This window comes from Phenylobacterium sp. LjRoot219 (genome assembly GCF_964252995.1).
In the GTDB taxonomy this organism is placed as follows: Bacteria; Pseudomonadota; Alphaproteobacteria; order Caulobacterales; family Caulobacteraceae; genus Phenylobacterium.
Genome location: NZ_CAXUQI020000002.1, coordinates 912,766 through 968,609, shown reverse-complemented (window position 1 = coordinate 968,609; position 55,844 = coordinate 912,766). Strand labels below are relative to the sequence as shown.

The window sequence follows — 55,844 nt, the reverse complement described above, 5'->3', positions numbered from 1 at the left end:
CAAGGGCAGCGGCAGCCGCGTGCCGCGCGCGGCCACGCCGCTCACCACGATCGCGACCAGCAGCGAGAGGACCGTTGTGACGGTGTCCATGGGCCCCTTGATGACCGCTCGTGGCGCGCAAGCCAACACCCCTGCCCGGCTTTTCTGCGGGCTAAGGGCGAGCCGGCGGCTCAGGTCACCTGGGCGTCGGGGTGCTGGCCAGGCTGGGGACCACCACCAGCCGGTCGAGGATCTCGGCCATCTCCGCCACCGAGGGCGGTTCGGCCTGGTTGAGCCACCAGGCCAGGATGTCCACGGTCGCCGAGACGGAGAAGACCACCGCGAGGTCGCCGGGCATCCAGGAGTGATGATGCAGGTTCTTCGCGGCCAGCCCCTGCGCCTGGCGGACGAACTCCTGCTTCAGCGTCGCCGAAGCCCCGCCGGTCAGAAGCGCCGCCCACAGCTTGCGGTGCTCCCACAGGTAGGCGCACAGCGCCTGGGTCGAGGCCCGGCTGTCGACGGTGAACAGGATCGGCAGCGTCATCGCCAGCAGCTGGCCGATCTCGCGCGCGGCGACGTCGTGGAGCAGGGTCTCCTTGTCGGGATAGCGGCGGAAGAAGGTGGCGTAGCCGACGCTCGCCCGGGCGGTGATGTCGCGCACCGTCACCTGCTCGAACGGCTTCTCCTCCAGCAGCGCCAGCAGCGCGCCGCGCAGCGCCGCCTGGGTCCGAGAGGGCTTCGGCTCTTGGCTGACGGCGTTCACGGTCGTCTCATTCCCATCGTTCGAAATTCGTACGGGAATTCGCCCGACCCGTAAACACTACGATACAGACTGGATCATTCTTACGGTCGGCATCGGGCAGCCTTCCCGGTTGACCCGCACAAGAATGATCCATAGTGTCTCACTGAGCAGCTGCACAGGCCGCGCCCGCCAGGGCAGCGTAATCCGCCGGCGGCCACCCAGGGAGGATGATGGGGATGAATGCGATCGTTGACGGCCCGGTGCATTGGGATCCCTACAATCCCAACTACTTCGCCAATCCGCATCCCGTGTTCCGGCGCCTGCGCGAAGAGGCGCCGATCTATTACAATGCGGAATACGACTTCTACGCGGTGAGCCGCTACGAGGACGTCCAGCGCGCCCTGGGCGACGCCGACACCTTCAGCTCCGGCCGCGGCGACATCCTTGAGTTCATCAAGGCGAATATGCCGATCCCGCCCGGCGCCTTCATCATGACCGACCCGCCGACGCACACCGGCTTCCGCAGCGCGCTGACCAAGGTGTTCACGCCGAAGAAGATGGCGGCGCTGGAGCCGCAGATCCGCGCCTTCTGCGCCGCCTCGCTCGATCCCCTGGTCGAGGGCGGCGAGTTCAACTTCATCGACGACCTCGGCATGGACATGCCGATGCGGGTCATCGGCATGCTGCTCGGGATCCCGGAGCAGGACCTCAAGACGGTGCAGCACAACGCCAACGCCCGGCTCGAGACCGAGGCCGGCAAGCCGATCGACTACAGCGCCCAAAGCGGGGCCATCGGCGAAGGCTTCGAGGACTACATCGACTGGCGGATGAAGAACCCGTCGGACGACCTGATGACCGAGCTGCTGAACGTCGAGTTCAAGGACGAGCACGGCACGATCCGCAAGTTCACCCGCGAGGAGGTGCTCTCGATCTGCGCCATCTTCGCCGGCGCCGGCAACGAGACCACCAACCGGCTGATCGGCTGGACCGGCAAGGTGCTGGCCGAGCACCCGGACCAGCGCCGCCAGATCTACGAGAACCGTGCGCTGATCCCGCAGACCATCGAGGAGATCCTGCGCTACGAGCCGCCGGGTCCGTCGGTCGCCCGCTACGTCGCCAAGGACACCGAGTTCCATGGCGTGAAGGTCCCCGCCGGCAGCGCGCTGTGCATCCTGGTGGCCGCCGCCAATCGCGACGAGCGCAAGTTCCCGAACGCCAACGCGTTCGACATCAACCGCGAACGCCTGCCGCACATGACCTTCGGCTACGGCTTCCACGCCTGCATCGGCAACGCGCTGGCCCGCGTCGAGGGCCGGATCGCGCTCGACGAGATCCTCAACCGCTTCCCGGAATGGGACGTCGACCTCGACAACGCCCACCTGTCGTCCACCTCGACGGTGCGCGGCTGGGAGACCCTGCCGGCCTTCACGCCCAAGGCCAAGGCCCGCCGCGCGGCCGCGCCGGCTCCCGCACCCAAGGCCGCGGCTGCGCCGGCCGGCTTCGAGGCCCTGCCGGGCGCTGAGGTCTGGAAGATGACCCTGAAGACGCCGATGGGCCCGCAGGAGCTGACCACCCAGATCGTTCGCAACGGTGCGACCTTCACCGGCCGCATCGACAGCCCGATGGGCTCGGAGGCGATCACCAACGGCACGATCGACGGCGACACCCTGGCCTGGAGCATGGCGGTGAAGAAGCCGATCCCGGCCAAGATCCCGTTCGAGGTGAAGATCACCGGCGACCGGATGGAAGGGACCGCCAAGCTGCCGATGATCGGCAAGTCGGACGTGTCCGGCGAGCGGATCTAGTCGCGGAAACCGGTGATGCCGAAGATTACCTACATCGCGTTCGACGGCGTGGAGCACGCCGTCGACGTCCCCGTCGGCTGGAGCGTGATGGAGGGGGCGAAGAAGAACAACGTCCCCGGCATCGACGCCGACTGCGGCGGCGGCTGCTCGTGCGCCACCTGTCACGTCTTCGTCGAACCCGACTGGCGGGCGCGCACCGGCGAGCGCAACCCGATCGAGGACGCCACCCTGGAGTTCGCCGAGAACGTTGTGCCGAACAGCCGGCTGGCTTGCCAGATCAAGGTGACGGATAACCTTGACGGCCTGGTCGTCCGGATGCCGGAGAGCCAGCGCTAGACGCCGCGCCCGCAGGGTGCGCGGCGACGCGGACCCAAGGGGGAGCGAGATGACGCCGCTCGGCATCGAACGTCTGTGCGTCTTCGGAATGCCGCCAGTCGAGTTCGTCGGCCTCGCCGCCGAGCTCGACTGCCGGTTCATCGGCGTCGCGCTGACGCCGATGCGCTACTACAACCCGCACAACTATCCGGACTGGTCGTTGCGCGACGACGCCAGCCTGCGCCGTGAGATGCGCGCGGCCATGCAGGACCGCGACGTCAGCATCTCGCTCTGCGAGGGCTTCGGCGTCGGCCGTGACATCGACGTCGGCGCCTACGCCGCCGACCTTGACCTGGTCCGCGAACTGGGCGGCGGCCGGGTCAACGTCGTCAGCATGGACAAGGACTTCGCTCGCAGCGCCGACGGCTTCGCCGCCTTCGCCGAGCTGGCCGCCGCGCGCGGGATCGAGGTCGTCACCGAGATCGGCCCCGGCCCGATCCGCAATCTGGCCGCGGCGCAGGCCCTGGTCGATCACGTCGGCCGCGAGAATTTCCGGCTGCTGATCGACACCATGCACCTCTTCCGCCTGGGCGGCGCGGTCGCCGAGGTCGCCGCGCTCGACCCCAAGCTGATCGGCTATGTGCAGCTCTGCGACGCGCCGCTGCAGCCCGCCTTTCCGACCTATATGGAGGAGGCGCTGCACGAGCGGCTGCCGCCCGGCGACGGCGAGCTGCCGCTGGGCGACTTCCTCAAGCTCGTGCCGCACGACGTCGTCGTCAGCGTCGAGGTTCCGCGCCGCTCGCTGGCCGAAGCCGACCTCAACCCCCACGACCAGGTCGCGCCGGTGGTCGCCGCGGCGCGCCGGATGCTGGCGGACGCGCGGTAGCCTGCTGGGCGGGCCTCAGCGAAACGGCACCACCACCGCGGTGCGGAAGAACCAGCCGTCGGGACCGTCGTCGTTGCGTTCGATGACGTGCTCATAGGTCAGGATCACCGTCGCCTTCGGCGCGAGCCGGTAGGCGGCGGTCAGTCCCGCCGACCAGCCTTCGGTGGCGTTGTCGTCCGCCCGGCCGTCGGTGGTGGTCTCGCCGCCCTGGCGATAGAGCATGTCGGCTGACAACCACACCGCGCGGCCGAAGTTGCGGGTGAGATGGCTTTCCACGGCGAACTGCGGCGCCTTGGCGACCCGGGTTGCGCCATAGGGACTTCTGTTGCCGTCGTAGAAGGTGATGGTCGGCAGCACCTCCAGCGCGGTCAGCGTCGGGTCGAGATAGGACTGCCCGAACAGGAAGGTCGTCGGCAGGCCGAGCTGGTACGAATAGCGGTTGGCGCCGAAGTTCACCGGCTTGGCGGCGCTATAGGCGCCGGTCGGAAAGAACACCCGCCCCATCAGGCCGGTGCTGACCCCGGGCCGGAAGGCGGCGTAGGCCTCCGGCGACAGGGCCGGCGAGCCGAACAGCCCGAGCACGACGCCGAGCTGCGCGTCGCCGAGCCCCGAGCTGCGGTTCTCGATCACCGCGCCCGGTTGCTGGACGGTGCTGTGGACGCTCCCCACCGGCAGGATCACGAACGGGTTCAGCTGACGTCCGCCGAGGCTGACGGTCTGGGCGTAGCGGAAGACCAGGATGTTGGTGTCGATCTGCGATCCGAGGATGACGTCGCCGCTCTCCGGCGTCTCGTTGCCGCGCTTGACGACCGCGAAGGTGGTGAAGGTCTTCGCCCCCTCCGGCGCCAGCTGATAGACCCGCGGCCCGTCATCCTGCGCCTGCGCCGCGGTGGCGATCATGACGACCGCCAGCAGGATCGCGCAGAAAAGCGTCAGAGCAGCCGGGGGCGATCCGCCCCCGCTCACGAGTGCTCGCCGGCCCACAGCTGCGGCGCCGCGGCGCCCTGGTTCAGGCGGTGCGCCGCCGTCGCCGCCGCGCGCCCGAGCACGCCGCCATAGGTCGGGAACGACAGCGGCATGCGGGCCAGGTCGTCGACCCGCAGTCCGCCGGCGATGGCCACCGCCGCGATCTGCGCCACGTCGACGGCGCGGTCGCCGACCAGATGGCAGCCCAGGATACGCCGGGTGGGGCGATCGACGATCAGCTTGCAGAAGCCGACGGTGCGGCCGTCGATGACCGCCCGGGTGCTGGCGCCGACCTCGACCCGCACCACTTCCGCATCGTACTGCTCGCGCGCCCGGGCTTCGCCGAGGCCGACCTGGGCGTACTCCGGATCGGTGAAGCTGCCGACCGGGCAGATGTCCGGCGCCATGGTCTCGACGGGCCCGCGGACGGCGTTGGTCGCGGCGACGAAGCCGGCCTGCAGCGCGGGGCCGACCAGCATCAGGCCGCCGGTGACGTCGCCGGCAGCGAACACCTGCGGCGCGCTCGTGCGTTGGTGCGCGTCGACGCGCACGAAGCCGCGGCCGTCGACCTCGACCCCCGCCGCGGCCAGATCAAGCGCCGCGGTGTCGGCCGACCAGCCGACGCACGAGACGACCAGCGCGGCCTCGGCGGCGCCCCGCACGCCGTCCTTGGCGTAGAGCATGCGCACGCCGTCAGCGGTCTTCTCGAACGCCTCGATCGCGCCGAAGCCCTCGTGCACCTCGATCCCGGAGGCGCGGAACGCCGCGGCGACGGCGGCCGAGACCTCCGGCTCCTCGGTCGGCAAGATCCGCTCGCCGGCCTGGAACAGCTGCACCTTCGTGCCGAAGGCGTTGAACACCGAGGCGACCTGGGCGCCGGTGGCGCCGGCGCCCACCACCAGCATCGAGGCGGGCACGGCGGTCAGCGACCAGGCGTCGCTGTGGGTGGCGGTCAGCTCGAAGCCGGGGATCGGCAGCCGGCGGCTGACCCCGCCGGTGGCGAGGATGATCCGCGCGGCCTGGTAACGGTCGCCCGCCGCCGTGACGACCGCGTCGGGGCCGACGAAGCGGACCGCCCCGGCGCGCTCGTGAACCACGACGCCGGCCGCATCGATCTGCGGCCGCAGGGTCGAGGCGGCGGCGACCTCGCCGACCACCTCGCGAACCCGGACGAGCAGGCGCGGATAGTCCAGCGCCGCTTCGCTGACCGCCACGCCGTAGCGCCCGAGCTGCCGGGCCTCGCGCAGCAGCCGCGCGGCGTGCGCCAGGGTGCGGACCGGCACCGGCCCGTCGTTCGCCGCCATGCCGCCGAAGGCGCCGCTGGTGATCAGCGTCGTCCGCGCGCCCAGCTGGGCCGCGCGCAAGGCGGCCATCACCCCGGCCGGCCCGGCGCCGACGACCAGCACGGCGGCCGCATCGCCAGCAGGTGCGCTCATGGCTCGCCCTCCAGCTCTGAGAGCCAGCGCAGGGCGCGCAGCCCCGGCATGAAGCAGTACTCGCCGCCGCGCGTGACCACGAACCGCGACAGGCCGTGGAGACGCCGCGGGATCGGTCGGCGCGGTATGGTGTAGGAGCCGTCGCCCGTCGCCGGCCCGGCCACCGGATCCTTGGCGTCGCCCAGGCCGAGGAATTCGCCGCCGTTGATCCACTCCAACTGGACGAACTCGAACTGCCGCTTCAGGTGCGCGCCGACGAAGGCGAACATCAGCCCGCGATCGGCGCCGTCGTCGTCCAGCACCCCGTCGGGCAGCAGCGGGCCGTAGGCCGTGCCGCGGCGGATCATCCGATGCAGCCGCACGACGCCGGCGACCGCGGCGTCGCGGGGGTTGGCGCGCCGGCAATGCGAGCCGGGCGGGGTCTTGTAGCCGATCGCGTCGTCGGCCTTGTAGAGGTAGGCGTTGTTGCGCGCGTCGTCCGCGCCGAGCGCCGGATCGTCGTGCAGCGGACAGAGCGCGAGCGGCGCGCCGCTGCGCCAGCGGCCCATCATCTTCGCCGCCAGCAGTTCCTCGTCCTCGGCGCCCGCGGCGTTGCTGCGCAGGTAGCGGCGGAACTCGGCGACCTTCTGGTGCAGCTTGCGGAACACCACATAGGTCCCGTTGCGTCCGAGGATGTCCGGCTGCGGTGCCGGCGAGATCCCGCCCATCTCGTCGACGTAGCCGAGCACCAGTTCGCCGGCCTTCAGCGGCGGATCGGCGGGGTTGCTGCCGGGGATGCCGCTGCCCTCGATGGCGGGATGGCTGATGCCGTCGCGGAAGCCGAACGGCTCCTTGTGGTCGGGCGGGGCGCGGCAGTCCTGCCGCCAGATCGGCGCCACCCCGGGGAGGTCGGCGAAGGCCTGGCGCCCGCGCGCGAAGGCGGCTTCGAGCCGCGCCTCGTCCGGTGCCACGCCGACCAGCACGACGTGCACGTCCGAGGTGCCGAACGGCGGCTCCCAGTGCGCCGGGGCGCTCTCGCCGGTGTCGTCCAGGGCCTCCGCGCGGGCCGCCATGCCCTGCCGGAACTCCCAGACGAAGCTGTCGAGCGAGGCCTGCGGCACGCCCAGCGCCTTGAGGCCGGCGTAGCTCAGGGCGACGCTGACGAAGGTGTCGCGGCCGGGCCGTTCGGGTGCGGCCGACGAGGTGACGACCGTGCTCAGCCGGCGAAGCAGCTCGCGGCCGGCCCGGGCGTCGTCGATCCGCAGCACCACATAGGTCGCGGCATATGGCGAAGGGCGCGGCCGCAGGACGCCGCTCTGGATGTCCTCAAGCTCGAGCGGCCGTGGGTCCAGGGTCATGACCTTCGCGCCTCAGGTGGCTGTGGCCAGGTTCTTCCAGAACCGTTCGAGGCTCTGGTCGCCGCCGAACAGGGTGCTGAAGATGGTGGAGTCGGCCACCAGCACGTCGCCGGCCCGGTCGCCGCGCGGCGGGGCCCAGACCAGGGCGTTGAACTCCGTGGCGCCGGCCTCGGTGAACGGATGCGGCCGCGTCAGGTCGATCGGCTGCATCGCCAGCACCTGCGCCGTCCCGTCGTCGCGGGTGACCGCGTAGTGCGGCAGGTGCATGTGGAAGTTGAAGTTCTCGACCCCCGTCAGCCAGCCCTTGGTGTCGAGGTCGCGCATCACGCTGAGCGGGGCGATCTTCTGCGTCCCCGGCAGGGTGGCCGGCCGCAGGCCGTAGCGATTCTCGACCGGCAGGCCGAGGCCCTCCAGCAGCGAGCGGCCGTAAAGGCCGAAGCGTTGCTGGCGCGGCACCAGCGGGTCGCCGTGGTGGGCGTATTCGATCGCCCGCTGGTCGAAGCTCGCGGTCCCGCCGACGTCGTGGTGCGGGCCGATCACCAGACAGGTCCCTTCCCGCCGCAAGAAGGCGCGGACCGCCTCGATCTCCGCCGCCGAGGCCTGCTGGCCGGTGACGTCGTGGTCGAGGCTGAACACCAGCAGGGTGTCGACGTCGGCCAGCACCCGCTCGTCCAGCGGCAGGCTGAAGCCCGCCTGGTCGACCCGCTGGAACATCGGCGCCGGATGGCCGGTCACCTCCTGCACCAGGGTCTGGAACTGCACCCAGGCCCAGAAGAACAGCTCCAGCGATCCGGAAATCCCCTGCTGGAAGTGCAGCGGGTCGGCGAACCGCGGGACCTCGTAGGCCGGCCACAGCGCCCGGCGCACCTCGGTCAGGGTGGAGAACCGGTTGTCCATCTCGGCGACGTTGCGGTTGGCCTCGCCGGGGTAGGACCAGGCGATGTAGACGCTGAGCCGCCGCTTCCCCTTGGCGTAGGGGCGCGGGGCGTGGGTCTGATTGTAGGTTCGGGCGAGTTCGCTCACGTCGTCCTCCCGGCTCGCGCCCGCCTGGACCGAAGCTTCGCAACGGCCTTAGGAGGTGAAGGCCCTACTGCATCTGCTCCAGCATCGCGGAGAAGGCGTCCTTCATGGCGAGCGCCTTCTTGATCTCGTCGCTGGAGACGAACGGGTATTCCCCGTATTCGATGAAGCTCGGGCATTGATGAGCCCGCACGAACTTGATGAAGGCCTCCGGATTGGTCTTCCAGTCCTCGGGGAAGCCTTCCAGGTTCTCGAACACCGTATCGACGCCCGCCGACTTGAAGAGTTCGATGGCGTCTTCGGTGTACTTGTCGAAATCGGTGTCGAAGATCCCCTGATACATGAAGCGGGTGTCGTCATCGAACAGCACCCAGCGCAGATAGTGCAGCTTGAGCGGCGCCAGCAGGTAGGGGTTCGACTCCAGGGCGGTCGCCAGCTTCAGGCCGTAGCCGCGGATGGTCTCCGCCGTCCCGGGCTTGACCTTGGCGATCAGGGTGAAGCCGTAGCAGGCCGGCGTCTTCGGCCAGATCGGCCCGTACCGGCCGACCTGCCAACTGGGATCATCCTTCAGGATCACTGCAGCTGCGGGTTTCATGCTGACCACCTCGGCGCCTGTCGACAGACCCCGCGAGGTCTGCACGCGCCGATGGTTCCCCCGCGCCCCTCAGTCGATCCATCGGGTGAAACCCGAGGACCGGCTCGCCAATTGGCGTCAGCGGCCTGAACGGCCGGCGCCGCGGAAGTTCAGCTCCACCTTCACCCCGTCGGGGTCGCGGACGATGATCTGGTGCAACTCCATCTCCGGCAGCGGGTTTTCGCGGAAGGTTACGCCGGCGCGCACCAGCCGCGCGCGGGTCTCGGCGAGGCCGGTCGCCTCCAGCGCAAAGTGGTCGACCAGGCCGCAGGTCTCGGGCGGCTGCTCCGGCGCGCGCGCCATCACGTGCACGTAAGGGTGTCCGCCGAGGAACAGCCAGGCGCCCCTGTAGCCAAGAGCCTCTTTGCGCTCGACCTCGAAGCCGAGCGCCTCGGCGTAGAAGGCGCAGGTCTTCGCCAGATCGCTGGAGTTCAGCGTGATGTGATCGATCCTGTGCAGCGGCATGCGCTCCTCCCTTCAGTCGCGGATCGGCGGCGCCGCCGGCGCGACGCCCGGGCTGACGTACTGGCGGACGTGGGGCGCTCCGTTCATCAGCGGACTGGTCTTGGCGATCGACGGCCGGATGTAGTCGGTGCGCCAGTGCGCCTTGAACGCCTCTTCGTCGGCGTAGGCCTCGATCACCAGATAGGTGCTCGGATCGTCGACGCTGCGGGAGAACTCGTAGAAGACCGCGCCCGGCTCGTGGGCGCGGACATTCGCCGCCATCTCCGCCATGGCCGCCTCGAACGCGTCTTCGCAGCCCGGCTTCACCGGGCAATGGGCGACGAAGGTGATCATGCAGCCTCCCTTTGAGTCTGGCGCGCCCCGAGCTAGTCCGAGGGCTCGCCGATCACGTGGTGCTGGCTGACCCGGATGCCCTGCCCGGCCTCGACCAGGCGCCGGACGCCCTCGCGCACCGAGACCTTATTCGGTCCCAGCAGCCGGACCATCTTGGTTGTATCGGCCCAGATCGGCCACGCCTTGCTGTTCTCAACGAAGATCGGCGGATTGCCGAGCAGCTCGCCGGCCATCTCGCAGTATTCCTGGGTGGTGACGGCTTCGGTGCCGCCGACATTGATGATCTCGGCCGGCGCCTTGGCGATGCTGGCGGCGGCGAGCGTCTTCTCGACGTAGTCGTCTTCGTAGAGCGGCGTGTGGAGGTTGCGCACGCCGGGATAGACGCTGACCGGCAGCCCGCGGGCCACCTGGTCGATCCGCTGGGTGACGCCACCGCCGCGCGGCCCATAGAAGGAGAAGATCCGCACCAGCACCGTCGGCATGTTGTACTCGACGCTGAGGTGCTTCAGCAGGAACTCCGCGGCGATCTTGCTGGCCGCATAGTTCTCGGCCGAACTGTGCAGGCCGTACGGATCATCCTCGGTCAGCGGCCGCTCGCCTTGGTACGCGTACAGCGAGCCCGTACTGCCATGGACGAAGGCTTCGCAGTCGCGGTAGCGCGACGCCAGCCGCCCGGCGGCGCCGGCGTTGACCTCGTAGGCGTCCTTGTGGCTCGGCGGCAGCACCCCGTAGTTGATCACCACGTCCACCGCCTTCGGCAGCGCCGACAGGTCGGGATCGGCCATGTCGAAGGCGATAGTTCGCACCCCGGCCGCGTCGAGCAGACGCTTCTGCTCCGGGTCGGAGAACCGCGCCACCGCATAGACCTCGTTGGACTTGGCGGCCTCGACCGCGACCGAAAACGCGACCAGTCCGCTGGCCCCGGTGATCAGCACGCGACGCCCTGAGAGTTTCGTCATGGCTCCTCCCGTTGGTCCCTGGTTTTGGTGTGCGGCCCGCCTGGGCCCGGGTCACTTCGAACGCTTCGCGAGGTCGGCTCCGGCCGAGGTGTTGACCTTCAGCCGCGTCAGCCGGCGCCAGACATAGACCCAACGGCCGTCGCGCTTTTCGTAGACCTCTTCGTAGAAGCCCCAGCCCCGCAACCAATGCGGCTCGCTGTCCTGGCTCCAGAACAGATTGTCTTCCATCGCCCAGATCCCCCGGGCGCGGGTCGGCGACTCGAAGGTGATGTCCGGCGTGTGGCACTGATGGACGCTGGTCACGCCCTCGAGGCTGGCGCGGACGTTCGCAATCATCTCCGCCGCCGAGAGCCAGGGCTCGAAGCCCTCGACATGCGACTGGTGATCCGGCGCATGCAGCGCCTCCAGCGTCGCCCAGTCCTTCTGGTCCACGGCGCGGTCGCGCCGCGACTTCAGTTGCTTGATGTCCTCGATCGCCACCAGTCGTTCGAGATCAGCCATCGCCATGATCTGCTCACCCTCCCTCGCTTAACAATCAGCCAATGGCGCACGCATCCTGCAGACCAACCCATCTGGCGCATAGATCAGCTCCGCCGCTTGCCCGAGTTCCCCAGCCAGCCCCCGCCGCAGGAGCCTCGAGCCGAAGCCCTCTTGATCGGGCGCCGTCACCGCTGGTCCCTTGCTCTCGCGCCATTCCAAGGCGACGGTCCTGCCGGTCGTTGTCCAGCTCAACTTGACCAGCCCCGTGGGCGTTGACAGGGCCCCGTGCTTGAGCGCGTTGGCCGCCAACTCACGCAGCGCCATGGACAACGCAATGGCGACGTTGGGCGCAACCCGCACCCCCGGGCCCTCGATCGTCATTTGTCCGGCTTCGGCGAGCGGCTTAACGGACGCATTGGCGATGTCGGCGAGGTCCGCGCCATCCCAGTTCTCGCGGCTCAGCACATCGTGCGCCGCCGAGAGCGCCTGCAGCCGTTCCGTCAGCAGGTGCTCCATCTCCTTCGTCCCGCCACCCGTACGCAAGGTCTGACGGATCATCGATTGCACTGTCGCGAGAGTGTTCTTCACGCGATGGTTCAGTTCGTCGATGAGAAGCTTCTGTCGCCGCTCGGCTTCACGCCTGTCGGTCACGTCGGTGGCCATGCCGACATAGCCGCGGAACGCTCCGGATTTGTCGAAACGCGGCCGTCCGTAGAGCTCTAATATTCGCAAGGTTCCGTCCGCGTGCCGGAACCGCCCCTCGTAATTGAAGGCGCTGTGGCTCGCCCACGCCTCCGCCCTCGCCTTGAGCAGGGACGGTCTGTCATTCGGGTCGATGGCCCTCAGCCAGCCGTCGGCGAGCAGCGCCTCGCGCGATCGTCCCAGGGACTCGGCCATAGCCGGGTTGATGAACTCCAACTCGCCGTCGGGCCGGGTCAACCAGGCCGCCGCCGGGGTGCCATCGGCCAGTTCGCGGTGCCTGGCCTCACTCTCGGCTAGCTGCATCTCGGCGGCGCGGGTCTCGGTAATGTCGCGCCACACCGCGCCTACCCCGCCGTCCAGGGGAAAAACCTGGAGGTGGAGCAGCCGTTCCTTGCCGTGCTGCGGGTAGGAAACTTCGGCCTGCGCAGCAGCCTGGGTCTCCGCCACCCGCCGGACCAACGCGCCCAACGGGCTGTCCATCCCAGCGGCGAATACGTCGCAGAGCTTCTGTCCCGGCAGGTCCTCGCGCCTACGGTTTAGGATACCCGCGATGACATTGTTGCAGTCGGTGATCCGCCAATCGGCATCGAGACTGAGGAAGCCGTCGGTTAGGCCCTCGACAATCTGACGCGCACGATCGCCCCCCAATCGTCCCATTGAATCGCCACCATGGTGTCGTCCTTTGATCGCCAACGCGTCGCGAAATCTCCCGTTGCGTTTTTCCAATGGCGACCGGATCCAGGTGGCCCGCGAAAAGACGGCCTCGCACCCGCAAGGCGATCGATCAACGATGCTCAGCGTCACTTGTACCGAGCTAGGCGCTAAGGGAGTCCACCTTTCGCGCCTGACCGCCCCCCTCCAGTTCAGGCGTGGATGACCATCCGGTCGCCGTGGGTCGCGCCCCACGGGACGATCTTCGCCGTGGTGTCCTGGAAGCTTTCCGGCAGTTCCTCGAGGATCCGGTAGGTCGCGGCCATCCGGCCGAAGCCGACGCAGTAGGCGACGTACATGCAGAGCTCGACGATCTGCTGCTCGGAGTAGTGTTTGCGCAAGGTCTCGATGACCTCGTCGGTGATCGCCAGGTGGTTGGTGGCCGACAGCTCGGCGTAGCGGATCGCGGCCTTCTCGGCGTCGGTCAGGTCGGGCGCCTCCATCGGCTTCTCCAGCGAGCAGACCAGGTCCTCGGTCAGCCCGTCGGCCACCGCCGACTCGTAGCGCACGGCCATGCAGCTGCGGCACTGGTTGTGGAAGGCGATCCGCAGGCGGACCAGCTCCAGCAGCCGGCGGCGCAGGGTGAAGCCCTCGGACATCTTCCCGGTGAAGGTCAGGAAGGCCTTCGCCAGCTCCGGCGCGTTGGCGTAGACGCCGAGCATGGTCTGTTGGATCGGCGGCAGCTGGTCGGCCTGCGCGAGTTCGCGCAGCTCCTGGTCCCACTGGTCCACGGGAAGCGATACGATGCGCGTCATAACAACCTCTTCTCTCAGCTTGCCGTCGCGCCGATCTTAGGTTTCTGCGCCAAGACAGTCTACGTGGACGCGGGCCGAAGTTTCCACCAACACGGCAGCGCTTGTTGTTCAGATCAGCGACAGCAGACGATTCCGGTTGCCTCTAGCCCTCCGGCGCCGCCTTGGCCGGAACGATCGAGCGGACGATCGAGGCGTCGAGCGCCTCGTAGTCGTGGTAGCCGATGGTCGCGTAGAGCTCGGCGCGGGTCTGCATCCGTGGGACAAGGTTCTGCGCCCCGCCCTCGTCGCGGATCGCGGCGTAGAGCTCCTCGTGCGCCTTGGCCGCGACGCGCAGCGCGCTGACCGGCCAGATCACCATCTTGTAGCCCATGGCCTCGAACTCGGCGGCGGTCATGAACGGGGTCTTGCCGAACTCGGTCATGTTGGCGAGCAGCGGCACCTTCACCTCCTCGCGGAACCGCCGGAAGGCCTCGGGCCCGCCGAGCGCCTCGGGGAAGATCGCGTCGGCGCCGGCCTCGACGTAGAGCTTGGCCCGGGCGATCGCGCCCTCCAGGCCTTCGCTCTCGGCTGCGTCGGTGCGGGCGACGATCATCAAATGGCTGCGGGCCCGGGCGGCGGCGGCGACCTTGGCGGCCATGTCCTGCGCCGAGGCCAGCTTCTTGTCGTTCAGGTGGCCGCACTTCTTCGGCAGCAACTGGTCCTCGATCTGCACCATCGCCGCGCCGGCCTCCTCGAAGGCGCGCACCATGTGCATGACGTTCAGCGCCTCGCCGAAGCCGGTGTCGCCGTCGACCAGGATCGGCAGCTGGGTCGCCCGGGCGATCTGGCGGATGTGGAAGCAGACCTCGTCGATCGTCAGGATGCCGAGGTCGGGCAGCCCCATCGACGCCGACATCGCCGCGCCCGACAGGTAGAGCGCCGCGAACCCGGCGGCCTTGGCCTGCAGCCCCGACAGGCCGTTGTAGGCGCCCGGCATCTGCACAATGCCGGGACCTTCGAGCAACCGGCGCAGGCGCAGGCCGGCGGGCTCGGTGGCGAGATTCTGAGCGACCAGGTAGGTCATCGCGGCTCCGGGATTGAGAGGGCGTCGGCGGCTGTCCGGCGGCTCATGTCTTGATGGCGAACGGGTCGCGGGCCTCGTCGGAGAAGTCGATCATCACGTTCTTGGTCGTGGTGAACTCCATCAGCCCGTGCTCGCCGCGCTCGCGGCCGAAGCCGGAGTCCTTGACCCCGCCGAACGGCGCCTGGGCGGCGACGACCCGGTAGGTGTTGACCCACACCACGCCGGTCCGCATCGCATGGATCATCCGCATGGCCCGGGTGATGTCGCGGGTCCAGACGCCGGCCGCCAGGCCGTAGGTCGAGGCGTTGCCGAGCGCGACCGCCTCGGCCTCGTCGTCGAACGGGATGATCGACAGCACCGGGCCGAAGATCTCCTCCTGGGCCACCCGCATGTCGTTGCGCACGTCGGCGAAGATCGTCGGCTGGACGAAGAAGCCGTTGGCCAGCGCGCCCTCGCGCGCCGCGCCGCCGCCGGCGACCAACCGCGCGCCTTCGGTCTTGGCGCTCTCGATGAAGTCGAGGATGCGCTTGAACTGCGGTTCGTTCGCCGCGGTGCCCATCTCGGTCGCCGCGTCGCGCGGATCGCCGAGCACGATCTGCTTCGCCCGCTCCGCCAGCCGCTCGACCATCTGGTCGTAGACCGGCCGCTGCACCAGCAGGCGCGAGCCGGCGACGCAGGTCTGGCCGGTGGCGCCGAAGATGCCGGCCAGCGCGCCGACCACGGCGCGGTCGATGTCGGCGTCGGCGAAGACGATGTTCGGCGACTTGCCGCCGAGCTCCAGGGTCACGGGCCTAAGGTTGCGGCCGGCCTGGGCGGCGATCTCGCGGCCGACCTGCGGACTGCCGGTGAAGCTCACCTTGTCGACGCCCGGCGAGCCGACCAGCGCCTTGCCGACCCGGGCGTCGCCGGTGACCACGTTGATCACGCCGGGCGGGAAGCCGGCCTTCTCCACCAGCTTGCAGAACTCCAGCGTCGTGACCGAGGCGTGCTCGGACGGCTTGATCACCACGCAGTTGCCGGCGGCGAGCGCGGCCGGGACCTTGTTGGACATCAGCGCGATCGGCGAGTTCCAGGCGGTGATCGCGGCGATCACGCCGTAGGGCTCGCGCAGCGCCAGATCCATCATGCCGCGCTGGTCCAGCGGAATGACGCTGCCGTAAAGCTTGTCGGCGTAGCCGGCGAAGTAGCGGAAAACCCGCGCCGCATAGACCATCTGCGGGCCGGTCTCGCGGATCACCTTGCCGTTGTCGGTGGTCTCCAAGAGGCCCAGGCGCGGGGCCTCGGCCTCGATCAGGTCGGCCAGCCGGTTGAGCAGGGTGGCGCGCTGCAGCCCGGTGGTCTGCCGCCAGCTGGTCTCGTAGGCCCGGCGCGCGGCGGCGACGGCCGCCTCGACGTCGGCCTCGCCGGCCGAGGGGATGGTCGCCCAGACTTCCTGGTTGAACGGGTTGATCGCCGGCAGGGTCTCGCCGGTCGAGCTTGGACGCCAGGCGCCGTCGATGAACAACTGATACGCTTCGACCAAGGAACCGGCTCCCGTCTCGCCCCGCGAGGTAGGGCGCATCATTCGCAGCCGCCCGCCAAGTGTCAACAGTTGACTATCACCGACGCGGGCTTAAGGCTGCGGCGGGTTCCGCGTCAGGGAGGACATCGGCATGAGCGCAATCGATCAGGACACCGTTCCCCCCAGCCGCAGCCTGGCCCGGCTGGCGGCGACCTTCCGTCTCGCCGACGTGCCGGCGGCGGTGCGCGAGCGTGCCCGGCTGCACATCCTCGACGCCATCGGCCTCGGCTTCGCCTCGCACGCCCACGACTACGCCCGCCGCGCCATCGCCGGGGTCGAGGCCATCGGGGCCCGCGGCGACTGCTCCGTGCTCGGCCTCGAGCGGCGGTTCGAGGTGCGCGACGCGGCCATGCTGAACGGCATCCTGGTGCACGGGCTCGACTTCGACGACACCCACCTAGCCAGCATCATCCATCCGACCACCACCGCCCTGCCCGCCGCCCTGGCGCTCGGCGAACAGCTCGACGCCAGCGGCGAGGACCTGCTGGCCGCCTTCCTGGTCGGGGCCGAGGCCGGCATCCGCATCGGCGCGGCGGTCGACGGCGGCCTGCACCACGTGGGCTTCCACGCCACCGGGGTGGTCAGCCATTTCGCCTCGGCGATCACCGCCGGCCGGCTGCTGGGCCTGAGCGAAGACCAGATCGTCGCCGCCCAGGGCGTCGCCGGCAGCACCGCCTCCGGCATCCAGGTGTTCCTCGAGGAAGGCGCCTGGACCAAGCGCTTCCACCCGGGCTGGGGGGCGGTGGCCGGGATCACCGCCGCGCGGCTGGCACAGCACGGCTTCAAGGGCCCGTCGCGCCCCTACGAAGGCCGCTTCGGCCTGTTCGAGACCCACCTGCAGCACCACGCGGGCGAGGTGAAGACCGCAGCGCTGACCGACGGCCTCGGCGAGCTGTGGCGGTTCGGCGAGACGGCGCTGAAGCCCTACCCCGTCTGCCACTTCATCCACGGCGGCGCCGATGCGGCGATCGAGCTGCACGGCGAGATCGCCGGGGCGGAGATCGTCGCGGTGCGCGCCCTGCTGCCGCAACCGACCCTGCACATCGTCGCCGAGCCGGCCGAGCAGAAGGAGCGGCCGACCACCGACTACGAGGGCAAGTTCAGCGCCCAGTTCGTCATAGCCACCTGCCTGCTGAAGGGCGCGTTCGGCATGGCCGACCTGCAGCCCGAGGCCTTCGCCGACCCGGCGATCCTGGCGCTGACCGCCAAGGTGAAGTGCGAGGCCGACCCGGACAGCGCGTTCCCGACCTACTTCTCCGGCGGCGTCGAAGTGAGCTTGAGCGACGGCCGCGTGCTGAAGCGCCACGTCCGCATCAACAGCGGCGCCGGCGAGCGGGCGATGACCGCCGACCAGGTGATGAAGAAGTTCATGGGCTCGGCGACGCTGACCCTCAGCGCCGCCCGCGCCGAGCGGGTCTGCGCCGCGGTGCTCGACCTCGAGCGGCTGTCGGCGCGCCAACTGGCCGCCGCGCTGCGCACCGAAGGCTGAGGCCGCCGCAAGCCTAGACGCGGGGAACCGGACGCCGCCGGGCGCGATCCGCCTGGGACATGGCGCGAGTTCAAGGCTCGACGCGCGTGGTGCTGGTCGCCCTGGGCGGCAACCTCGCGATCAGCCTCACCAAATTCGCGGCGTACGGGCTGACCCGTTCGACCGCCATGCTCACCGAGGCGATCCACTCGCTGGTCGACACCGGCGATCAGCTGCTGCTGCTGATCGGCCAGCGGCGCGCGGCGCAGCCGCCCGACGCCTCGCATCCGTTCGGCTACGGGATGGAGACCTACTTCTGGTCGTTCGTCGTCGCACTGATGATCTTCCTCGCCGGCGGGGCGGTGTCTCGGCGTCGCCGGGACCAGCCTGCTGGGCCTGCCCTGGGCCGACGGGGCGGCGTCGATCGCCATCGGCCTGCTGCTGATCGCGGTGGCTTTCTTCCTCGCCAACAAGACCCGCAGCCTGATCGCCGGCGAGGCCGCGGCCCCCAGCGCCGAGCAGCGGATCCGCGCGGCGGTCGACGCCGCCGCCCCCGAGGCGCTCATCGTCCGGGACATGCTGACGCTGCAGTTGGGGCCGCGCACGATCCTGGTGGTCGTGGTGTTCGACCTGCGCACGCCGTTCACCACCGCGCAGTGGCGCGCGGCGACGGCGCACATGACCCAGGCCTGCCTGCGCAGCGACGCCCGCGTCAGCCAGGTGTCCTTCCAGCCCGCTCCGGCCTGAAGGCAGGCCGAGGGCGGACCAGCGGGGGCGTCAGGCCGGTTCGAGCAGCTTCGCCACCGCGGCGGGGTCGGCGATGTGGCCCGGCTTCTCGTGGCCGCCGATGCTGGTGCGGTGCATGACCCGATGGGTGTCGGTGTAGGGCACCACTCGGTGCATCAGGCTTTCGTTGTTCCAGATCACCAGGTCGCCGACTTGCCACTCGTGGCGGTAGACGAACTCAGGCTGCGCCGCCCACTGCTGCAGCCGACACAACAGCGCCCGGCCGTGCGCGCCGCCCAGGCCGACGATCCCGTCGGCGTGGGTGCCAATCAGCAGCGACTTGCGCCCGTCCGCGTGGGTCCAGACCAGCGGATGCTCCATTGGCTCGACCATGCTGCGCCAGCGGTCGAGGCGCTCCTGCGACGGATGGCCGTAGACCGGGCGGACTGAGGCCTCGAGCGTGTGGATCACCCGCAGGCCTTCGAGCTCCGCCTTCTCCGCATCGGACAGCCGCTCATAGGCTGCGATCAGGTTGGCGAACTCGGTCGAACCGCCGGTGTCGGACAGGTGGCGCGCCGACAGCACCGTCGCCTTCGGCAGCGGCATGTCCATGGTCACGCCGTCGACGTGCCAGAAGAAGGTGCCGAGCACATAGTCCGGCTCCTTGTTGATCTTCTTGTCGAGCGTGACCTTGTAGACGTCCTGCGCGGACACGTCCGAGCCCGGGACCCGGCGGGTGAAATTGACCCGCTCGCCGAGGCGGTCGGTGAAGGCGAGCTGCAACTCGTCGCTGACGTTGATCTTCGGGAACACCAGCACGCCGCGCTCTTCCAGCGCCGTGCGCACGGCTTCCACCACTTCGTCGTCCAGCAGATGCTTCTGGTCCACCAGGACGCGGCCGCCGACCAACGGCTTGATCGGTTCGATGGTCACGCTCATCGAGCTTCCTCCCTGATTTTTATGCTGAAGTATCTGGGGACGGGCGGGGTCCAAGTCCAGACACGAGTTCGTCTCATTTCGGGGACTTCGCGCCGCCGGAGCGATATCGGCGCGGCAGGTCGACGAGCTCCGTCCGCTACGCAAACGCTTTGACATTCGAACAATTCTAACTCCAATGCGGAGCAACGAGTCTCCGCTGCTCCGGAGACCGAAGCTGGAACGGAGGAAGCGTATGGCGCGGCTGGCGAGGCTCTACCGCTATGGGGCCGTTGCGGGCGGCCTGGCCCTGCTGGCGCTGTCGACCGGCGCCGGTCAGCCGCAGGCCAATCCGGACTACGGCTTCGTGCTGAGCGACATGAGCCTGCTGTTCTATCTCGGCGACGACAAGCTCGACTGCCCGAACGGCCGCTCGCCGAGCACCCGCGAGGCCTTCCTCGAGAGCCAGACGCCGGTCGAGCGGGCGCGCCTGCAGAAGCCGGAGAACGCCGAGGAGCTCGAGCACAAGTACAAGACCGACTATGTGTTCGGTCCCGGCGGCAAGGACATCTGCAGCAACCCCGAAGCGTTCGACACCCCCGAGCGGATCCTGCAGAAGCCGACCCAGAGCAAGATCGCCCCGGGTATGGACCTGGACGGCGCGGCCAGCGCGGACCAGCCGGCGCCCGGCACCTGCGGCCATGACAGCTTCGTCGGCACCTCCGGCGCGCAGGGCGTCGACAACCAGTATTACCGGGCGATCGCCTGCAACACGCTATGGCGCGGCGTCAACGGCTCGCCGGGCGACTTCCGCGGCGAACTCCACTGGCATGACCAGAACGCGGTGGCCGTGGTCGTGCGCAGCGTCGACAGCTGGGACAACGACCCGCAAGTCGAGGTGGTGATCGCCGCCTCCGCCGACCGCCCGCCGGTCGACGCGACCCAGAAGATCGTCGACGGCGGCAGCGTCGGCATCACGCCCGGCGACAAGTATCGCACCGTCACCCGCGGCCGCATCGAGAACGGCGTGCTGATCACCGAGCCGGCGAACGTCACCCTGCCGATGAACTGGGTCGGCGCCAGCGGCGGCGAGTTCATGCTGCGCCATGCGCGCATCCGCGCGAAGCTGACGCCCGAGGGCGGGCTGAAGGGCGAGGCCGGCGGCTACCGGCCGATCGACAATGCGATGGGCACCAAGCGGGTCGGCGGCCCGGGCGTGGCGAGCACCGCCGGCCTGGAATGCGCCTCGGTGCGCAAGACCCTGCGGCTGCTGGCCGACGGCGACCGCGACCCGAAGACCGGCCAGTGCGCCTCGGTCTCCACCGCGCTCAGCTTCGCCGCCCTGCCGGCCTTCGTGTTCGACCAGGGCGCGCTGGTCGGCGCCCCTGGCGGCAAGGCGCTGCGGCAGGCGCAGCGCTGACGCGGCCCCGCTTTCGGTTTGCCTGATCCATCGCGCCGTGATGACCTTCCGCGGCGAGCACGGAAGTCCGGGCGCTGATCCTTGACGACACCGGACCGTTGCGACGCGGGAGGAAGCGATGGCCTACAGCGACGCGCGGATGTTCGTGCCGGCTCGCACCCTCCCCGTGCCGACGACGATCAGTCCGCAGGCCCAGGCGGTGCTGGCGCAGGGCAGCCCTTACGGTCACGCTGAAGAGCCCGACCCGCGCGACAAGGCGGCCTGGGCGCAGCGCGTCGAAGAGCGCAACGCCATGCTGACCGAGATGATCGAAGCCCGGTTCGCCGCGCAGCGGGAGGCTTTCACCTTCGCGGCGCAACCGCTGTCGGCGGCCACCCTGCATGTGGTGACGCCGAAGGAGCTGAGGCCCGGGGACGAGCGCCGCGCGGTGCTCTACGTCCACGGCGGCGGGTTCACGATGGGCGGCGGGATCGCCGCGGCCTACGCGGCGGCCGGAATCGCCGGCCTGGCGAAGCTGCGGACCTTCTCGGTCGACTACCGGATGCCGCCGCAGTCGCCGTTTCCGGCCGGGCTCGACGACGCCGTGGAGGCCTACCGCGTCCTGCTCGACCGCTATGCGCCCGAGCACATCGCGGTCTATGGCGCCTCGGCTGGCGGCGGCCTTGCGGCCTCCTGCCTGCTCAAGGCGCGCGACCTGGGGCTGCCGATGCCGGGGGCTTGCGTGCTGCGCTCGCCCGAGGCCGACCTCACCGAATCCGGCGACAGCTTCGAGACCAACAACGGGGTCGACCCGGTGCTCGGCCGCCTGACCAACTCCATCGCGCTCTACGCCGACGGGCACGACCTGACGGACCCGTACCTGTCGCCGCTGTACGGCGATTTCAACAAGGGCTTCCCACCGACCCTGCTGACCTCCGGCACGCGGGACCTGTTCCTGTCCAACACGGTGTTGATGCACCGTGCCCTGCGGCGCGCCGGGATCGTCGCCGACCTGCAGATCTGGGAAGCCATGGGGCACGCGGGCTTCCTGGGCGCCGCGCCGGAAGACCACGAGATGTTCGCCGAGGAGGTGGAGTTCATCCGGCAGCGTCTAGCCAGCCGCTAAAAAAGCCGGGCGGCGCGTGGTAGATTGCCCGGGCATGCTCGCGGCTGGTCTCGATCCATGGAGGCCGTCATGCCGGACGACGACGCAAGGACCAGCTCGGTCCTGAAAGCAGGGGCGGACGACGCCCGCCGCTACTGGCTCGAGGAGGGCTGGGCCCCCGGCGGCTATGTCCGCCAGGTCGACTACGCGGCGCACTCGAAGGGCGTCCACCCGCTGTTCGAAGGCATCAAGATCGTCGACTGCGACACCCATTTCACCGAGCCGCCGGACCTGTTCGCCGCCAACGCGCCGGCGGGGATGAAGGACCGGATGCCGTACGTCAAACGGGTCAACGGCATCGACTATTGGTTCATCGGCGACAAGAACTTCGGCTCGCTCGGCGGCAACGTGATCGGCAAGGATCACAACAAGCTGCTCGGCCGCCTCGCCTACCAGACCTACGACGAGATCAATCCCGGCGCCTATCTGGTGAAGCCGCGCTTAGCGGAAATGGACGCGATGGGCGTCTGGGCGCAGATCTGCTTCCAGAACTCCGGCGTCACCCAGGCCGGCTCGCTGCTCGCGCTCGGCGATCCCGAGTACGCGATGACCATCATCCGGATGTACAACGACGCCTGCGCCGACCGCATGCGGGAGTCCGGCGACCGCATCAACTGCCTGGCGACCCTGCCCTACTGGGACAAGGACCTGCTGAACGCCGAGACCCGGCGGATCATCGACCTCGGCGTCCGCGGCGTGATCATGCCGGACCGTCCGGAGCGCCTCGGGGTGTCCGGCTACATCGGCCCCGACGGCCAGGTTTCGCCGTTCTGGGAAGAGTTCTTCGAGATCTGCAGCTCGACCGGCACGCCGTTGAACTACCACCTCAACGCCGCGCTCGATGCGGACTCGGCGATCTGGGACAACCTCGGCTTCGACCAGCGGCTGCCGATCCACGCCATGCTGCACCACATCGGCACCTGCGCCACCATGGCCAACTTCATGGTGTCCGGTCTCTTGGACAAGTATCCGACGCTGAAGATCGGCCTGATCGAAAGCGGCTCCGGCTGGGTGCCGTTCGTGCTCGAGGCGATGGAGCATCAGCTCGACGAGTTCCGCACGCGGCAGAACCGCGGCCTGCAGCGCCGGCCGAAGGAGTACTTCCGCCAGTTCTGGGTCAGCTACTGGTTCGAGTCCTACGCGCCGAAGCACATGCTCGAGGAAATCGGCGTCGACCGGGTGATGTTCGAAACCGACTTCCCGCACCCGACGTCGCTTTACCCCGGGGTGCAGGACAAGCTGGTCGAGACCCTCGGCGACTACGACTACGAGACCCGCAAGCGGGTGCTCGAGCGCAACGCCGTCGAGCTCTACAACCTGCCGTTCTGAGCCTCTCCGCTGTCATCCCGGGTTCGCGAAGCGGAGACCGGGACCCAGGAACACGGCGCTCAGAGGCTTGGCGCGAGGCCGGCCGCCACGGTGTTCTTGGATCCCGGACAGCCGCTGACGCGGCCTCCGGGATGACATGGAAAGCGGATCCCTACTGCCGGGCCATGGCGGTCTTGAGATAGGCCTTCATGGCCTCTTCCTTGTCCTCCAGCCGCTGGCCGGTGACGTCGACCAGCACCTTTTTGACCGTTCCGGTGAAGGCGAACGGCGGCATGTAGTCGGTCATCACCGGCGAGCCGGAGTCCGATCCGACGCAGACGCCGGCGGAGAGCCCCAGCGACAGCGGGATTGTGACCGGCAGGTCGCCGGCGCCGACCGGCTTGCCGTCGACGAGCAGCTTGATGTTCGCCGGCACGCCCTTGCCCTTGGCGACGTCCGGCTTGCCGGTCGGGGTGAACTCGAAGCTGAAGATGTGGTCGCCGTCCGGGATCGCGCTGTCGGACTGCACCTTGAAGTGCTGCTCGGCGACGTAGTTGTAACCGTAGGTCAGCTTGCCGCCCTGGACGTAGAGGGCGAAGCCGCCGTCGTTGCCGCCCATCGAGAACAGGCAGCCCTCCGCGCCCTTCGGCGCAGTGGCGTGGACGGAGATCGAATGCGGCACGTTGAGCAGCCGCGGCGCCGCATTGGTCGGCACGACCTGGGTGCCGGGGTAGTAGACGTAGCTCTTGCGGTCCTCAGCGATCTGCGGCCGCGGCTCGCCGAGACGCAGGGTGCCGCGGCTGTCGATCGGCAGGACGTCGTACTTGCCGGCCTCGACGTACCACATGCCGATCATCGCGATCAGCCGGTCGCGCTCCTTGTCGGCGAGGTTGGCGGTCTCGGCGCAGTCGTCCTTGAGGTTGTAGAGCTCCCAACCGTGCGCATCGAGGTCGGTGAGCTTGTCGTAGTCGATCGGCGCGCCGAACTCCTTGCCGGATTCGACGAAGGACGTGCCCGGCCACGGGCAAACCGCCCGCCAGCCGTCGTGATAGAGCGACCGATGGCCGAACATCTCGAAGTACTGGGTGACGTGCAGCGCCTCGGCCTTGGCGTTGTCGAACGATGACTTCAGACTGAAGCCCTGGATCGGCGATTGGGTGACGCCGCGGATCTGGGTCGGCGGCTCGACGCCGAGCGCGTCCAGCACCGTCGGCACCATGTCGATGGCGTGGGCGAACTGGGTGCGGATCTCGCCCTTCGCCTTGATGCCCTTCGGCCAGCAGACCATGAACGGATCCGACACGCCGCCGCGGTAGGTCTCGCGCTTCCAGCGCCGGAACGGGGTGTTGCCGGCATGGGTCCAACCCCACGGATAGTGGTTGAAGTACTTCGGCCCGCCGATGTCGTCGATGGCGGCGAGGTTCTGCTTCAGGTCGTCAGGGACGTTGTTGAAGAACTTGTTCTCGTTGACCGAGCCGTGCGGCCCGCCCTCGGCGCTGGCGCCGTTGTCGGAGATCACCATGATCAGGGTGTTCTCGTACTCGCCCAGCTCCTTCAGGAAGGCGATCAGCTCGCCGATGTAGTGGTCGGTGTGCTCCAGGAAGCCGGCGAACACCTCCATCATCCGGGCGTACAGCCGGCGCTCGTCGGCCGGCAGCTTGCCCCAGTCCTGCACGTCGGGATCATGCCGCGACAGGGTGGTGTTCTTGGGGATGACCCCTAGCTCCTTCTGCCGCGCGAACACCTTCTCGCGATAGGCGTCCCAGCCGTCGTCGAACTGGCCCTTGTACTTGTCGGCCCATTCCTGGGGGACGTGGTGCGGCGCGTGCTGGGCGCCGGTGCAGAAGTACATGAAGAACGGCTTCTCCGGCGCCACCTGCTTGGCGTCGGCGATCATCGCCTTGGCCTTCTCCACCAGGTCCGGCGTCAGGTGGTAGCCTTCTTCCGGGGTCTTCTCCGGCTCGGTCTGCGAGTTGTCGCGCACCAACTCCGGGTAATACTGGTGCGTATCGCCCCCCAGGAACCCGTAGTAGCGCTCGAAGCCGCGCCCCAGCGGCCAGCGGTCATAGGGTCCGGCCGCCGACGTCGCCTCGGACGGCGTCAGGTGCCACTTGCCGATCGCGTAGGTGTTGTAGCCCTGCTGCTGCAGGATTTCCGAGAGCATGCCGTTCTCGAACGGCATGTAGCCGTTGCCGCCTGGATACCCCGTCGACCCCTCGGTGATGCAGGACATCGCGTTGGAGTGATGGTTGCGGCCTGTGACCATGCAGGAGCGCGACGGCGAGCAGAGCGCCGTGGTGTGCATGTTGGTGTAGCGCAGGCCGTCGGCCGCCAGGGCGTCGAGGTTCGGCGTCTTGATCGGGCTGCCGTAGCAGCCCAGGTGGCCGAAGCCGGTGTCGTCCAGCACGATGAACAGCACATTCGGCGCCCCGGCCTTGGCCCGGTTCGGCGCCGGCCACGCCGGCTTGGATACGTCGAAGGTCCGGCCGATCACGCCGGGAAAGGCTTGGCCAGGCTGGTACTCGGTAAGCGGCATCGCGGCGTCTCCTGGTTGGGCCGCGATTGAGCCTGCCCAGCCGGGCCGCCGGTATTAGGTGAACCCCGGAGACTCCGGCCAAGGCGTTCGCACCTTGGCGTGAACGCCCGCGCCGCAGTCGCCGCCGCTTAAGGGCCGGTGTGCCAGGTGCGGTATTCCGGCGGCGTCTCGCTGGGATCGGCGGTCCGCAGGTCCACCAGCCGGCGCGCGACCGGGGTCAGGTCGCCTGACAGGTCAGCATGGTCGAGCGCCGCGACGAGCTGATCGTGGGTCAGGCCGAAGTGCTCGACCAGCGCCTGGGCGGCGCGGTAGGCGGGGCTGTCGCGCCCGGCCCGGCCCAGGCTGTCCCGGTAGTCGGTGAAGTCGTCGTACTGCAGCAGGTCGCGCAGCGCCGCCGCCAGCCGCTGTTCGTCCGGCGCATGGGCAGGGCCCGCGGCCGCGGGGATGTTCGGCTCGGTCTGCATGGCGATCTCCTGGGTGACTCTGCAGGAGAGTCCGCCGCGCGCAGACAGGTTCCGCCCCTCAGAGCTTGGAGTTGCTGATCTCCGTCAGCCGGTCGAACTCCGCCTCGATCTCCGGGCGCTCGAGCGCTTCGGCGTAGATCCGGCCGAAGGAGATTTTCGTGGGCTCGTCCCAGGTTTCCGGCTGCCAGAGCCCCGCGCGCCGGGCCGAGCGGACGCAGTGGAACGCCGCCCGGTCGATCTCCACGCGGATCACCAGCACCGCCGGCTCGCCGCGGGCGGACAGCCGCTCGCAGGTCTCGCGATCATCGATCAACGAGGCGCGGCCGGAGATCCGCAGCACCTCGTCGGTGGCCGGCCGCACCAGCATCAGGCCGACGCGCGGCTCGGCGAGGATGTTGCCCAGCCCCAACGCCAGCTGGTTGCCCTTCCGCTCTGGAATCAACAGGGTCTGGCGATCGACGATCTCGACGAAGCCGGGATCATCGCCCTTCGAGCTCAGCTCCAGGCCCCAACTTCCGATCGTGCCGAGAACCAGGAACGGGCTGCGCCGGATGAACTCCACGCCCTGGTCGCACAGGCGATCGCGCAACTTGGCGCCGGCGCGCGGGCTGGGTTCCGGGATGATCTCGCGCAGCCGCGCCAGCGTCGTGATCTGCGCCATGATCTCTCCTGTCCGCCGATCTAACGTGGCGCGGCCCATGGCGGCCGACAATGCGTCAGGTCGAGGTATCGTCGGCGCGATCCCCGGCTCCCCGAGCTCGGATCAGCTCAACACCGCCCTGGCCCACGGCCCGTAGGGCGTCGCGCCAAGCAGCGCCAGCTGGGTCTCCGCCGACACCCGGTTGATCGCCTCCTGCGGCTTGGGCCCGGGGTGCACCGGACGGCGCAGCGGCCGCTGGCCGGCCGGCAGGGCGGCGATCTCGGCGATCGCCCGCGGCACGTCCATCGGATCGGGCTGGCCGCCGCCGCCGCCGCCCTGCCGGCCGCCCATCCGCGCGACCATCTCCGGATAGCCGGCCGTGTGACGCGCGTCGGCGCGCGCCCGCAGCGCGCCGGTGTAGCGGTTCATGTTGGCCCCGACATTGGTCGGAAAGCCGCCGGGCTGGATGATGGTCACCTCGATCCCGTGCGGCGCCAGTTCGTAGGCCAGCTGCTCGCTCATCGACTCGACGGCGAACTTGGTCGCCGAATAGAGCCCGAACCCCGGCATGATGATCCGGCCCTGCTGCGAGGACACGTTGACGATCAGCCCGCCGCGGCGCTGGCGCATCCCCGGAAGCACGGCGCGCGCCGTCCGGTGGTAGCCGTAGACGTTGGTGTCGAAGGCCAGCCGGGCGGCCTCCAGATCCTGCACCTCGACCGGGCCGCCGATGACGATGCCGGCGTTGTTGACCAGCACGTCGATCGGCCCGCCGTTGCGGCGCTCGGCTTCCGCCACCGCGGCGGCGACCTGCGTGTCCGACAACACGTCGAGCTCGAGGATCTGGATGTCGAGCTTCTCGGCCTCGGCGATCTGCTGCAGCTCGGCCGCCTCGGGCCGCGGCAGGTTGCGCATGGTGGCGAACACCCTCGCCCCCTGGCGGGCGTACAGCAACGCGCCCAGGCGGCCGAAACCGGACGAGGCGCCGGTGATCAGGAAGGTCTTGCCGGCGAGGGCCCGCGACGACGCGGGCTGCGCGCAGGCCGGCGCCGCGACAGCGGCCGCCGCCGCTCCCGTCCCGGCGAGCACATGGCGACGGCTGAAGCTCGGCATTTCGGATCTCCGCTGCAGAGATGAGAAGGCGGTGAGATCCTAACCCAAGCCGGCCCCGCGCGGCGGATCGTTCGCACTCTGAGGGCCGACGCTATGGCCGACGGTCCGCACCGACCAACCCAGCCCCACGATCCTCGGGGGCGGCGGGGCCGGCTCGGGCGAGCAGCTCGACGACCTCTTCGTCGGAGGTCTGGCGGAAGTCGCGGTACCAGAGGCCGACCGCGCGGAACGGCGTCGGCGTGCACAGGCAGACCATCTCGTCGGCGTCTTCGGCGAGCTTCAGGATCACTTCCGACGGGCCGACCGGCAACGCCGCGACCAGCCGCCCGACCTCGGCCTTCTCGAGCCCCTGCATCGCCGCGCGCAGCGTGCCGCCGGTCGCCGCCCCGTCGTCCACCAGCAGCACCGTGCGGCCATGCACGTCGATCGGCTCGCGGCCGCCGAGATAGGCCTCGCGGCGGCGCTCGATCTCCTGCAGTTCGCGGCGGACCTGCTCGGCGATGTAACTGGGCGGCGGTTCGATCAGCTCGCCGCCGTCCGCATTCATCACCACCTGCGGATCGGCCCCGTCGACGATCGCGCCGATGCCCAGCTCCGGGTGGCCCGGCGCGCCGATCTTGCGGACGAACAGCAGGTCGAGCGGGGCGACCAGCTCGACGGCGATCTCATAGGCGACCGGCACGCCGCCGCGGGGTAGCGCCAGGACGACCGGATCCTGGTCGACATAATCGCGCAGGGCGTCGGCCAGCTTCCGCCCGGCGTCGCGACGGTCGGCGAAGATCGGCGGGCGGACATTCATGCCGCATCTCCCGCTAAGGCCCCGATCCAAAAGAACATCCGCCGGCCCGCCCGGGTTCGCCTCGGGCGGCGCGCGATCCTGAGCACCTGCGACGTTCTGACCTGCACAAAGCGCCCCGCCCGGCCCGATCCCCGCCGCAATCGCTCAAGATGAACGCCGCATGAAAAGGCGCTTCAGGTAAGCGCAAGCGCCGCCATGACAAACCGCTCATCAAGAAGACGCGCCGGCCACCCGCCGAGCGAGGGGAGACTAAGAGAATGTCACGCAAGCTGATCACCGCCGCCGTCATCGCCGCTTCCGCCCTGGCGGGCCTGCCGGCCGTCGCCGAGGCGCATGACGGCCACGGCCATCGCCGCGGCCACAAGCACCACCATCATCACAGCGAGAACCGCTACCGCGAGAACTGCCGCACCAGCGGCACCACGGGCCTGATCGTCGGCGGCGCCGCCGGCGCGCTGCTGGGCCGCGAAATCGACGGCGGTCGCGACCGGATGACCGGCACCATCGTCGGCGCCGGCACCGGCGCGCTGCTCGGCCGCGAGATCTCCAAGAAGTCGCGCTGCTGAGGCGCACTGACGCCCCTGGGGACTCCGCCATGGCCCCCGCTCGCGCAAAGGACTAAAAGGCCAGCCGAATTTTGGCCTGGGCCCATCGGTCCGGCGGCCGCCCCTTTAGGCGGCCGCCCTCCCTTGCAGAGACGAACCACGTGGCGGACACGGACATCTCCCCGATCGAGCAGATCATCGAAGACGCTCGCAACGGCCTGCCCTACATCCTGGTCGATGCCCCGGACCGCGAGAACGAGGGCGACATCATCATCCCGGCGCAATTCGTCACGCCGCGGATGATCAACTTCATGGCGACCCACGCGCGCGGGCTGATCTGCCTGGCGATGACCGGCGAGCGGTCGAAACAGCTCGGCCTGGCGCCGCAGGTGATGCGCAACCAGTCGGGTCACGGCACCGCCTTCACCGCCTCGATCGAGGCTCGCGAGGGGGTGACGACCGGCATCTCCGCCCATGACCGGGCGCACACCATCGCCGTCGCCGTCGACGCCTCGAAGGGCCGCAACGACATCGTCTCGCCGGGGCACATCTTCCCGCTGGTCGCGCGCGACGGCGGCGTACTGGTCCGCGCCGGCCACACCGAGGCTGCGGTGGACATCTCGCGCCTCGCCGGGCTGAACCCGGCCGGGGTGATCTGCGAGATCATGAACGACGACGGCACGATGAGCCGCCTGCCCGAGCTGATCGAGTTCGCCCGCCAGCACGAGCTGCACATCGGCACCATCGCCGATCTGATCGCCTACCGCCGCCGCTCGGAGGCGCTGGTGGAGCGTGTGGTCGAGGCGCCGTTCTCCAGCCACTACGGCGGCGACTTCCGGGTCGTGGTCTATCGCAACCGGATCGACGGCGGCGAGCACGCCGCCCTGGTCCGCGGCCGCGTGCAGCCGAACGTCCCGACCCTGGTGCGGGTGCACCAGACCGACCTCGCCGCCGACGTGCTGGGCTGGAGCGAGGCGCGCCGCGACCACGTGCCCGACGCGTTGCGCACGCTGGCGGAACATGACGGACCGGCGGTGGCGGTGTTCGTGCGCGATTCCAACCCGAATGCGATCTCCGAGCGGATCAGCGCCGGCGCGGAGGCCTATCGTGCGAACCGCCGCCAGCGCGAACTGGGGATCGGCGCACAGATCCTGCGGGACCTGGGCGTCCAGGACATGATCCTTCTGACCAACCTTCAGCGAAAGTTGAGCGTGCTGGAGGGCTTCGGCCTGCGGGTGGTCGACCGCCGGCCGCTCGCCGCGGAAGCCCCCGGCGGGGCACGCCGCGCCGGCTGACGGCGCGCGCCTTTCGATTGCATCGAGGGGCAATCATTCCGGCGGAGGCGGCGGACCTGGGTTTCAAGTGGAATTGGCGGATCGGCCAGAACAGGCCTATCAAGACTCGACGCTATGCAGCAGCTGACCCGCAATCATCGCCCCGGCGCCGGTCGCCCGACTCGTGAACAGGCCGAGTTGCGGCACGAAGAACTGCTCGACCGCGCACTGGAGCTGTTCCTCGAGAAGGGCTTCGAGCTGGTCACCATGGAGGCGATCGCCGCCGCCGTCGGCATGACCAAGCGCACCGTCTATGCGCGCTACGAAGACAAGAGCGCGCTGTTCCGCGCCGCGGTGCAGCGCGCCATCGAACGCTGGGTGATCCCGGTCGAGGCCCTGCAGGCCGTCGAGACCGAGGACCTGGAAGCCACCCTGGTCGCCATCGCCCGGATTCGGCAGGCCAACGCCATCAGCCCGGTCGGCCTGCGGATGCAGCGGATCGTCAACGCCGAGTCCTACCGGTTCCCGGAAATCCTGCATGCCCTGGAGCACGGCACGCGGCCGACCATCGTCTATCTCGCCGGCCTGCTGAGCCGCTACGCCCAGCAGGGCCAACTGCACATCGAGGATGCGGAGATCGCCGCGGCGACCTTCCTCAGCATGGTGATCGGCGGGCCGACGCGTTCCATCGTCCTCGGCGGGCCGGTCGACGAAGCAGCTCTGGAGAAGCGCATCCAGATCTGCGTGCGGATGTTCCTGAACGGCGTGCGGCCGCGCTGAGGCGCGGGCCCGGCGACCGGCGTCAGACCGTCAGCCGGCTCTTCTCGGAATCGTGAGGGGCCAGCCGCAGGCGGGCGCTGGTCGGCGCCTGGATCGTGCAGGCCAGGCCGTCGGGCGCATAGTCCAGCACCACCTTGCCGCCCAGTTCCGCGGCGACGCCGCGCTGCAGCAGGCGCGCGCCGAAGCCGCCGCGGGTCGGCGGCGACACCGGCGGGCCGCCGCTTTCGCGCCAGACGATGCGCACCTGGCCGCCCTCGACGGCGGTCGTGATGTCGACGTGGCCGCCATTGCGCCAGGCGCCGTGCTTGATCGCGTTGGTCGCGAGCTCATGCACCGCCATGCCGAGGCTGACCGCGTAGTTGGGGTCGAGGCGCAGGTCCGGCCCAGCGTACCGCCAGTCGTTGCCGTAGGGCCTGAGCGTGACCTCCACCAGTTCGCGGAACGAGGCGCTGGTCCAGGCGTGCTTGACCAGCAGGTCGTGGGTGCTGGAGAGCGCCATCAGCCGCTCGATGAACAGGTCGCGCGCCTCATGCAGCTCGCGCGCGCCGGCCAGGGTCTGCACCGCCACCGACTGGACCGAGGCCAGGGTGTTCTTCACACGGTGGTTGAGCTCGTCGAGCAGCAGCTTCTGCCGCGCCTCGTGCTCGCGCATCTGCCCCATGGTCTGGAGGATCTCCAGCTCGTGACGCTTGCGCTCGGTGATGTCCATGGTCGCGACGACCACCCGCCGGGGCTGCTCCTCCTCCGGCACCACCTCGGCGACGCAGTAGATCCAGGCCTCCTCGCCCTCGCGGTGGATGCGGAATTCGCAGCGGAAAGGCCCCTGGGTAGCGACCGCCCTTTCCCACTCGGCGCGGACCCGCGCCTGATCGCGGGGGTCGACGATGTGCAGCGGATTCGGCCAGAGGTCGCTGTAGCGCGACACGTCCTCGTCGGCCTGCGGCGACGACGGCAGCAGAGACTGCCGATCGAAATCGAGCTCGAAGACCTCCATCCCCGCGAGCTGGGCGGCGAGCTTGAGCCGGCGCTCGGCGCGCTCGACGGCTTCCCGGGAGGCCACCTCGTCGGAGATGTCCATGCCGGCGCCGCGAATGCCGACGCAGACGCCCTCCTCGTAAATCGGCTCGCCGAACTCCCGGACCCAGCCGAGCGTGCCGTCGTGGCGCTTGATCTGCGCGTCGTAGCGGAAGGACTCGCCCGTCCGGCAGGCGCGCTCGATCATCCCCTGGATCCGCGCTGCGTCCTCCGCGCGGAACATCTCGAACGAGGCTTCGCTGTCGAGCTCGCCGTGCTCGGGCCCGCCGCGCATCGCCTGCACGCCGGCCCCGGCGACCCGCGTGACGTTCCGCCGGAAATCCATCTCCCAGCTGCCGAGATAGACCATGTCGGCGACCGCGCGCAGCACCGAGGCTTCATGGCTCGCGACCCGTTCGCGAGCCTCGGCCGCAAGCCGCGCCTCCTCCAGCTCGGTCACGTCGCGCGAGGTCACGAGCACGGCGATCGGCGCGCCCGCCTCGTCGCGCAGCGGCGAAACCACGGTGTCCAGGTATCGCAGCCCGCCGGCCGATTTCGCGATCGGCGCGCTGAAGCGACGGGTCTCTCCCCCAGCCGCGGCCTCGACGCCGACCCGCGCGGCGGCGCGATCCGGCGCAGCCCACTGCAAGAACCAGCTGGCGCCCGGCCGCACGGCGTCCGCGCCGAGCAGGGTCGCCGCCGCGGAATTGGCGAACTGCACAATCCCGGCGAAGTCCAGAATCAGGACGCCGTCGGGGCTGTTCTCGAACGCCCGGCGCACGCCGCCCTCGGCGACGAACTCCATCGATCTCAATGTGCCGCCTGACGACGCCATCTACGCTCCGAGCCCAGAAGGCCGGGATCCCTGCCGACGAGCCGGGATATTCGCAGGTCGAGCGCCGGGCGAAACCACCCACCGGTTGCGGGTGCGCGTCAGGCGTGCGCTCCGCGCGAGGCGGCGAGGCCGGGCCAGCACCCGGCCCTTTGCCTCAGGCCTCGGCCGCCAGCAGCTTGGCCGCGAGCTCGCGCAGCGCGCCCGACTTCACCTTGCTGCTGCCGGTCAGCGCCAGGTCGGCCTCCTGCACGAACAGCACCCGGCGCGGGATCTTGTAGCTGGCTAGCCGCTCCTTCAGGAAGTCGCGGATCGCCGCTTCCGACAGCTCCACGCCGGCCTTCGGCACGACGCAGGAGACGACCATCTCGCCCAGCGTCTCGTGCGGCACCCCGACGGTCATGTTGACCTTGATCCCCGGGAAGGTCGCCAGCACGCCATCGACCTCGATCGGTGAGACGTTGGCGCCGCCGGTCTTGATGATGTCGTTCAGCCGGCCTTCCCAGACCAGGCGGCCCTTGTCGTCGATGTAGCCGCCGTCGCCGGTGCGCAGGAAGCCTTCGGCGTCGAGCGTCTCATCGAGCGGAATGCCGATGTAGCCCAGCATCAGCGTCGGGCCCTTCACCGTGATCTCGCCGCGCTCGCCCATCGGCACGGTCTCGCCGCTCAGCGGATCGATGATGCGGATGGTGTTGCCCGGCAGCGGCTCGCCATGGCTGGCGCCGGCGATCTCCTCCGGCGTATTCGCCGGGAAGATGGTGGTGATGGTGAAGGTCTCGGTATTGCCGTAGGCCCAGCGCGGCTCGCGCCACTTGGTGGTCAGGGTCGGGTTCGAGCCGAGCTGTTGCAGCTCGACGTCGACGTAGCGCACGGACGACAGGTCGGTGCTTTCCCAGGTCGGCTGCGCCTTCAGCTGCGCCCACTGGTGCGGCCAGGCGACCAGCAGGGTGACCTTCTCGGCCGCCATCAGCCGCAGCGCCTCGGCCGGCTCGAAGGTCGGCTGCAGCACCAGGCTGCCGCCGGACGTCAGGGTCGCCCCCAGCGCCATGCAGAAGTTGCCCGACCAGAAGAAGCCGTTGGCGCTCCAGCAGCGGACGTCGTCCTGCAACTGGTAGATCCGCTTCCAGCGCCAGCACTGGACGGTGACGCCGCGATGCGAGGACAGGATGCCCTTCGCCTTGCCGGTCGAGCCCGACGAGAAGAACAGCACCGCGGAATCCGCCGGCAGGGTCGTGGAGGCGATCGCCTCGACGTGCTCCGGCGCGATCGCCTGGCCGTGCGCCAGGAAGTCCGACCAGGTCTCCAGGGCGCCCTGCGAGGCCCCCTCGCCGACCATCGCCAGCCGGCGCAGGTGCGGGAACTTCAGCGAGGCGAGCTCGCCAGGCTTGGCCTGGGCGATCTGCGGCTCGAGGTCGTTCAGGATCGCCGCGAAGTCCTTCTTGAGCACGTTGCGCTCGAACAGCAGCGTCGAGATCCCCGACATCTGGATCAGCTGCTCCAGTTCCACCGGGGTGGAGAAGGTCGACAGCGTCGTCGCCACGCCGCCGGCCAGGGCCACGCCGAAGACGGCGGACAGCCATTCCGGCCGGTTGGTCATCAGCACGCCGACCCGGGTGTCCTTGCCGACCCCGTTGGCGACGAGCGCGCGGGCCACGGCCATCGCCCGGGCCCACAGCTCGTCGTAGCTCCAGCGCTCCACCGAGCCGTCCGGATGGTGCATGACCAGCGCTTCGCGCGGGCCATATTGCTGGGTCACCTCACGCAGGTAGGCGGGCAGCGTCAGCGTGCCGAGGCCCGGCTCCTCGCTCAGCGGGACGCCGTGGATGATCGACAGGCCTTTGGCGGCTTGGTCGGGCAGGTCGTGCTTGGTCATGCGGCGAGCCGGGTCCGGATTACTTCTTGGGCAGTTGGATCTCGGCCTTCGCCGTCGCCATGGTGACGCCGAGCTGGCTGGCCATCTTGACGTCGACCTGGATCAGGTGGCGGCCCTCGTCATCGACGAACTTGTCGACCACGTCGGCGGTCATGATGGTGACGTCGCCGGTGAAGGCCGGGCCGCGGTAGGAGGCGTTGGAGTGCACGACCAGGCCGTGCTCGCCCGCCCAGCCGGCCATGTAGTCGAGGATCCAGGCGCCCATCGACGCACCGTAGCCATAGGCGCGCGGCATGCCGATGAAACGCGCCCAGCGCGGGAACAGGTGGCCGCGCGAAGGGCCGAAGTAGGCGCCGTCGGTCAACTCGGGGTTGATCGCCTCCATCACCGGGTCGTTCTCGTGGCCGGCCATCGGGCCGACGAAGCCGAGCGCTTCCAGGTCCAGGTCGGTGCGGCGGTGGGTGCCGCCCCAGATGGTGAAGAGGTAGGCGCGCCATTCGGTCGTGAAGCTGGCGATGGTGTGCGGGCCGAACACCCGCTCCGGCAGCTTGTCGCCGACGTTGACCTCATCCCACCAGCGTTCCTTGTGACCCAGGTCGTGGATCATCTGGATCCACTGGAACTTGCGCGCTTCGAGCTCCGCGATCTGCGCGTCGGTCCACTCCGGATCCTCGGTCGCGCCGGTCGGCGGCGTCTCGCTCGAATGCTCGAGGCTGTAGCGGATGGCGGTGGAACGCTGCTTCGCGATCAGCTCGCCGCGGTCGTTCTTGTAGAAGTTGTCGCCGCGCTGGAAGCAGGTCGGGCCGGCGAACTTGGTGTCCTTGACCACATAGTCGAACGGGATCCGCTCGTTGATGATCCGGTCGCCGCCAAACACCCGCGGGCCGTAGAACCACCACTCGTCGCCGCCGAACAGCAGGTGCGAGTTCGGGATCGAGCCGACGCAGGCCGGGGCCGAGCCGTGGGCGCAGTCCATGGTCACGGCGAACGACTGCGGGGCGACCAGGCGGGTGAAGCGGCTCTCGGCGGCGTAGTCGGCGTCGTAGTGCAGCCGGTTGGCGTAGTGCATGCCCTGCGCCCAACGACGGATGTCGTTGTTGTGGATCTCTTCCTTCATCCGCGCCGGCTGAATGGGCTTGCCCATGTGCTGGTCGAGGTCGGAGGTGTCGAGGGTCTTGGTCATCGGTCTGGCTCTTCGTGGAGACCGCTCCCGGGGAGCGGCCTCAAGGCTGATGGCGCAACGCCGGGCGCCCGGCCCGGCGCTGGGGTCTTACTTGTTGACGTTGACGACGATGCGGCCGCGGACCTTGCCGTCCATCAGCTGGGTCGCCGCGTCGACCGCGCCGGACAGGCCGATCTCCTGGCCGCCGATCACGTCGAGCTTGGCTAGGTCGAGGTCACGGGCCAGGCGGGCCCAGGCCGCCAGCCGCTTGGCCTTCGGGGCCATCACGCTGTCGATGCCGAGCAGGCTGACGCCGCGCAGGATGAACGGCGCGACCGAGGCCGGGAAGTCCATGCCCTGGGCCAGGCCGCAGGCGGTCACCACGCCGCCGTAGCGGGTCTGGGCGCAGGCGTTGGCCAGGGTGTGCGAGCCGACCGAGTCGACGACGCCGGCCCAGCGTTCCTTCTGCATCGGCTTGCCGGGGGCCGACAGCTCGTTGCGGTCGATGATGGTGCTCGCGCCGAGCTGCTGCAGGTACTCGGCCTCCGAGGCCTTGCCCGACGACGCCGCCACGGTGAAGCCGGCCTTGGCCAGCAGCGCGATCGCCACGCTGCCGACGCCGCCGGTCGCGCCGGTGACCAGCACCTCGCCCTTGTCCGGGGTCACCCCGGCCTGCTCCAGCGCTTCGACGCACAGCGCCGCGGTGTAGCCGGCGGTGCCGATCGCCATCGCCTGGCGGGCCGAGATCCCGGCGGGCAGCGGCACCAGCCACTCGCCCTTCAGCTTGGCCTTCTGGGCCAGGCCGCCCCAGTGGACTTCGCCGACGCCCCAGCCGTTCAGCACCACGGCGTCGCCGGCCTTCCAGTCGGGGTTCGACGACTCGACGACCGTCCCGGCCAGGTCGATGCCCGGCACCATCGGCCACTTGCGCACCACCGGCGAACGGCCGGTGATCGCCAGCCCGTCCTTGTAGTTCAGCGTCGAGTAGGCGACCTCGATGACCACGTCGCCTTCCGGCAGCTGCGCTTCGTCCAGCTGGGTCACCTCGACGGTCTGGCCAGCGTCGGTCTTGTTGATCAGCAGGGCGGAGAACATGCGGCGCTGTCTTTCCTAGAGTCTTCAGGTCGAGCGGGTCGTGACATATCCGCCCGCCAAACGCCAGCCCGCCGGGCGGCCCTCTCCACTCAGCGCCGCGGCGATAAAACCGCCTCAGCCCTCGGCCGCGCGCTAACCCGCCTTCGCCGGCGAAGGCTTCAGCCGCTCGGCGATCTCCGGGAAGCGCTCGGCCCGCAGGCTGCCGTACATCGAGATCCGCAGGCACTCCTGGGCGAAGCGCCGGGCCTGCCTGCGCCGCTCGTCCTCGCTGGCCGCATGCGTGCGCCCCCAGGCCGACCACAGGAAGGCCCCGGCCAGCATGATCACCGACAGCACCTCGGTGTCGACGCCCGGCTGCGCCAGGTCGGTCTTGGCGAACCGGGTCTGCGAGCCGGCGTACTCCTTCCAGAACGGGTCGCTGGCCGGATCCTCCGACGACAGCACCTGCAGCAGCCACACCCGGCACAGCTCCGGATTGTCCATCGCGAAGTTCGCCAGCCGGTCGGTCATCTCGGCGATGTCGACCTGCTCCACCCGCCGCTCGCCGATCGTCTCCGGATCGCCGAACACCGCCCGGAACAGCTTGTCCGACACCCATTCCGCGGTCGCCTTGATCAGCTTCTCGCGGGTCTCGAAGTGCTGGTAGGCGGTGCCGCGGTTGACCCCGGCCAGGTGCGCCACCTCCGACAGGCTCAGGCCCTCCGGGCCGTCCGCCGCCAGCCGCGTGCGCGCCGCCTCCAGGATCGCCTCCCGCGTCGCCTCGGGATCCCGCGGCCGCCGCTTGCGCGCCTCCGACATCGTCACTCCACCCCGCGTTCCAGGTCTGCCGGAAGCTCGCCGGCGGCGGACTCGTTTAGCACAGGCGCGCGCCCCCTTCTGGCGCCGGCTGTCGCGGCCGAGCCGAAAGCCCGAACCTCGGCCATAATTGGTACAGATACGCAGCATCGCCCAGGCGATAGCTGGACTCTCCGTGTTACGCCGTTCAAGCCGGCCCTGGTTGACGCGGCCGCCAGATGACGACATTACGCCAGAGCTGACGGAACTCCGCGACGCCGAACTGGGACAAGTTCTCAGATTCGGCGCGGCCCGACCGGGGGTTGGGGTTCCATGCGGTGCGGCGGTCCGATCCTGGATCCGGTCGCAGCGCAGATTTCCGGTGGACCGGGGCCGCGTGCGGCTTCGCAGGAAGTGGACGAGAGCTGGCATGGGTTCGGAGTCGCGCACGCTCGGCGTGTTGAAGGAGACCTTCCCCGGCGAGACGCGCGTGGCGCTCTCGCCCGAGGTCGCCAAGAAGTTCGCCAAGGACGCCAAGGTGCTGATCGAGCGCGGCGCGGGCCTCGCCGCCAGCTTCCCGGACGCCGAGTACGCGGCCGCCGGCGCCGAGCTGGTCGACCGCGCGGCGGTGTTGGCGAGCGCCGACGTGCTGCTGAGCGTGCGGCCGCCGGCCCATGACGACATCGCCAAGCTGAAGCGCGGGGCGACCCTGGTCGGCCTGCTAGATCCGTCGCGCAACCGGCCGCTGCTCGACGCGCTCGCCGCGCAAGGGGTCGGCGCCTACGCCATGGAGCTCCTGCCGCGCACCACCCGGGCGCAGGTGATGGACGCCCTGTCCTCGCAGGCCAACCTCGCCGGCTACCGCGCGGTGATCGAGGCGGCGACGGTCTACGGCCGGGCCATGCCGATGATGACCACGGCGGCCGGCACCATCACCCCGGCGCGGGTGTTCGTCATGGGCGCCGGCGTCGCCGGCCTGCAAGCGATCGCCACCGCCCGGCGGCTGGGCGCGGTAGTCACCGCCACCGACGTGCGCCCGGCGGCCAAGGAGCAGGTGCAGAGCCTGGGGGCCAAGTTCGTCGCCGTCGAGGACGAGGAGTTCGCCGCGGCCGAGGCCGCCGGCGGCTACGCCAAGCAGATGAGCGCCGAGTACCAGGCCAAGCAGGCCGCGCTGATCTCCGAGCACATCAAGAAGCAGGACATGGTGATCACCACGGCCCTGATCCCGGGCCGCCCGGCGCCCCGGCTGGTCACCGCCGAACAGGTCGCCTCGATGCGCCCGGGCTCGGTGGTCGTCGACCTCGCCGTCGAGCAGGGCGGCAACGTCGAAGGCGTGAAGGCCGAGGAGATCCTGACCACGGCCGGCGGCGTCTACGTCGTCGGCTACGCCAACGTGGCGGGCCGCGTGGCGGTGGACGCCTCCACCCTCTACGCCCGCAACCTGTTGGCGTTCGTCCAGCACCTCGTCCAGCAGACCGAGTCCGAGACCGGCGGCGCGGACGACGACATCCTCAAGGCCGCGGGCGTCGTGCGCGAAGGCGCCGTCGTCTACCCGTCGGCCGCCTGACCGCCTGGAGGGAGAACATGCACTCTGGCTTTAACCCGGACCTGGTCGCGATCTTCATCCTGTCGGCCTTCCTCGGCCTCCAGCTGATCAAGCGCGTCTCCAGCCTGCTGCACTCGCCGCTGATGTCGCTGACCAACGCGATCGCCGCCGTCGCGGTCGTCGGGGCGATCATCATCCTCGGCGAGGAGCCCGGCACCCCGCTGACCAAGATCCTCGGCTTCGTCGCCGTCACCGCCGCCACCGTGAACCTGGTCTCGGGCTTCCTAATCACCGACCGGATGCTGAAGATGTTCAAGAAGGGTCCGTCCAAGTGATCATCGGCAACATCGTCGTCGAGGTCGCCTACATCGTCGCGGCCGTCTGCTTCATCCTCTCGCTGATGTGGATGAGCCATCCGTCGACCGCGCGCCGCAGCGTGCTGGCCGGCGAGCTCGGCATGCTGCTGGCGATCGTCGGCACGCTCTTGCTGACGGAGGTCGTCGACTATCCGATGATCGCCGCGGCGCTCTTGCTCGGCGCAGCGATCGGCGCGCCCCTCGCCTACCTGATGCCGATGACCGCGATCCCGCAGCGGACCGCGATCAGCCACGCGCTGGGCGCGCTCGCCGTCGGCCTGATCGGCGTCGTCGAAATGGTCAAGCTGGCCGGCCACGGCGAGGGCCTGAGCTTCGAATCCGGAGCGCTGTCGTTCGAGATGATGCTCGGGTTCCTGACCTGCACCGCCTCGGTGCTGGCGTTCGCCAAGCTGCAGGAACTGGTCACCACCCGGCCGATGGTCTTCAAGGGCCAGCAGCTGGTGAACCTCGGCGTCTTCGTCGCCGCCATCGGTTGCGGCGTGGCGCTGGCGCTCAATCCGTCGAGCGGCCCGCTGCTGATCGCCTTCATCGTGCTGGCCGCGGTGTTCGGCGTGCTGCTGGTGGCGCCGATCGGCGGCGCCGACATGCCGACGGTGATCGCGCTGCTGAACGCCTACGCCGGCCTCGCGGCCTCGGCGATGGGCTTCGCGCTAGGCAACAAGCTGCTGATCATCACCGGCGCGCTGGACGGGGCCTCGGGCTTCATCCTGGCGGTGATCATGTGCAAGGCGATGAACCGCTCGTTCGCCAACGTGATGTTCGGCGGCTTCGGTCAGGTCGTCGCCGCCACCGGCGGCGGCGAGGCCAAGCCGATCCGCTCGGCGAGCCAGGAAGACGCCGCCCTGATGCTGGAGAACGCCACCTCGGTGGTCATCGTCCCCGGCTACGGCATGGCGGTGGCCCAGGCGCAGCACAAGGTCTCGGAGCTCTACCAGGCGCTGACCGCCAAGGGCGTCGACGTGCGTTTCGCCATCCACCCGGTGGCCGGCCGCATGCCCGGGCACATGAACGTGCTGCTCGCCGAGGCCAACATCCCCTACGAGAAGCTGGTCGAGATGGACGAGATCAACGGCGACCTCGGGACCACCGACGTGGCCCTGATCATCGGCGCCAACGACGTCGTCAACCCGGCGGCGCGCGACGATCCGAAGAGCGCCATCGCCGGCATGCCGATCATCGAGGCCGATAAGGCCCGGACGGTGATGGTCATCAAGCGCTCGATGAACCCCGGCTTCGCCGGCATCGACAACGAGCTCTACTACCTCGACAAGACGCACATGCTGTTCGGCGACGCCAAGGAGTTCGTCTCCGGCATGGTCAAGGAGCTCTCCGGCGGCAGCGGCCTGCACTAGCAGGTCCGCCGGGAGGTCGACTGAATCGCCGCCGCAAGGCGGCGATTTTTTTGGTCCGTATCCCGCCCGCTCCTCCCTGCGCAGCGGGGGAGGGGGACCACGGGCCGAGCGCAGCGAAGAGCGCGTGGTGGAGGGGGCGAGCCGCCGCTGCTGCGCTGGCTTCCATCGCCTCTGAAGCCGGGAAGATAGGAAGCGGGCGGCGTCAAGCGCGCCGCCTGCCCCCTCCACCACCCGCTCTTCGGCGGACGGTCCCCCTCCCCCGCTTCGCAGGGGAGGAGCGAAATTCTCACCCGCCCTTGCTGGCCATCTCGAAGCTGCGCATCAGGTGGTCGACGTGGCCCTTGGGCGCCGGCGAGAAGATCCACAGCCCGTCGGTCTTGCCGGTGTCGCGGATCTGCGGCAGCTGCTCGGCGACCTGCTCGATGGTCCAGGTCGGCTGGTAGACGCCCACCGTCTCCACCGGCAGCGCCCGGGCCACCCGGCCGGCGACCGAGATCAGCATCTCGGCGGTCACCGCGCAGCTCTCGTGAGCGAGATAGCCCACCGCCGGCGCCACCAGGTCGGGCTCCATCGGCGGATACTTGGAGGTGTCCAGCCCCTCGGCCATCCGGGTCACCGCGGCCGGGATGATGATGTTCGACTTCACCCCGAAGGCCGCGCCCTCGATGGCGGCGACGTTGGACAGGCCGAACATGCCGGCCTTGGCCACCGAGTAGTTCACCACGTTCGGGTTGCCGTAGAGACCGTTGATCGAGGAGGTCAAGACGATGCGGCCGTAGCCGGCGTCGCACATCCGCGGGAAGGCCGGGCGCACCACGTGGAAGGCCCCGCGCAGGTGGACGTCGAGCACGCTCTCGAAGTCCTCGTAGCTGAGCTCGCGAAGCGGCGCCTTGCGGACGTTGCCGGCGTTGTGGATCAGCACGTCGATGCGGCCCCAGGTGTCCATCGCCGCCTGGATGATCTTCTGGCCGCCCTCCGGGGTGGCGACCGAGTCGGTGCAGGCGATGGCCTCGCCGCCCGCCGCCTTGATCTCCTGCACCACTTCCTCGGCCGGGCTGGCGTCGGCGGTTTCGCCCTTCAGGCTGGCGCCCAGATCGTTGACCACGACCTTCGCGCCGCGCGAGGCCAGCAGCAGGGCGTAGGCGCGCCCGAGCCCGCGGCCAGCGCCGGTGATGACGGCGACGCGATCGTCGAAGCGGAGTTCAGACATTGGGCGTTCCTCTGAGATCCATTGGGCTCGCAGGCCGAGAGCTTCACGCGGAATCCGGCCGCGCGGCGGGGACAGCAATATCCCCGGATCAGAGGCTTTTCCAACCGTTGCTAACGGGCGTCAGGAAACGATCTTCAGCGCCCGCAGCCCCTCGACCTGCGCCGGCGTCAGGCCGAGCACGTCGCGCAGGATCTCCTCGGTGTGCTGGCCCAGCACCGGCGGCGCGGTGGGGACCGGCTGCGCTGCGCCGGGGAACTTGATCGAGCGGTTGACGATCGGGATCTTGCCGAGCACCGCATGGTCGGCCTCGACCACCATCTCGCGGGCGATCGCCTGCGGCTGAGACAGCGCCTCGGTGATGCCCAGGATCGGCGCGTGCGGCACCTGGTGCTCGGTGAAGATCTCGACCAGTTCCTCGACGGTACGCTCGCGGGTGAAGGCCGAGACCATCTCGTTGACCAGCGCGCGGCTGTCGCGGCGCTTCTCGATGGTGTCGAAGCGCGGATCCTTGGCCCACTCCGGCGCGCCGCAGGCCTGGCCGATCTTGTCCCAGAAGCTGTTCATCAGGCAGGCGACGATGATCGAGCCGTCCTTCGCCGGGAAGGCGCCGTAGGGCACCAGGTTCGGGTGCTGCGAGCCCTGCGGCTGCGGGTCCTGGCCGGTGAAGAAGGCCAGCTGCGCCAGGTAGCCCAACATGCCGATCAGCCCGTCCATGAGGCTGACGTCGATCAGCCGGCCCTTGCCGGTGACGCTGCGCTCATAGAGCGCCGCCAGGATGCCGATCGGCCCGTTGATGCCGCCGACCAGGTCGCCCAGCGGAATGCCCAGCTTGGTCGGCTGGCAGCCCGGCTCGCCGTTGACGCTGAGCGCGCCGGACAGGGCCTGCATGACGATGTCGAAGGACGGCTTGTCGCGCAGCGGCCCGGTCATGCCGAAGCCGGAGATCGCGCAGTAGATCAGCCCGGGATTGATCGTCGACAGCTCGTCGTAACCGAGGCCCAGCCGGTCCATCACGCCCGGGCGGTAGTTCTCGATGAGGATGTCGCACTTGGCCGCCAGATCCTTGGCCAGCGCCACGCCGGCCTCGGTCTTCAGGTCGATGACGATGCTCTTCTTGCCGCGGTTGACGCTCAGGAAGTAGTGGCTTTCGCCGTCGCGGAACGGCGGGAAGGTGCGGGTCTCGTCGCCGCCGCCCGGGGGTTCGATCTTCAGCACCTCGGCGCCGAGGTCGGCCAGCGCCAGCGCGGCGGACGGGCCGGCGAGCACGCGAGTGAAGTCCAGGACGCGAACGCCCTGCAACGGGCCTGCCCAGGTCGGAGTCACGCTGTCACTCATCGGCGTCCCTATTCCCCACGTTCTCAACCGCTCTTTTCGGCGGCTTGAAAAACTTCGGCCGCGCCCCCTCTCGGGAGCGCGGCCGGTCGTCTTGGAGCTTACTTGCCGCGGCTCGGCAGTTCGACGATCGAGGCGCCGCTGGCCGACAGCTCGTCGCGAGCGGTGATGGCCTTCTGCTGGATCTCGACCAGGAACTTGCCGTCCTCGATCCACTTCCGGGTCACGGTGCCGTCGATGAAGATGGCGTCGCCGTCCGGGTTGTGCCGGCGGATCTGGCACTTGCTCTTCCGCAGGAAGCCCGCGTCGCCCATCCAGTTGGTGACGTGGTGCGTCAGCCAGGAGCAGCGTTCCGGACCGTAATCGTAGGCGCCCGGCGCGCCGACTTCGAGGGCGAAGTCTTCGTCCCAGTGAACCCGCTCGGGGCAATCCGGCACGTTGAAGCGGTTCTTAATGCCCAGGCCCGGGTGCTTCATGATCATCTTCGCCGCGAGCTTGTTGGCGCGGATGTAGAGGCCGCCCCAACCTTGCGCGTAGGCGATGAAGCCGGTGACCGTCATCGGGCCCTTCATCATGCGCGGCAGGGCTTCGCCCTCCGTCACGTCTTCCCAGTAGCGCGGGGTGGCGCCACGGATCTCTTCGGCCGCGTACAGCTTGTAGAATTCCGCGATCTGCTCGTCGGTGTACGGTTCCACCCGGCCGCGGGCTTCGGTGTACTTGGTGCCGCGCTCACGAGCTTCGTCGCGGTCGGTACGGAACACCCAGCTGTCGCACTCGGCGACCTTGTCGCCGTGCTGGTTGAAGAATTCGGTGTGGTAGATCTGCTGGAAGGCGCGACCGGCGAAGCGGGTCTGGTGCTCGATCAGGTCCTTAAGGTGCGCCGTCGTGGTGATGACGTCGTTGCGCAGAACCGGCTTGTACCAGGTCCAGTCGGCGCCGGCCCACATGGCGTGGACGCCCGAGAGGCCGCCGCAGTAGCCCGAGACGATCCGGCTGGTCGAGAACAGGAACGACGGGAGCGCGACGATGCTGCCGTACTGGGTCTTCTCGGCGTAGCTCGGGTCGTTCCACAGCGGGTTGTCGTCGCCGATCCCGTGCGCGTAGTGGCGGATCGCGTCGCGCGTGGCTTCGTAGTTCCACGGCTCGAGCGTGTCGGTGATCGGCACGTTGAGACGCTTGCGCAGGTCGTCCAGACCCTCTTCGGTGATCTTCGGGAACTTGGCGGTGCTGGATCCGTCCATCAATCTTCTCCTGGAATTTCAGTTAGCGAGCGCAGCCGCGGCGGCGGCTTCACGGTCGCGCAGGACCTTGCGGTGAACCTTGCCCGCGGGTGTCTTGGGCAGCTCACTCACAAATTCGATATGCCGCGGGAATTCGTGCTGGCTGAGCCGCTCCCGCGTGAAGTTCTTCAGTTCGGTGGCGAACGCCTCGTCCCCTGCCCGGTCGCAGACCAGGAACGCCTTGGCCACCTGCCCCCGCGTCGCGTCCGGCACGCCGATCACGGCGGCTTCCTTGACGTTCGGGTGCTTCAGCAGGGAATTTTCGATCTCCACCGCGCTCATCGTCCAACCGGCCGAGATGATCACGTCGTCGGCGCGGCCGCAGTGATAAAGGTAGCCTTCGGCGTCGACCTTTGCGCGGTCCTTGGTGGTGATCCAGCCGTCACGACGCCACAGCATCAGTTCGCCGACCTCGTCCGGACCTGTCGGCTTCCCGTCGGGACGCTGCACCTCGAGCTTCAGCCCGGGCACCGGCTTGCCCAGCGAGCCGGGCTTCACGACGAAGTCCTCGGCGCCCGGGTAGTTGACCAGCACCACGCCGATCTCGGTGGTGCCGTACATGCTGCACGCTGGCACATGGAAGGTCTGGTCGATGAACTCCAGCGTCGCCGGGTCGATCGGCTCGCCGGTGAAGGAGAGCTTCTTGAAGTGGAAGGTGAAGTCCCCCGCCTTCCCGGAGTTCTTCATCATCCGGTAGTGGGTCGCCGCAGCCGACATGTTGGTGATCTGGTAGTCCTGCAGGCCCTTCATCAGCCGCACCGCGTCGAAGCGGCCGGCGAAGGTGCCGGTGGTCACGCCCAGCGCCAGCGGCGCCAGCGTGCCGTGCCACAGGCCGTGGCCCCAGGCCGGCGAGGACGGGCAGAAGAACTCGTCGCCCGGCCGGATGCCGGTGCCGTAGAGCGCGGCGAACATCAGCGTCACCAGCGCCTTGTGCGTGTGCTTCACCGCTTCCGGCAGCTCGCGCGTCGTGCCCGAGGTGTACTGGAAGACCGCCAGGTCGTCGGCGCGGCTCTTGGCCTCGAAGCTGGTCGGGAACTTGGCGATCTCGGCCAGCAGCGCCTCGTCGGCGACGACCACCCGCAGGCCGTCGATCTTGCGGGCGATCTCAGCCTTCTCGGCATTGGTGATCAAGAGGCTCGGCTTGCAGTCGTCGATGCGCAGCTTCAGCGCGTCCGGGCCGAACAGGGTGAACATCGGCACGCTGATCGCGCCCATGGTGATCGCGCCGAACAGGCTCAGATAGAAGGGCAGCGACGGCTCGAGCATGAAGGCGATGCGCTCGCCCGGCTTGATGCCGTTCTCGACCAGCCAGTGGGCGAACTGCGCCGAGCCGGCGGCGATCTGGTCGAAGCTGAGGATCTCGTCGCCGCCGTCGGAATGGGCGATGCGCACCGCCGCCCGGCCGGAGCCGTCCGCATGCCGGCGGATGCACTCGTGGGCGATGTTCAGATGCTCGCGGTCGCCGTCGAACAGTTCCCACAGCGCCTTGGAGTTGGCGTGCTCCTGGGCGTCGGCGAAGCGCGTGTACTCGGTAAGCTTGGCCATTGATTTAACAGCTTTCTTGTCGAAACCGCCGCGCAACCGCCGCGTCGTGGTTCGTTGAGGCCGCGATATGCCACGAGCGGTAATCTGTTGTAAATATCGAACAGTATTCTATATATTGAACGACGAAGATGTGAAGGCGGACTTCGATGACGGACGGCCAGCCATGACCGACGACGCACCGCGCCCCGCAGGCGCCGACCGCGAGCTCGCCAAGGCGATGGAATCCAGCAAGGCGCCGGCGATCTCGCGCGCCGCGGCGATTCTGCGCCTGCTCGGCAAGAGCGACGCGCCGCTCGGGGTGCAGGCGATCGCCCGCGAGTTGGGCCTGGTGCCGAGCACCTGCCTCTATGTGTTGCGCGCCCTGGTCGCCGAGGAGTTGGTCGCCTTCGACGCCGACACCAAGCGATATGCGCTGGAGGCCGGCGTGCTGACGCTGGCGCGCCAATGGCTGCGGCGTAATCCGTTCAACGACCTGGCCCAGCCGGCGCTGGACCGAATCTCCCAGGCGTTCGACGTGACCATGCTCGGCGTGCAGATCGTCGGCCTCGAGCACATGATCGTCGTCGCCATCTCGCAGTCCGGGCCGAGCTTCCAGCTCAGCACCCAGATCGGCAGCCGCTTCCCGGCGCTGATCAGCGCCACCGGCCGCTGTCTGGCGGCGTTCGGCGACTATCCGGAGGGCGAGCTCAAGGCCCGGTTCAAGACCCTGCGCTGGGACGAGCCGCCGTCGTTCGAGGAGTGGAAGGCACAGGTCGTGCAGACCCGCGCCCAAGGATTCGCCGTCGACGAGGGCAACTACATCTCCGGCGTCACCGTCGTCGCCGCCCCGGTGTGGAAGGCCCGCGGCCGGCCGAGCCATGCGCTGGTCGCCATCGGCATCGGCAGCGCCCTGAAACGCAACGGCCTGCTCGAATTGCAGGACGCGTTGAAGACCGGCGCGCGCACCTTGTCGAACCAGCTGTGCGGCGAATATTCGCCGGAGTGGAGCTGAGCGCACGGCGACGCTTGAAGCCTCCGCGGAAGCTGGCTATAGACCCGCCCCTCGCGCCGCGGTCCCTTCGTCTATCGGTTAGGACGTCAGGTTTTCAACCTGAAGAGAGGGGTTCGACTCCCCTAGGGACTGCCACGCGCCCTCCGAGAATCACCCGCCAAGCGGCGAACCCGATCGGCTGAAGCCGGGCCGGCGCGTCCGCCTAACCGACGCCCGCCGCTCATCTCCGACATCCTGGCGGTCCGCTGCCGACGCCGACAACGCTGAGAGCTCGCGGGACACCCAAGCCCTGCCCGCTGCGCGCGAATGATTCAGATTGTGAAGAAGGGCGAAGTCGTCGCTGGACAATCCAAAGTAGTCATCTTCCCCCACCGCAGAACGTATGGATTCCCCTCCGACGCAATGTTACGCTTCCGTAATAACTGGCGGCCGCGCATTGCGGGACGCCCGAATTTTAGGGGGGAAGCTTGCTCAAGATCAGCAAAGGGATTCTGTTCGCCACGACCGCGCTCGGCCTCGGCCTGACCGCGCCGGAGATCGCCGCCGCCCAGGCCCAGGCTCAGGGCCAGAACACGACGGTGATGCAGGACGTCATCGTCACCGCCCGCCGGGTCGAGGAACGGCTGCAGGACGTGCCGATCTCGATCACGGTGTTCGACCAGGAGCAGCTGGCGAACAACAACGTCACCTCGGCGAAGGACCTCACGCTCTATACGCCCAGCCTGCAGACCAACAACCGCTACGCTGGCGACAACACCACCTTCACCATCCGCGGCTTCACCCAGGAGCAGCGCACCTATTCGACGGTCGGCACCTTCTTCGCCGACGTGGTGATGCCGCGCGGCTCGGGCGCGACCCAGGGCGGCGACGGCGCCGGGCCAGGCGCCCTGTTCGACCTGCAGAACGTCCAGGTGCTGAAGGGTCCGCAAGGCACGCTGTTCGGCCGCAACGTGACCGGCGGCGCGGTGCTGCTGGTGCCGAACAAGCCGACCGACCGCCTGGAGGGCTACCTCGAGGGCAGCGTCGGCGACTACGACCTGCGGCGCATGCAAGGCGTGCTCAACGCCCCGCTGAACGACAGCTTCCGGATCCGCCTCGGCGTCGACCGGATGAAGCGGGACGGCTACCTGCGCAACATCGGCGCGTTTGGTGACGGCCGCTCCGGCAATCATGGGATGGGGAACGTCGACTACTGGGCGGGGCGCCTCAGCGCCGTCCTCGACATCACCCCCGACCTCGAGAACTACACGATCGCCAGCTTCACCCAGTCGAAGAACAACGCGGCGATTCCGAAGACGACCAAATGCTATCCGGCGGCGGTCCAGGCGCTCGGCGCGAACAACGTCCTGCGGCTCGGCCAGCTGTCCTGCGATCAGATGGCCCGCGAAGCGCAACACGGCTTCTGGACGATCTCGAACCGGATCCCGGACTCGGTGTCGATCACCGAGACCTGGCAGATCATCAACACCACGACCTGGAGCCCGAGCGCCAACCTGACGGTGAAGAACATCTTCTCCTATGGCGAGTTCCGCGGCACGACCAACATCGAGCTGTTCGGCAACTACTGGCTGACCGGCGCGGTCGCCGGCCAGGAGACCTCGCCCAACCAGGTGAACGGCTTCGCCTTCACCAGCGCCGAAGCCTCCAAGGGCTACACCAACGCCCAGTCGTCCCTGGTCGAGGAGCTGCAGTTCCAGGGCCAACAGATGGACGACCGGTTCATCTGGCAAGCCGGTCTCTACATGGAGATCAACGACCCGATCGGCTTCTCCGGCGTGCAGACCGCCACCTTCGCGCCCTGCGCCGACATCGCGTCCTTCAACTGCCTGGGCCCGACGCCGAACCAGTCGGTCGGCACCGGCTCGTTCTCCGTCGCCAAGACCAAGTTCCGAGACTACGCCGCCTACGGCCAGGGCAGCTACGACCTCACCGACCAGCTCAAGCTGACCGCCGGCCTGCGCTACACCAAGGACGAGGTCCGCACCGTCCTGCACAACGAGACCATGCTGTTCGGCAACCCCCCGAACGCCGCGACCGTGCGGTTCCGCTGCAGCAATCCGACCGCGGCGGGCTACTCGGGGCTGACCACCTATCCGTTCACCGCCGAGCAGCGGTTCGACGTCTGCGGCCAGAACCTGGAGAAGAACACCTCGGCTTGGACCTGGCTGCTCGACCTCGACTACAAGCCGACCGACGACGTGATGCTCTACGCGAAGTGGTCGCGCGGCTATCGCCAGGGCGGCCTGGCGATCTTCGGACCGGACCCGATCCAGCCGTTCGACGCCGAGAAGGTCGACACCTATGAGGTCGGCGCCAAGACCAGCTGGCGCGGCGACATGCCGGGCTATTTCAACATCGCCGGCTACTACAACGACTTCCGCGACCAGCAGCTGCAGTTCGGGGTGGCCTGCGTCTCCAGCCTGCCCGGCTTCACCGTCCCCTGCGCCGGCAACGCCGCGATCCTCAACGCCGGCAGCTCTGAGCTGTACGGCGTCGAGGTCGAGCTCGGCGTCTCGCCGTTCGACGGCCTGCGGCTCGACGTGTCCTACGGCTTCATGAAGAGCAAGCTGAAGGAGATCGACATCCCGGCCGCCGGCAGCCTGCCGCCCTACAACTCCTTCACCCCGCCGGTGGTCGGCGACGTGATCGCCAACGCCGGGCCGGAGAACAAGGTCGTGGTCTCGGCCAACTACACCCTGCCGCTGGCGGAATCCGTGGGCCAGGTGTCGGTCGGCGGCACCTATGTCTACCAGGACGCCTATCGCTCGGTGGTCGACGGCGTGCCGGGGTCGGGCAACGGCATCCTGCCGAGCGCCAATATCCTCAACCTCAACGCCAACTGGCAGGACATCGCCGGCCGGCCGGTCGACGCCTCCTTCTTCATCACCAACGTGACGAACGAGCACGTCTACCTGCACGCCAACGACAACCAGCTGCGCGGCTTCGTCTCCTACTTCATCGGCGAACCGCGGATGTACGGCGTGCGTCTGCGCTACAAGTTCGGGGGGTAGAGGCCCGACCTCAGCGGCAGTGGAGGGCGGCGCGCTCGTCCTCCATTGCCGCCCCTCGCTACTCGGGCCAGGTTGCCCCGATGCTCACCGGCCCGACGACCGATGCAGCGGCCCACGCCGCGGTCACAGCCGCGATTACGCGCCGGCCAGAACACCTGCGGATCCTGGCGCAGCCGCGCTCGAGCTGCCGGACAGCTGGGTCGGCGCGGGCTTCGTGCGCAATGCGGTGTGGGACGATCTGCACCGGCAAGCGGACCCGACGCCGCTGACCGATGTGGACGTGGTCTACTTCTGCCCGGCCGAGACGGATCCAGGCCGCGACGCCGGCCATGAGGCCAGGCTGCGGGCCGCCGCGCCTGATGTGCCCTGGTCGGTGAAGAACCAGGCGCGCATGCACCTGCGCAACGGCGATCCGCCCTACGCCAGCACGGAGCAGGCGCTGAGCTGCTGGCCGGAGACCTGCACGGCGGTCGCGGTGCGGCTGCAGCACGGCGCGGTGGAGGTGCTCGCGCCCTTCGGCCTGCGGGACCTCTTCGCCCTGGTGGTCCGCCCGGCGCCGCACTTCCAGGCGAAGCTGGAGATCTATCGTTCGCGGCTGGAGGCCAAGCAGTGGCCGCAGCGCTGGCCGCGGCTGCGGCTCGAGCAGGGCAGCTAGGCCCCTCACAGCAAAACGGCGGCGGAGCCCTGCTCCGCCGCCGTCTGCATTTTCAGCTCAGCTGTCCGCGCGGCTTACGCCGGCTTGAAGCCGATGATCGACTTGATCTCGAGGTACTCGTCGAAGCCGAATTCGCCCCACTCGCGGCCGTTGCCGCTGCGCTTGTAGCCGCCGAACGGCGCGTGGAAGTCGAAGCCGCCGTTGACCCAGATCGCGCCGGTGCGCATCCGCTTGGCGACCGCATTGGCGGTGTCGAGGCTGTCGCCGACGACGTAGCCGCCGAGGCCGAAGGTGGAGTCGTTGGCGATCGCGACGGCGTCGTCGAGGTCGTCGTAGCCGATCATCGCCAGCACCGGGCCGAAGATCTCCTCGCGGGCGATCACCGTGTCGTTGCTGGTCACGAACACCGTCGGCTTCACGTAGTAGCCCTTCTCCAGGCCGTCCGGACGGCCGAGGCCGCCGGCGATCAGCTGGGCGCCCTCGTCGAGGCCCTTCTGAATGTAGTCCTGGATCGAGTTGTACTGGCCTTTGGAGACCACCGGGCCCATGGCGACGTTCCCCTTCGGGTCGCCGACGGTGACGGCGTTGGCGGCGTCACGGGCGGCGGCGATCGCTTCGTCCATGCGGGCTTTCGGCACCAGCAGGCGCGAGCCGGCCGAGCAGGTCTGGCCGGAGTTGCCCATCATCGCGCTGGTGGCGTTGGCGACGTTGGTCGCCAGGCTGGCGTCGTCGAGCACGATGTAGGGGCTCTTGCCGCCGAGCTCGAGGCCGACGCGCTTCACGGTCAGGGCCGCGTCCTTGGTGATCTGCACGCCGACCGGCTCGGAGCCGGTGAACGAGATCATGTCGACGTCTTCATGGGTCGACAGCGCCGTGCCGAGCACCGCGCCCGAGCCTTGGATCATGTTGAACACGCCGGCCGGGACGCCGGCCGCGTGCAGCACTTCCGCCAGGATCTGCGCCGAATAGGGCGCGAGCTGCGGCGGCTTCAGAATCATGGTGTTGCCGGTCGCTAGCGCCGGGAAGATCTTCACGCAGGTCTGGTTCATCGGCCAGTTCCACGGCGTGATCAGGCCGCAGACGCCGATCGGCTCGCGGCGGATCAGGGTCGTGCCGCGCTGCTCCTCGAACGGGAACTCGCGCAGCACCTCGATCGCGGTCTGCAGGTGGCCGGAGCCGAGCAGGGTGTGGAAGCCCAGGCCGAGCGACAGCGGCGCGCCCATCTCCTCGGTGATGGCCTCGCCCATGTCCTGCTTGCGGCGCTCGTACTCCGCCTGGATCGCCAGCAGCACTTCGAGCCGCTGCTCGCGGGTGGTTTCCGACCAGCTGGTGAAGGCCTTGCGCGCCGCCGCGACGGCCTTGTTGACGTCCGCGACCGAGCCCACGGAGATCCGGCCGGAGACTTCTTCGGTCGCCGGATTGATGACGTTGGCGGTCTTCGGCTCGACCGGATCGACCCACTTACCGTCGATGTAGAACTGGAGATATTCGCGCATGGGGGCTGCTCGCTGTCTCGCGTTGCGTCTGGCGTAAAAAGCTAGCGGGCGGCCGGACGCAGTCAGGCGGCCGCCCGAAACTGTGACCGCGACGGCACTCTTCCGAGCCCGACGCGGTCATTGCAAGTGGTTTAGGCGAAATCAGAGCCCAGCAGGCGAGCCGCCGCTGGGCGCCGAAACCCTTCGCGATCAGTAACCGCTGCTGTTCTCGGTCGAGCCGCCCGACGTCGCCGACGGCGCGGCCGGAGCCGCGCCGGGGACGCCGAGGAAGTCGCCTTCTTCGCCGAACCAGTTGCGGAACTCCAGGAAGCCCGGGATGCCCGCGAAGGTGCTGTTGGCCAGCTGATCGACCTCCACGTGGATGACCGCGGGCTTGCCCGAGGCCAGGGCGCGCTGGACGGCCGGGCCGATGTCCTCGGCGCGATCGACGTATTCGCCGTGCGCGCCGAAGCTCTCGGCGGTCTTGTCGAGGCGGACCTCGGCGCCCCAGCGGGCTTCGGGCGTCGAGGTGTTGTCGCCGAAGTTCGCCTTGTACGACGCCGCCTCGATGCCCCAGGCATGGTCGACCGCGACGATGCAGATCAGCGGCAGGTTCTTGCGGACCGCGGTTTCCAGCTCCGAGATATGGAACAGGAACGCGGAGTCGCCGGTGAGCAGCGCGACGCGACGCTTGTCGCCGACCGCGAGCTGCGCGCCCAGCGCCATCGGCAGGCCGTTGCCGATCGCGCCCCAGTTCGAGCTCCACATGGAGTCGCGCGGGGTCCACTGCAGCAGCGCCGAGAACCACATGCTCGCCGCGCCGCCGTCGCGCACCAGGATCGTGTCCTCGGGCAGCACCTTGGTCGCCTCGATCGCCAGCCGGCCGGTATGAATCGGCTGCGAGGCCTCCGGAATGCGGTCCATCAGGGCCTGCTTGGCGTCGTCGCGGATCTTGGTCCACTCGGCCAGCTTGGCGGGCGCCGCGCCGGTCCAGCCGCCGAGCGCCTCGGTCAGCTGCGGGACGATGTCCTTCAGATCGCCCACCAGCGGCACGTCGATCGGCCGATTGACGCCGAAGGCGGTGGCGTCGCGCTCGACGTAGATCCACTTGCGGTCCGCATCGCCGGCCTTCCAGGCGTGGCCGCGACCGTAGTTCAGCGCCTCGCCCAGTTCGGTGCCGATCGCCAGCACGACGTCCGAGCCGGAAGCGATCTGACCGCCCGCTTCCGAGCTGTAGGCGTGGGTGCGGGCCTCCATGCCGGGGAGGATCGCCTCGACCGCGTTCGACAGCAGAATGGGGCAGTTGAGCTTCGCGGCTAGCTTGGTCACCGCTTCATGCTGGCGGCTGACGAACACGCCTTGGCCGAGCAGCAGGACCGGGTTCCGCGCGCCCTGCAGCAGCGCGACGGCTTCGGCGATCGACAGGTCGTCGGCGCGCTGCCGCGTCAGGCGGTAGCGGCTGGGCGCCAGCACCGGCGGCAGGTCGAACTTGGCCTGCATGACGCCGAGCGGCAGCTCGATGTAGGTCGGGCCCGGCACGCCGGTCGTCGCCTGGCGGAACGCCTCGTGGAAGATCTCGTCGGTCTGATCGGGATATTCGATCACGCCGCTGTACTTCATCGCGCTTTCGAAGAGCGGCGGCTGGCTCATGTACTGCATCTTGCCGCGCCGGACGCGTTGTTCGTAGATGCGCTGGCGCTGGCCCATGATGAAGACCGCCGGGATGTTCTCCTTGCGGAAGAAGTTGGCGGCGGCGGCGATGTTGCCGACCCCCGGACCCTTGTTGATGCACAGCACGACGGGCTTGCCGGTCATGCGGAAGAAGCCGTCCGCGGTCAGCGCAGCCGCCTGTTCGTGGTGCGGCGAGACGATTTCCATGCCGCGGCGCTCGGCTTCGATGAACATGCCGAAGAAGCTCGGATCAGGGATCCCGAACAGGGTGTCGATGCCTTCGGCCTGGATCAGGTCCAGGATCCGTTCGTACATGGCTTGGGTGGTCATGGAGCCTTCTCTAGTCTCGCAAAATGCCGGGTCGCCCGGCGTCTTGGATGGGATTTTGTCGGCGCGGGTCGCGCACCTTTGCCGCGTCACCGGCAGGAAAGGCAAGCTTGCGCACGCGGCGAGGTCAGCCGTCGGCCTTCCTCGCAACGTGCGCCTTAGCCGGCCGTCGGCGCCCTGACCTCAGGACGGGACGCGGTCCTTCGTCAGCACCAGGCCTTCCAGATCGCCCTGGGCGCGCCAGTCTTCCAGCAGCTTTTCAAAGACGTAGAAGCCCGGCCCGTAGGTCTCGCCGAGGTAGGAGCGAAGCTTCTTCTCGCCCTTCTCGGTGACCACTTCCTCGCCCTCGTTGTTGAAGTAGCTGGGCGTGCACTCGCGCTGGAAGGCGGAGATGTCGATCGCCGTCGCACGGATGTGGTCGACGTAGGCGTTCTGCGCCTCGAGGCTGGGTTCGACCACCGCGGCGCCGCGGTCCAGCGCCTGCTTGATGATGTAGGCGATGTGCCTGCCCTGCTGGCTGAAGGTCTCGGTCGTCGAGGCGTTGACCCCGCCCTGGATGAAGCCGGTGAAGAACTGGTTCGGGAAGCCGTGGGTCATCATCCCGTGGAAGGTGCGGAATTCCGTGGCCCAGTGCTCGTAGATCGACTTGCCGTCCCGGCCTTCGAGCACGTCGAAGCCCCAGCGCCGGTCGAGGTCGCTGGTCACCTCGAAGCCCGAGGCGAAGATGATGCAGTCGATTTCGTACTCGACGCCGTCGGCGATGAAGCCCTTGGCGGTCATCTGCTCGACGCCCTGGGTCTTCGACACGTCGATGACCTTGACGTTGGGGCGGTTGAAGGTCGGGTAGTAGTCGTCGTTCGAGGCCGGCCGCTTGCAGAGATAGCGGTAGTACGGCTTCAGGATCTCAGCCGCTTCCTTGTCCTGCACCAGCGCGTCGACCCGGCCGCGCAGCCGCTCCATCAGCCGGTAGTCCATGACCTCACGCTTGGCCATGTACTCCTCGGCCGAGGTCGGCCAGCCGTCGACGTCGAACTCGGCCGA

Annotated in this window: 50 protein-coding genes, 1 tRNA gene and 1 pseudogene (2 of these 52 only partly in view); 19 read left to right on the top strand and 33 right to left on the bottom strand. The window is 69.0% G+C overall.

Features of this window, described 5'->3' with window-relative positions; genetic code table 11:
* Positions 1–90, bottom strand: partial view of a Na+/H+ antiporter gene (locus ACSQ14_RS22475; RefSeq protein WP_436016699.1) — the 5' portion only. Its footprint begins 1,536 nt before the window's first position; the window shows 90 of its 1,626 coding nt (coding positions 1–90); it begins with the start codon at positions 88–90; its stop codon lies off the left edge, out of view.
* A gap of 85 nt (positions 91–175) precedes the next feature.
* Positions 176–742 carry a TetR/AcrR family transcriptional regulator gene (locus tag ACSQ14_RS22470; protein WP_436016697.1) on the bottom strand — a complete coding sequence of 189 codons (567 nt, stop codon included), beginning with the start codon at positions 740–742 and terminating at the stop codon, positions 176–178.
* 215 nt (positions 743–957) lie between these two features.
* On the opposite strand from ACSQ14_RS22470, the gene ACSQ14_RS22465 reads away from it, so the two are divergent.
* The 3 genes from ACSQ14_RS22465 to ACSQ14_RS22455 are packed head-to-tail and all read left to right on the top strand — an operon-like array spanning position 958 to position 3,727.
* Positions 958–2,526 (top strand): cytochrome P450, encoded by a 1,569-nt coding sequence (locus ACSQ14_RS22465; RefSeq protein WP_436016695.1) that lies wholly within the window; start codon positions 958–960, stop codon positions 2,524–2,526.
* 15 nt (positions 2,527–2,541) lie between these two features.
* Positions 2,542–2,862: a 2Fe-2S iron-sulfur cluster-binding protein gene (locus tag ACSQ14_RS22460; protein ID WP_436016693.1), complete on the top strand. Its 321-nt coding sequence runs from the start codon at positions 2,542–2,544 to the stop codon at positions 2,860–2,862.
* A gap of 49 nt (positions 2,863–2,911) precedes the next feature.
* A complete protein-coding gene (locus tag ACSQ14_RS22455) occupies positions 2,912–3,727 on the top strand; it encodes a sugar phosphate isomerase/epimerase family protein (protein ID WP_436016691.1) in 816 nt (271 codons plus the stop codon).
* 15 nt (positions 3,728–3,742) lie between these two features.
* Here ACSQ14_RS22455 and ACSQ14_RS22450 read toward each other — a convergent pair whose 3' ends face one another.
* The 13 genes from ACSQ14_RS22450 to ACSQ14_RS22390 all read right to left on the bottom strand — a co-directional run bounded on the left by ACSQ14_RS22450 (position 3,743) and on the right by ACSQ14_RS22390 (position 16,110).
* Positions 3,743–4,627 (bottom strand): transporter, encoded by an 885-nt coding sequence (locus ACSQ14_RS22450; RefSeq protein WP_436016689.1) that lies wholly within the window; start codon positions 4,625–4,627, stop codon positions 3,743–3,745.
* Between the two features lie 62 nt (positions 4,628–4,689).
* Positions 4,690–6,129 (bottom strand): dihydrolipoyl dehydrogenase family protein, encoded by a 1,440-nt coding sequence (locus ACSQ14_RS22445; protein ID WP_436016687.1) that lies wholly within the window; start codon positions 6,127–6,129, stop codon positions 4,690–4,692.
* Entirely contained in the window at positions 6,126–7,466 is a 1,341-nt protein-coding gene (locus tag ACSQ14_RS22440; protein ID WP_436016685.1) for a Dyp-type peroxidase, read from the bottom strand. The genes ACSQ14_RS22445 and ACSQ14_RS22440 overlap by 4 nt, the downstream gene beginning before the upstream one ends.
* A gap of 12 nt (positions 7,467–7,478) precedes the next feature.
* Positions 7,479–8,489 (bottom strand): hypothetical protein, encoded by a 1,011-nt coding sequence (locus ACSQ14_RS22435; RefSeq protein ID WP_436016683.1) that lies wholly within the window; start codon positions 8,487–8,489, stop codon positions 7,479–7,481.
* Positions 8,490–8,553: 64 nt separating this feature from the next.
* A complete protein-coding gene (locus tag ACSQ14_RS22430) occupies positions 8,554–9,081 on the bottom strand; it encodes a hypothetical protein (protein WP_436016681.1) in 528 nt (175 codons plus the stop codon).
* Positions 9,082–9,198: 117 nt separating this feature from the next.
* A complete protein-coding gene (locus ACSQ14_RS22425; protein WP_436016679.1) occupies positions 9,199–9,585 on the bottom strand; it encodes a VOC family protein in 387 nt (128 codons plus the stop codon).
* A gap of 12 nt (positions 9,586–9,597) precedes the next feature.
* Entirely contained in the window at positions 9,598–9,918 is a 321-nt protein-coding gene (locus ACSQ14_RS22420; protein WP_436016677.1) for a putative quinol monooxygenase, read from the bottom strand.
* Between the two features lie 32 nt (positions 9,919–9,950).
* On the bottom strand, positions 9,951–10,877 hold the full coding sequence (locus ACSQ14_RS22415; protein ID WP_436016675.1) for an NAD-dependent epimerase/dehydratase family protein: 927 nt from the start codon (positions 10,875–10,877) through the stop codon (positions 9,951–9,953).
* Positions 10,878–10,928: 51 nt separating this feature from the next.
* On the bottom strand, positions 10,929–11,384 hold the full coding sequence (locus ACSQ14_RS22410) for a nuclear transport factor 2 family protein (protein ID WP_436016673.1): 456 nt from the start codon (positions 11,382–11,384) through the stop codon (positions 10,929–10,931).
* 21 nt (positions 11,385–11,405) lie between these two features.
* Positions 11,406–12,785 (bottom strand): HWE histidine kinase domain-containing protein, encoded by a 1,380-nt coding sequence (locus ACSQ14_RS22405; RefSeq protein ID WP_436016671.1) that lies wholly within the window; start codon positions 12,783–12,785, stop codon positions 11,406–11,408.
* Between the two features lie 137 nt (positions 12,786–12,922).
* Complete coding sequence (locus tag ACSQ14_RS22400; RefSeq protein WP_436016669.1) at positions 12,923–13,525, bottom strand: carboxymuconolactone decarboxylase family protein; 603 nt, start codon at positions 13,523–13,525, stop codon at positions 12,923–12,925.
* A gap of 142 nt (positions 13,526–13,667) precedes the next feature.
* The gene (gene prpB, locus ACSQ14_RS22395) at positions 13,668–14,588 is read right to left on the bottom strand and encodes a methylisocitrate lyase (RefSeq protein WP_436016667.1); all 921 of its coding nucleotides are present in this window, start codon (positions 14,586–14,588) and stop codon (positions 13,668–13,670) included.
* Between the two features lie 43 nt (positions 14,589–14,631).
* A complete protein-coding gene (locus ACSQ14_RS22390) occupies positions 14,632–16,110 on the bottom strand; it encodes an aldehyde dehydrogenase (protein WP_436016665.1) in 1,479 nt (492 codons plus the stop codon).
* 130 nt (positions 16,111–16,240) lie between these two features.
* On the opposite strand from ACSQ14_RS22390, the gene ACSQ14_RS22385 reads away from it, so the two are divergent.
* The 3 genes and pseudogenes from ACSQ14_RS22385 to ACSQ14_RS22375 all read left to right on the top strand — a co-directional run bounded on the left by ACSQ14_RS22385 (position 16,241) and on the right by ACSQ14_RS22375 (position 18,364).
* Positions 16,241–17,638, top strand: a complete 1,398-nt coding sequence (locus ACSQ14_RS22385; RefSeq protein WP_436016663.1) for an MmgE/PrpD family protein — start codon at positions 16,241–16,243, stop codon at positions 17,636–17,638.
* 59 nt (positions 17,639–17,697) lie between these two features.
* Positions 17,698–17,919 (top strand): annotated as a pseudogene (locus ACSQ14_RS22380) (cation diffusion facilitator family transporter); the annotation flags it as partial.
* A 148-nt stretch (positions 17,920–18,067) separates the two neighbouring features.
* Positions 18,068–18,364: a hypothetical protein gene (locus ACSQ14_RS22375; RefSeq protein ID WP_436017622.1), complete on the top strand. Its 297-nt coding sequence runs from the start codon at positions 18,068–18,070 to the stop codon at positions 18,362–18,364.
* Between the two features lie 30 nt (positions 18,365–18,394).
* On the opposite strand, the gene ACSQ14_RS22370 is transcribed toward ACSQ14_RS22375, so the two are convergent.
* Positions 18,395–19,282, bottom strand: a complete 888-nt coding sequence (locus tag ACSQ14_RS22370) for a TauD/TfdA dioxygenase family protein (RefSeq protein ID WP_436016661.1) — start codon at positions 19,280–19,282, stop codon at positions 18,395–18,397.
* A 232-nt stretch (positions 19,283–19,514) separates the two neighbouring features.
* Here ACSQ14_RS22370 and ACSQ14_RS22365 point away from each other — a divergent pair, with 232 nt between their 5' ends.
* From ACSQ14_RS22365 to ACSQ14_RS22355, 3 genes are all read left to right on the top strand, one after another.
* The gene (locus tag ACSQ14_RS22365; protein WP_436016659.1) at positions 19,515–20,678 is read left to right on the top strand and encodes a hypothetical protein; all 1,164 of its coding nucleotides are present in this window, start codon (positions 19,515–19,517) and stop codon (positions 20,676–20,678) included.
* 118 nt (positions 20,679–20,796) lie between these two features.
* Positions 20,797–21,783: an alpha/beta hydrolase fold domain-containing protein gene (locus ACSQ14_RS22360; RefSeq protein WP_436016657.1), complete on the top strand. Its 987-nt coding sequence runs from the start codon at positions 20,797–20,799 to the stop codon at positions 21,781–21,783.
* A 69-nt stretch (positions 21,784–21,852) separates the two neighbouring features.
* On the top strand, positions 21,853–23,151 hold the full coding sequence (locus ACSQ14_RS22355; protein ID WP_436016655.1) for an amidohydrolase family protein: 1,299 nt from the start codon (positions 21,853–21,855) through the stop codon (positions 23,149–23,151).
* Between the two features lie 151 nt (positions 23,152–23,302).
* Here ACSQ14_RS22355 and ACSQ14_RS22350 read toward each other — a convergent pair whose 3' ends face one another.
* The 5 genes from ACSQ14_RS22350 to ACSQ14_RS22330 form a co-directional block, all read right to left on the bottom strand.
* Entirely contained in the window at positions 23,303–25,666 is a 2,364-nt protein-coding gene (locus ACSQ14_RS22350) for an arylsulfatase (protein WP_436016653.1), read from the bottom strand.
* A 128-nt stretch (positions 25,667–25,794) separates the two neighbouring features.
* Positions 25,795–26,130, bottom strand: a complete 336-nt coding sequence (locus tag ACSQ14_RS22345; protein WP_436016651.1) for a hypothetical protein — start codon at positions 26,128–26,130, stop codon at positions 25,795–25,797.
* Between the two features lie 58 nt (positions 26,131–26,188).
* The gene (locus ACSQ14_RS22340) at positions 26,189–26,791 is read right to left on the bottom strand and encodes a pyridoxamine 5'-phosphate oxidase family protein (protein ID WP_436016649.1); all 603 of its coding nucleotides are present in this window, start codon (positions 26,789–26,791) and stop codon (positions 26,189–26,191) included.
* Between the two features lie 102 nt (positions 26,792–26,893).
* Entirely contained in the window at positions 26,894–27,883 is a 990-nt protein-coding gene (locus ACSQ14_RS22335; RefSeq protein WP_436016647.1) for an SDR family oxidoreductase, read from the bottom strand.
* Positions 27,884–27,974: 91 nt separating this feature from the next.
* Positions 27,975–28,682 (bottom strand): phosphoribosyltransferase, encoded by a 708-nt coding sequence (locus tag ACSQ14_RS22330; protein WP_436016645.1) that lies wholly within the window; start codon positions 28,680–28,682, stop codon positions 27,975–27,977.
* 257 nt (positions 28,683–28,939) lie between these two features.
* On the opposite strand from ACSQ14_RS22330, the gene ACSQ14_RS22325 reads away from it, so the two are divergent.
* The 3 genes from ACSQ14_RS22325 (at position 28,940) to ACSQ14_RS22315 (ending at position 31,281) form a co-directional block, all read left to right on the top strand.
* Positions 28,940–29,248 carry a glycine zipper 2TM domain-containing protein gene (locus ACSQ14_RS22325; protein ID WP_436016643.1) on the top strand — a complete coding sequence of 103 codons (309 nt, stop codon included), beginning with the start codon at positions 28,940–28,942 and terminating at the stop codon, positions 29,246–29,248.
* A 140-nt stretch (positions 29,249–29,388) separates the two neighbouring features.
* Complete coding sequence (ribB, locus tag ACSQ14_RS22320) at positions 29,389–30,522, top strand: 3,4-dihydroxy-2-butanone-4-phosphate synthase (RefSeq protein WP_436016641.1); 1,134 nt, start codon at positions 29,389–29,391, stop codon at positions 30,520–30,522.
* Between the two features lie 114 nt (positions 30,523–30,636).
* Positions 30,637–31,281: a TetR/AcrR family transcriptional regulator gene (locus tag ACSQ14_RS22315; protein WP_436016639.1), complete on the top strand. Its 645-nt coding sequence runs from the start codon at positions 30,637–30,639 to the stop codon at positions 31,279–31,281.
* A 22-nt stretch (positions 31,282–31,303) separates the two neighbouring features.
* Here ACSQ14_RS22315 and ACSQ14_RS22310 read toward each other — a convergent pair whose 3' ends face one another.
* From ACSQ14_RS22310 to ACSQ14_RS22290, 5 genes are all read right to left on the bottom strand, one after another.
* Positions 31,304–33,130 carry an HWE histidine kinase domain-containing protein gene (locus ACSQ14_RS22310; RefSeq protein ID WP_436016637.1) on the bottom strand — a complete coding sequence of 609 codons (1,827 nt, stop codon included), beginning with the start codon at positions 33,128–33,130 and terminating at the stop codon, positions 31,304–31,306.
* 154 nt (positions 33,131–33,284) lie between these two features.
* A complete protein-coding gene (locus ACSQ14_RS22305; protein ID WP_436016635.1) occupies positions 33,285–35,000 on the bottom strand; it encodes a class I adenylate-forming enzyme family protein in 1,716 nt (571 codons plus the stop codon).
* 19 nt (positions 35,001–35,019) lie between these two features.
* A complete protein-coding gene (locus ACSQ14_RS22300; protein WP_436016633.1) occupies positions 35,020–36,183 on the bottom strand; it encodes an FAS1-like dehydratase domain-containing protein in 1,164 nt (387 codons plus the stop codon).
* Between the two features lie 87 nt (positions 36,184–36,270).
* Positions 36,271–37,257 carry an acrylyl-CoA reductase (NADPH) gene (acuI, locus tag ACSQ14_RS22295; RefSeq protein WP_436016631.1) on the bottom strand — a complete coding sequence of 329 codons (987 nt, stop codon included), beginning with the start codon at positions 37,255–37,257 and terminating at the stop codon, positions 36,271–36,273.
* Between the two features lie 132 nt (positions 37,258–37,389).
* Complete coding sequence (locus ACSQ14_RS22290; protein WP_436016629.1) at positions 37,390–38,055, bottom strand: TetR/AcrR family transcriptional regulator; 666 nt, start codon at positions 38,053–38,055, stop codon at positions 37,390–37,392.
* A 406-nt stretch (positions 38,056–38,461) separates the two neighbouring features.
* On the opposite strand from ACSQ14_RS22290, the gene ACSQ14_RS22285 reads away from it, so the two are divergent.
* From ACSQ14_RS22285 to ACSQ14_RS22275, 3 genes are read left to right on the top strand one after another with little or no spacing between them, the layout of a single operon-like run.
* Positions 38,462–39,598, top strand: a complete 1,137-nt coding sequence (locus ACSQ14_RS22285) for a Re/Si-specific NAD(P)(+) transhydrogenase subunit alpha (protein ID WP_436016627.1) — start codon at positions 38,462–38,464, stop codon at positions 39,596–39,598.
* Between the two features lie 17 nt (positions 39,599–39,615).
* A complete protein-coding gene (locus ACSQ14_RS22280) occupies positions 39,616–39,912 on the top strand; it encodes an NAD(P) transhydrogenase subunit alpha (RefSeq protein ID WP_436016625.1) in 297 nt (98 codons plus the stop codon).
* Complete coding sequence (locus ACSQ14_RS22275; RefSeq protein ID WP_436016623.1) at positions 39,909–41,306, top strand: NAD(P)(+) transhydrogenase (Re/Si-specific) subunit beta; 1,398 nt, start codon at positions 39,909–39,911, stop codon at positions 41,304–41,306. The genes ACSQ14_RS22280 and ACSQ14_RS22275 overlap by 4 nt, the downstream gene beginning before the upstream one ends.
* A gap of 286 nt (positions 41,307–41,592) precedes the next feature.
* Here the strand turns inward: ACSQ14_RS22275 and ACSQ14_RS22270 are convergent, their stop codons facing one another.
* From ACSQ14_RS22270 to ACSQ14_RS22255, 4 genes are all read right to left on the bottom strand, one after another.
* The gene (locus ACSQ14_RS22270) at positions 41,593–42,516 is read right to left on the bottom strand and encodes an SDR family NAD(P)-dependent oxidoreductase (RefSeq protein ID WP_436016621.1); all 924 of its coding nucleotides are present in this window, start codon (positions 42,514–42,516) and stop codon (positions 41,593–41,595) included.
* Positions 42,517–42,636: 120 nt separating this feature from the next.
* Positions 42,637–43,839, bottom strand: coding sequence for a CaiB/BaiF CoA transferase family protein (locus ACSQ14_RS22265; protein ID WP_436016619.1), 1,203 nt, complete (start codon positions 43,837–43,839; stop codon positions 42,637–42,639).
* A gap of 110 nt (positions 43,840–43,949) precedes the next feature.
* Complete coding sequence (locus ACSQ14_RS22260; RefSeq protein WP_436016617.1) at positions 43,950–45,089, bottom strand: FAS1-like dehydratase domain-containing protein; 1,140 nt, start codon at positions 45,087–45,089, stop codon at positions 43,950–43,952.
* 18 nt (positions 45,090–45,107) lie between these two features.
* Positions 45,108–46,673 carry an acyl-CoA synthetase gene (locus ACSQ14_RS22255; protein WP_436016615.1) on the bottom strand — a complete coding sequence of 522 codons (1,566 nt, stop codon included), beginning with the start codon at positions 46,671–46,673 and terminating at the stop codon, positions 45,108–45,110.
* Between the two features lie 163 nt (positions 46,674–46,836).
* Between ACSQ14_RS22255 and ACSQ14_RS22250 the strand changes: the two genes are divergently transcribed.
* From ACSQ14_RS22250 to ACSQ14_RS22235, 4 genes are all read left to right on the top strand, one after another.
* Positions 46,837–47,664, top strand: a complete 828-nt coding sequence (locus ACSQ14_RS22250; protein WP_436016613.1) for an IclR family transcriptional regulator — start codon at positions 46,837–46,839, stop codon at positions 47,662–47,664.
* Between the two features lie 60 nt (positions 47,665–47,724).
* Positions 47,725–47,799, top strand: a tRNA-Glu gene (locus ACSQ14_RS22245).
* 332 nt (positions 47,800–48,131) lie between these two features.
* Entirely contained in the window at positions 48,132–50,675 is a 2,544-nt protein-coding gene (locus ACSQ14_RS22240) for a TonB-dependent receptor (RefSeq protein ID WP_436016611.1), read from the top strand.
* A gap of 19 nt (positions 50,676–50,694) precedes the next feature.
* A complete protein-coding gene (locus ACSQ14_RS22235) occupies positions 50,695–51,330 on the top strand; it encodes a nucleotidyltransferase family protein (protein ID WP_436016609.1) in 636 nt (211 codons plus the stop codon).
* Positions 51,331–51,404: 74 nt separating this feature from the next.
* Here the strand turns inward: ACSQ14_RS22235 and ACSQ14_RS22230 are convergent, their stop codons facing one another.
* The 3 genes from ACSQ14_RS22230 to ACSQ14_RS22220 form a co-directional block, all read right to left on the bottom strand.
* The gene (locus ACSQ14_RS22230) at positions 51,405–52,826 is read right to left on the bottom strand and encodes an aldehyde dehydrogenase family protein (protein ID WP_436016607.1); all 1,422 of its coding nucleotides are present in this window, start codon (positions 52,824–52,826) and stop codon (positions 51,405–51,407) included.
* A gap of 189 nt (positions 52,827–53,015) precedes the next feature.
* The gene (locus ACSQ14_RS22225; protein WP_436016605.1) at positions 53,016–54,806 is read right to left on the bottom strand and encodes a thiamine pyrophosphate-binding protein; all 1,791 of its coding nucleotides are present in this window, start codon (positions 54,804–54,806) and stop codon (positions 53,016–53,018) included.
* A 180-nt stretch (positions 54,807–54,986) separates the two neighbouring features.
* A protein-coding gene (locus tag ACSQ14_RS22220; RefSeq protein WP_436016603.1) for a flavin-containing monooxygenase crosses the window boundary here: on the bottom strand, positions 54,987–55,844 show its 3' portion. 1,011 nt of this gene lie beyond the right edge of the window; the window shows 858 of its 1,869 coding nt (coding positions 1,012–1,869); the start codon falls outside the window, past its right edge; it ends in the stop codon at positions 54,987–54,989.

What these genes read in the sequence shown, in the direction of transcription:
- ACSQ14_RS22465 (WP_436016695.1), top strand. Translation starts at nt 958, where the DNA reads ATGAATGCGATCGTTGACGGCCCGGTGCATTGGGATCCCTACAATCCC.
- ACSQ14_RS22460 (WP_436016693.1), top strand. Translation starts at nt 2,542, where the DNA reads ATGCCGAAGATTACCTACATCGCGTTCGACGGCGTGGAGCACGCCGTC.
- ACSQ14_RS22455 (WP_436016691.1), top strand. Translation starts at nt 2,912, where the DNA reads ATGACGCCGCTCGGCATCGAACGTCTGTGCGTCTTCGGAATGCCGCCA.
- ACSQ14_RS22450 (WP_436016689.1), bottom strand. Translation starts at nt 4,627, where the DNA reads ATGATCGCCACCGCGGCGCAGGCGCAGGATGACGGGCCGCGGGTCTAT.
- ACSQ14_RS22445 (WP_436016687.1), bottom strand. Translation starts at nt 6,129, where the DNA reads ATGAGCGCACCTGCTGGCGATGCGGCCGCCGTGCTGGTCGTCGGCGCC.
- ACSQ14_RS22440 (WP_436016685.1), bottom strand. Translation starts at nt 7,466, where the DNA reads ATGACCCTGGACCCACGGCCGCTCGAGCTTGAGGACATCCAGAGCGGC.
- ACSQ14_RS22430 (WP_436016681.1), bottom strand. Translation starts at nt 9,081, where the DNA reads ATGAAACCCGCAGCTGCAGTGATCCTGAAGGATGATCCCAGTTGGCAG.
- ACSQ14_RS22425 (WP_436016679.1), bottom strand. Translation starts at nt 9,585, where the DNA reads ATGCCGCTGCACAGGATCGATCACATCACGCTGAACTCCAGCGATCTG.
- ACSQ14_RS22420 (WP_436016677.1), bottom strand. Translation starts at nt 9,918, where the DNA reads ATGATCACCTTCGTCGCCCATTGCCCGGTGAAGCCGGGCTGCGAAGAC.
- ACSQ14_RS22415 (WP_436016675.1), bottom strand. Translation starts at nt 10,877, where the DNA reads ATGACGAAACTCTCAGGGCGTCGCGTGCTGATCACCGGGGCCAGCGGA.
- ACSQ14_RS22410 (WP_436016673.1), bottom strand. Translation starts at nt 11,384, where the DNA reads ATGGCGATGGCTGATCTCGAACGACTGGTGGCGATCGAGGACATCAAG.
- ACSQ14_RS22400 (WP_436016669.1), bottom strand. Translation starts at nt 13,525, where the DNA reads ATGACGCGCATCGTATCGCTTCCCGTGGACCAGTGGGACCAGGAGCTG.
- prpB (WP_436016667.1), bottom strand. Translation starts at nt 14,588, where the DNA reads ATGACCTACCTGGTCGCTCAGAATCTCGCCACCGAGCCCGCCGGCCTG.
- ACSQ14_RS22385 (WP_436016663.1), top strand. Translation starts at nt 16,241, where the DNA reads ATGAGCGCAATCGATCAGGACACCGTTCCCCCCAGCCGCAGCCTGGCC.
- ACSQ14_RS22370 (WP_436016661.1), bottom strand. Translation starts at nt 19,282, where the DNA reads ATGAGCGTGACCATCGAACCGATCAAGCCGTTGGTCGGCGGCCGCGTC.
- ACSQ14_RS22365 (WP_436016659.1), top strand. Translation starts at nt 19,515, where the DNA reads ATGGCGCGGCTGGCGAGGCTCTACCGCTATGGGGCCGTTGCGGGCGGC.
- ACSQ14_RS22360 (WP_436016657.1), top strand. Translation starts at nt 20,797, where the DNA reads ATGGCCTACAGCGACGCGCGGATGTTCGTGCCGGCTCGCACCCTCCCC.
- ACSQ14_RS22355 (WP_436016655.1), top strand. Translation starts at nt 21,853, where the DNA reads ATGCCGGACGACGACGCAAGGACCAGCTCGGTCCTGAAAGCAGGGGCG.
- ACSQ14_RS22350 (WP_436016653.1), bottom strand. Translation starts at nt 25,666, where the DNA reads ATGCCGCTTACCGAGTACCAGCCTGGCCAAGCCTTTCCCGGCGTGATC.
- ACSQ14_RS22345 (WP_436016651.1), bottom strand. Translation starts at nt 26,130, where the DNA reads ATGCAGACCGAGCCGAACATCCCCGCGGCCGCGGGCCCTGCCCATGCG.
- ACSQ14_RS22340 (WP_436016649.1), bottom strand. Translation starts at nt 26,791, where the DNA reads ATGGCGCAGATCACGACGCTGGCGCGGCTGCGCGAGATCATCCCGGAA.
- ACSQ14_RS22335 (WP_436016647.1), bottom strand. Translation starts at nt 27,883, where the DNA reads ATGCCGAGCTTCAGCCGTCGCCATGTGCTCGCCGGGACGGGAGCGGCG.
- ACSQ14_RS22330 (WP_436016645.1), bottom strand. Translation starts at nt 28,682, where the DNA reads ATGAATGTCCGCCCGCCGATCTTCGCCGACCGTCGCGACGCCGGGCGG.
- ACSQ14_RS22325 (WP_436016643.1), top strand. Translation starts at nt 28,940, where the DNA reads ATGTCACGCAAGCTGATCACCGCCGCCGTCATCGCCGCTTCCGCCCTG.
- ACSQ14_RS22315 (WP_436016639.1), top strand. Translation starts at nt 30,637, where the DNA reads ATGCAGCAGCTGACCCGCAATCATCGCCCCGGCGCCGGTCGCCCGACT.
- ACSQ14_RS22310 (WP_436016637.1), bottom strand. Translation starts at nt 33,130, where the DNA reads ATGGCGTCGTCAGGCGGCACATTGAGATCGATGGAGTTCGTCGCCGAG.
- ACSQ14_RS22305 (WP_436016635.1), bottom strand. Translation starts at nt 35,000, where the DNA reads ATGACCAAGCACGACCTGCCCGACCAAGCCGCCAAAGGCCTGTCGATC.
- ACSQ14_RS22300 (WP_436016633.1), bottom strand. Translation starts at nt 36,183, where the DNA reads ATGACCAAGACCCTCGACACCTCCGACCTCGACCAGCACATGGGCAAG.
- acuI (WP_436016631.1), bottom strand. Translation starts at nt 37,257, where the DNA reads ATGTTCTCCGCCCTGCTGATCAACAAGACCGACGCTGGCCAGACCGTC.
- ACSQ14_RS22290 (WP_436016629.1), bottom strand. Translation starts at nt 38,055, where the DNA reads ATGTCGGAGGCGCGCAAGCGGCGGCCGCGGGATCCCGAGGCGACGCGG.
- ACSQ14_RS22285 (WP_436016627.1), top strand. Translation starts at nt 38,462, where the DNA reads ATGGGTTCGGAGTCGCGCACGCTCGGCGTGTTGAAGGAGACCTTCCCC.
- ACSQ14_RS22280 (WP_436016625.1), top strand. Translation starts at nt 39,616, where the DNA reads ATGCACTCTGGCTTTAACCCGGACCTGGTCGCGATCTTCATCCTGTCG.
- ACSQ14_RS22270 (WP_436016621.1), bottom strand. Translation starts at nt 42,516, where the DNA reads ATGTCTGAACTCCGCTTCGACGATCGCGTCGCCGTCATCACCGGCGCT.
- ACSQ14_RS22260 (WP_436016617.1), bottom strand. Translation starts at nt 45,089, where the DNA reads ATGGACGGATCCAGCACCGCCAAGTTCCCGAAGATCACCGAAGAGGGT.
- ACSQ14_RS22255 (WP_436016615.1), bottom strand. Translation starts at nt 46,673, where the DNA reads ATGGCCAAGCTTACCGAGTACACGCGCTTCGCCGACGCCCAGGAGCAC.
- ACSQ14_RS22250 (WP_436016613.1), top strand. Translation starts at nt 46,837, where the DNA reads ATGACCGACGACGCACCGCGCCCCGCAGGCGCCGACCGCGAGCTCGCC.
- ACSQ14_RS22230 (WP_436016607.1), bottom strand. Translation starts at nt 52,826, where the DNA reads ATGCGCGAATATCTCCAGTTCTACATCGACGGTAAGTGGGTCGATCCG.
- ACSQ14_RS22225 (WP_436016605.1), bottom strand. Translation starts at nt 54,806, where the DNA reads ATGACCACCCAAGCCATGTACGAACGGATCCTGGACCTGATCCAGGCC.